Source organism: Blautia luti (assembly GCF_013304735.1).
GTDB lineage: Bacteria > Bacillota > Clostridia > Lachnospirales > Lachnospiraceae > Blautia_A.
This window is the reverse complement of the sequence record NZ_JAAITI010000025.1, coordinates 1-50,542: the sequence shown is the minus strand read 5'-3', so window position 1 is coordinate 50,542 and position 50,542 is coordinate 1. Positions and strand designations below refer to the sequence as shown.

The 50,542-nt window shown below is 45.4% G+C and carries 42 protein-coding genes and 1 pseudogene; 10 read left to right on the top strand and 33 right to left on the bottom strand.

The genetic code is table 11. The features are described 5' to 3' along the window. Positions 1–249 precede the first annotated feature (249 nt). The 3 genes from G5B06_RS13080 to G5B06_RS13070 form a co-directional block, all read right to left on the bottom strand. Complete coding sequence (locus G5B06_RS13080; protein WP_173762085.1) at positions 250–444, bottom strand: hypothetical protein; 195 nt, start codon at positions 442–444, stop codon at positions 250–252. Positions 445–456: 12 nt separating this feature from the next. Then, complete coding sequence (locus tag G5B06_RS13075) at positions 457–1,203, bottom strand: hypothetical protein (RefSeq protein ID WP_148445319.1); 747 nt, start codon at positions 1,201–1,203, stop codon at positions 457–459. A gap of 158 nt (positions 1,204–1,361) precedes the next feature. Then, positions 1,362–3,620, bottom strand: coding sequence for a hydratase (locus G5B06_RS13070; RefSeq protein WP_148445323.1), 2,259 nt, complete (start codon positions 3,618–3,620; stop codon positions 1,362–1,364). A gap of 226 nt (positions 3,621–3,846) precedes the next feature. On the opposite strand from G5B06_RS13070, the gene G5B06_RS13065 reads away from it, so the two are divergent. Both G5B06_RS13065 and G5B06_RS13060 read left to right on the top strand, forming a co-directional pair. Continuing rightward, on the top strand, positions 3,847–4,113 hold the full coding sequence (locus tag G5B06_RS13065) for a hypothetical protein (protein ID WP_173762084.1): 267 nt from the start codon (positions 3,847–3,849) through the stop codon (positions 4,111–4,113). A gap of 4 nt (positions 4,114–4,117) precedes the next feature. Continuing rightward, on the top strand, positions 4,118–5,104 hold the full coding sequence (locus G5B06_RS13060) for an acyltransferase family protein (RefSeq protein WP_173772235.1): 987 nt from the start codon (positions 4,118–4,120) through the stop codon (positions 5,102–5,104). A 60-nt stretch (positions 5,105–5,164) separates the two neighbouring features. Here the strand turns inward: G5B06_RS13060 and G5B06_RS19070 are convergent, their stop codons facing one another. Genes G5B06_RS19070 through G5B06_RS12910 form a run of 30 tightly spaced genes read right to left on the bottom strand, consistent with a single transcriptional unit; the run spans position 5,165 to position 43,080 of the window. Beyond that, a complete protein-coding gene (locus G5B06_RS19070; RefSeq protein WP_420314384.1) occupies positions 5,165–6,343 on the bottom strand; it encodes a radical SAM/SPASM domain-containing protein in 1,179 nt (392 codons plus the stop codon). After that, the gene (locus G5B06_RS13050; RefSeq protein WP_173762081.1) at positions 6,325–7,542 is read right to left on the bottom strand and encodes a hypothetical protein; all 1,218 of its coding nucleotides are present in this window, start codon (positions 7,540–7,542) and stop codon (positions 6,325–6,327) included. The genes G5B06_RS19070 and G5B06_RS13050 overlap by 19 nt, the downstream gene beginning before the upstream one ends. A gap of 29 nt (positions 7,543–7,571) precedes the next feature. Next, entirely contained in the window at positions 7,572–12,422 is a 4,851-nt protein-coding gene (locus G5B06_RS13045; protein WP_173772233.1) for an RHS repeat-associated core domain-containing protein, read from the bottom strand. A 25-nt stretch (positions 12,423–12,447) separates the two neighbouring features. Then, on the bottom strand, positions 12,448–13,917 hold the full coding sequence (locus G5B06_RS13040; RefSeq protein WP_294408805.1) for a flippase: 1,470 nt from the start codon (positions 13,915–13,917) through the stop codon (positions 12,448–12,450). 15 nt (positions 13,918–13,932) lie between these two features. Continuing rightward, a complete protein-coding gene (locus tag G5B06_RS13035; protein WP_148445342.1) occupies positions 13,933–15,063 on the bottom strand; it encodes a glycosyltransferase family 4 protein in 1,131 nt (376 codons plus the stop codon). Positions 15,064–15,066: 3 nt separating this feature from the next. Further along, positions 15,067–16,269: a hypothetical protein gene (locus G5B06_RS13030; protein ID WP_173762079.1), complete on the bottom strand. Its 1,203-nt coding sequence runs from the start codon at positions 16,267–16,269 to the stop codon at positions 15,067–15,069. A gap of 27 nt (positions 16,270–16,296) precedes the next feature. Next, positions 16,297–19,755: a protein kinase domain-containing protein gene (locus tag G5B06_RS13025; RefSeq protein WP_173762078.1), complete on the bottom strand. Its 3,459-nt coding sequence runs from the start codon at positions 19,753–19,755 to the stop codon at positions 16,297–16,299. 29 nt (positions 19,756–19,784) lie between these two features. Then, positions 19,785–21,296, bottom strand: a complete 1,512-nt coding sequence (locus G5B06_RS13020; protein ID WP_173762077.1) for a sulfatase-like hydrolase/transferase — start codon at positions 21,294–21,296, stop codon at positions 19,785–19,787. Next, entirely contained in the window at positions 21,293–22,504 is a 1,212-nt protein-coding gene (locus G5B06_RS13015) for a hypothetical protein (protein WP_173762076.1), read from the bottom strand. Before G5B06_RS13015 ends, G5B06_RS13020 begins: the two co-directional genes overlap by 4 nt. Beyond that, positions 22,494–23,534 carry a sugar transferase gene (locus tag G5B06_RS13010; RefSeq protein WP_173762075.1) on the bottom strand — a complete coding sequence of 347 codons (1,041 nt, stop codon included), beginning with the start codon at positions 23,532–23,534 and terminating at the stop codon, positions 22,494–22,496. The genes G5B06_RS13015 and G5B06_RS13010 overlap by 11 nt, the downstream gene beginning before the upstream one ends. Next, positions 23,512–24,621: a glycosyltransferase family 1 protein gene (locus G5B06_RS13005; RefSeq protein ID WP_173762074.1), complete on the bottom strand. Its 1,110-nt coding sequence runs from the start codon at positions 24,619–24,621 to the stop codon at positions 23,512–23,514. The genes G5B06_RS13010 and G5B06_RS13005 overlap by 23 nt, the downstream gene beginning before the upstream one ends. Positions 24,622–24,634: 13 nt before the next feature. Further along, positions 24,635–25,669, bottom strand: a complete 1,035-nt coding sequence (locus G5B06_RS13000; protein ID WP_148445361.1) for a glycosyltransferase family 2 protein — start codon at positions 25,667–25,669, stop codon at positions 24,635–24,637. Further along, entirely contained in the window at positions 25,653–26,450 is a 798-nt protein-coding gene (locus G5B06_RS12995) for a DUF4422 domain-containing protein (RefSeq protein ID WP_148445363.1), read from the bottom strand. The genes G5B06_RS13000 and G5B06_RS12995 overlap by 17 nt, the downstream gene beginning before the upstream one ends. After that, positions 26,447–27,184, bottom strand: coding sequence for an FHA domain-containing protein (locus G5B06_RS12990; RefSeq protein ID WP_148445366.1), 738 nt, complete (start codon positions 27,182–27,184; stop codon positions 26,447–26,449). The genes G5B06_RS12995 and G5B06_RS12990 overlap by 4 nt, the downstream gene beginning before the upstream one ends. Before the next feature lie 18 nt (positions 27,185–27,202). Then, positions 27,203–28,090: a DUF4234 domain-containing protein gene (locus G5B06_RS12985; protein WP_148445369.1), complete on the bottom strand. Its 888-nt coding sequence runs from the start codon at positions 28,088–28,090 to the stop codon at positions 27,203–27,205. A 13-nt stretch (positions 28,091–28,103) separates the two neighbouring features. Next, positions 28,104–29,837, bottom strand: coding sequence for an FHA domain-containing protein (locus G5B06_RS12980; protein WP_173762073.1), 1,734 nt, complete (start codon positions 29,835–29,837; stop codon positions 28,104–28,106). Next, positions 29,828–30,451 carry an FHA domain-containing protein gene (locus G5B06_RS12975; protein WP_148445376.1) on the bottom strand — a complete coding sequence of 208 codons (624 nt, stop codon included), beginning with the start codon at positions 30,449–30,451 and terminating at the stop codon, positions 29,828–29,830. Before G5B06_RS12975 ends, G5B06_RS12980 begins: the two co-directional genes overlap by 10 nt. 21 nt (positions 30,452–30,472) lie before the next feature. Beyond that, a complete protein-coding gene (locus tag G5B06_RS12970; protein ID WP_148445379.1) occupies positions 30,473–31,222 on the bottom strand; it encodes a PP2C family protein-serine/threonine phosphatase in 750 nt (249 codons plus the stop codon). Beyond that, a complete protein-coding gene (locus G5B06_RS12965) occupies positions 31,223–32,461 on the bottom strand; it encodes a hypothetical protein (protein WP_173762072.1) in 1,239 nt (412 codons plus the stop codon). A 2-nt stretch (positions 32,462–32,463) separates the two neighbouring features. Beyond that, entirely contained in the window at positions 32,464–33,396 is a 933-nt protein-coding gene (locus G5B06_RS12960) for a serine/threonine protein kinase (protein ID WP_173772231.1), read from the bottom strand. A 43-nt stretch (positions 33,397–33,439) separates the two neighbouring features. Further along, the gene (locus tag G5B06_RS12955) at positions 33,440–34,231 is read right to left on the bottom strand and encodes a PP2C family protein-serine/threonine phosphatase (protein ID WP_173762070.1); all 792 of its coding nucleotides are present in this window, start codon (positions 34,229–34,231) and stop codon (positions 33,440–33,442) included. Between the two features lie 37 nt (positions 34,232–34,268). Then, positions 34,269–35,429: a serine/threonine protein kinase gene (locus G5B06_RS12950; RefSeq protein ID WP_173762069.1), complete on the bottom strand. Its 1,161-nt coding sequence runs from the start codon at positions 35,427–35,429 to the stop codon at positions 34,269–34,271. Between the two features lie 13 nt (positions 35,430–35,442). Then, the gene (locus G5B06_RS12945; RefSeq protein ID WP_148445394.1) at positions 35,443–35,691 is read right to left on the bottom strand and encodes a hypothetical protein; all 249 of its coding nucleotides are present in this window, start codon (positions 35,689–35,691) and stop codon (positions 35,443–35,445) included. Next, on the bottom strand, positions 35,688–40,694 hold the full coding sequence (locus G5B06_RS12940; protein WP_148445397.1) for an FtsK/SpoIIIE domain-containing protein: 5,007 nt from the start codon (positions 40,692–40,694) through the stop codon (positions 35,688–35,690). Before G5B06_RS12940 ends, G5B06_RS12945 begins: the two co-directional genes overlap by 4 nt. Positions 40,695–40,725: 31 nt before the next feature. Continuing rightward, positions 40,726–41,040, bottom strand: coding sequence for a WXG100 family type VII secretion target (locus tag G5B06_RS12935; protein ID WP_148445401.1), 315 nt, complete (start codon positions 41,038–41,040; stop codon positions 40,726–40,728). A gap of 13 nt (positions 41,041–41,053) precedes the next feature. Further along, a complete protein-coding gene (locus tag G5B06_RS12930; RefSeq protein ID WP_148445404.1) occupies positions 41,054–41,353 on the bottom strand; it encodes a WXG100 family type VII secretion target in 300 nt (99 codons plus the stop codon). A 41-nt stretch (positions 41,354–41,394) separates the two neighbouring features. Continuing rightward, positions 41,395–41,703: a hypothetical protein gene (locus tag G5B06_RS12925; RefSeq protein WP_148445407.1), complete on the bottom strand. Its 309-nt coding sequence runs from the start codon at positions 41,701–41,703 to the stop codon at positions 41,395–41,397. Between the two features lie 47 nt (positions 41,704–41,750). Continuing rightward, positions 41,751–42,083: a WXG100 family type VII secretion target gene (locus G5B06_RS12920; protein ID WP_173762068.1), complete on the bottom strand. Its 333-nt coding sequence runs from the start codon at positions 42,081–42,083 to the stop codon at positions 41,751–41,753. Positions 42,084–42,097: 14 nt separating this feature from the next. Next, positions 42,098–42,400, bottom strand: a complete 303-nt coding sequence (locus G5B06_RS12915; protein WP_173762067.1) for a WXG100 family type VII secretion target — start codon at positions 42,398–42,400, stop codon at positions 42,098–42,100. A 14-nt stretch (positions 42,401–42,414) separates the two neighbouring features. After that, positions 42,415–43,080 carry an ABC transporter permease gene (locus tag G5B06_RS12910; RefSeq protein ID WP_244094568.1) on the bottom strand — a complete coding sequence of 222 codons (666 nt, stop codon included), beginning with the start codon at positions 43,078–43,080 and terminating at the stop codon, positions 42,415–42,417. Positions 43,081–43,259: 179 nt separating this feature from the next. Between G5B06_RS12910 and G5B06_RS12905 the strand changes: the two genes are divergently transcribed. The 8 genes and pseudogenes from G5B06_RS12905 to G5B06_RS19060 form a co-directional block, all read left to right on the top strand. After that, positions 43,260–44,642, top strand: coding sequence for a ParB/RepB/Spo0J family partition protein (locus G5B06_RS12905; protein WP_173772228.1), 1,383 nt, complete (start codon positions 43,260–43,262; stop codon positions 44,640–44,642). 309 nt (positions 44,643–44,951) lie between these two features. Beyond that, positions 44,952–45,308, top strand: a complete 357-nt coding sequence (locus G5B06_RS12900; RefSeq protein ID WP_003500157.1) for a hypothetical protein — start codon at positions 44,952–44,954, stop codon at positions 45,306–45,308. Continuing rightward, complete coding sequence (locus G5B06_RS12895; RefSeq protein WP_173772226.1) at positions 45,295–46,380, top strand: DNA cytosine methyltransferase; 1,086 nt, start codon at positions 45,295–45,297, stop codon at positions 46,378–46,380. Before G5B06_RS12900 ends, G5B06_RS12895 begins: the two co-directional genes overlap by 14 nt. Positions 46,381–46,384: 4 nt before the next feature. Then, positions 46,385–47,098 (top strand): antirestriction protein ArdA, encoded by a 714-nt coding sequence (locus G5B06_RS12890; RefSeq protein ID WP_003500154.1) that lies wholly within the window; start codon positions 46,385–46,387, stop codon positions 47,096–47,098. Positions 47,099–47,112: 14 nt separating this feature from the next. Further along, positions 47,113–48,162 carry a hypothetical protein gene (locus G5B06_RS12885; protein ID WP_173772224.1) on the top strand — a complete coding sequence of 350 codons (1,050 nt, stop codon included), beginning with the start codon at positions 47,113–47,115 and terminating at the stop codon, positions 48,160–48,162. Between the two features lie 91 nt (positions 48,163–48,253). After that, entirely contained in the window at positions 48,254–48,724 is a 471-nt protein-coding gene (locus tag G5B06_RS12880) for a PcfB family protein (protein ID WP_015567070.1), read from the top strand. Further along, positions 48,721–49,671, top strand: a pseudogene (locus G5B06_RS19065) (type IV secretory system conjugative DNA transfer family protein); the annotation flags it as partial. The gene G5B06_RS12880 and the pseudogene G5B06_RS19065, both read left to right, overlap by 4 nt. Before the next feature lie 90 nt (positions 49,672–49,761). Beyond that, the coding region (locus G5B06_RS19060; protein WP_173772222.1) for a recombinase family protein at positions 49,762–50,542 on the top strand (781 nt) is incomplete at its 3' end.

Here is a 50,542-nt window from a genome sequence, read left to right as displayed (position 1 = left end):
TGCATTTCTCCCTTCTGAAGTTCTCTTTTCAGTTACATGACTATACCAGAAGTCGGGAAAATAGCAATTCATCAGATGTACCGAAAATGCGTGGAGGAAATTGGGGATAGTAGATAATAGGGAAAATCAGGATAAAAGAAAAGCCATGGTTCGTGCCATGACCTTTCAAAAGAATATATTTATTTTTGATCTGTGGAAAGTGGTTTCAGGGATTACGGATTTCCGGTTAAAACCAGTTCACAGGTTTTGTCAAAAGGTCCGGATTCGCTGGTGGAAATCAGTAGTGTACTGCCGCCCTTGCTTACGGTTCCTGCCATTGGTGTGCCGCATTCCGGTAAGGTTGAACCAGGCAAAGGTTGTTCCTGTGGCAACAATCAGAAGAAGGAGCAGCCACAGAAATGCTCTTCCCAGTGATCTTTTTAACTGATTAACTTCTGTATCCAAAACTTCGCCCCCTTACTTTACAACTCCGGCAAATGATACGGAGAGATTCTTCAGGGTCTGGCTTCCCAGATTGTTTGTGCAGTCCAGCACATCGCCTTCTTTTCCTTTGGCAGTGTTGTACTCTGCCTTTGGGTTCTTTTTGTCACTGATGGCAAAAATGTATTCGGCGTCTGCGGGCTGGGATCTGCCGATTCTGTGAACTACAAAGCCGGCGCGGATGGCTGAGGATATGGGGTTCTTGGAATCACTGTCCTCAAATCCGATGTCTGCGATGTAGATATCTGTAGGATTTCCGTTTGTTCTTAAGAACAGGCTGGTCTTATAATAATCTGTGTAATCACCTCGTCCAAAGAGACTGGCCACCAGATTGGACTGGTTCTCTGTTCCGTTAGTGAAACCAATGACTTTCTGGAAGCCGCCGCTGATGCGGTTGGTGGATACAGGATTCAGTCTTCCGGTGAAACTGTCCAGCACTGCGGCTGACCCGTAGGTTCCGCTGTAGGAATTGCTGATCTGCAGATTAACTCCGGCTCCTGCTGCCATACGGACTTTTGTGGTATGACGGCCTGTGTTATATACATACCACGCATACGTTGCGGATACGACTGCAAGAAGGGCAATCAAAAGGGCAACTGTACCTGTGGTGAGTCTGTTTTTCAGATTTTTTTTACTGGAAATCTCTGACTTGTTTTTCTCATCAGGAATAATAATAGGCACCTCCGTTTCTTTTACCTGATATGTATGTGTGTAAATTGACATAATTTTACACTTTTATGTATTATCATACCATATTCATGGGGTTTCATCAATTTTTCACAGGCACAGTTTTTTTAATTTTTATTAATTTTTTTTGTTGCTTTTTCCGAAAAAGGCCGACGATTTCTGCATCGCCGGCCTTTCGGAAAATATTCTGTATTTTATTTACGGTTGTAGTTAATCAGACAGCCTTTGAGAATGATTTCTCTCTCATCGTCTGTGAGCTCGCCGAGTGTTACCTCGAACTCTTTCAGGGAGTCGCCCTCAACGGTGTAGCCCTTGATTACGTCTGCTTTTTCCTCAACTGCTTTACGGATTCCCGGGAAGAACAGGAAGTCTCCGTTCTTAAACGGAAGGTCTCCGGCAGGAATCAGGAATGGAAGCATACCCCAGTTGATCAGGTTGGAGCGATATCTCTTGGTTGCGTACTCGTTGGCAATGTTTGCCCAGCCGCCAAGTACTTTCTGGCAGGATGCTGCCTGCTCTCTGGCAGAACCATCACCTGGTTTTACGGCAAAGATGGTGCTTCCTACGCCAAGATTTGTCTTATCTACATCCGGATAAGTCTTGTTGATAGTCTGGATCACCGGTTTCAGTTCCGGAACAGCCTCTGCCGGACAGTTGCCTGCCTGGATTGCCTTCTGTGCTGCCTGGATCTCTTTTGCACGGCCTACGTAAGCCGGGTCTTTTCTGGAGAGTGTGAACTCTGCAAGTCCAAGCGGATTGGAACGGTAAGAGGATGTCTCACCGGACGGAATCAGCTCGTCAGTTGTGGTAACCGGATCGTGGATCTCGGAAACCACTTTCAGGATCAGGTTGTCTGCAAGTGCAGCCATCTCGGGCCAGTCTTTGATGTTCGGGCCAAACTGGATCTCTACGCTCGGATCTGCTACGCCCTTGCTGTCAAATACACGGTTCTCGTAGATGGATTTGTCGAAATAATATTTATGCTCGGAATAGCTTCCGTCAAACTCCTCAGCAGAAGTAAGGAATCCTTTGTTTGCTGCTGTAGCTGCAATGGAACGTGCATCCATAAGTGCAACAGAAGAAATCTGGCCGTTCTGGATCTTGGAACCTTCACGGTTCGGGAAGTTTCTGGTTGTATGACGGATACTGAACGCATTGTTTGCAGGTGTATCTCCGGCACCGAAGCATGGTCCGCAGAATGCAGTCTTCACAACTGCGCCTGTTCCGATAAGTTCTGCAAGAACACCGTTCTTAGCCAGTTCCATATAAATCGGAGTGCTTGCCGGATATACGCTTAATGTAAAGGCATCGTGGCCGATGTTTTTGCCTTTGAGAATGTCTGCTGCTGCACAGATGTTCTCGAATCCACCACCAGCACAGCCGGCGATGATTCCCTGCTCCACATAAAGCTGTCCATCGATTACCTTGTCTCTTAATGTGAACGGAATTTTTCCATCCAGGCTGACCTGTGCTCTCTTCTCTACGTCTGCGAGAATGTCATCCAGGTTTGCTTTCAGCTCGTCGATAGTGTAAGTGTTACTTGGGTGGAACGGCATTGCGATCATTGGTTTAATCTCGCCAAGGTCGATCTCCACACAACCGTCATAGTATGCAACATTGCCTGGTTTCAGTTCTTTGTAATCTTCCGGTCTTCCGTGGATTGCATAGAACTCTTCGATCTTGGCATCTGTCTGCCAGATGGAGGAAAGACAGGTGGTCTCTGTTGTCATAACATCGATTCCGATACGGAAGTCTGCGCTTAAGTTGGCAACGCCAGGTCCTACGAACTCCATAACTTTATTCTTCACATAGCCGTTGGCAAAAACTTCTCCAATGATGGCCAGTGCAACGTCCTGCGGTCCTACGCCCGGGCGTGGTGTGCCTTTCAGGTAGATGGCTACAACGCCTGGCATGTTGATATCATAAGTCTGACAGAGAAGCTGTTTAACAAGCTCCGGTCCGCCCTCGCCCATGGCCATGGTTCCAAGTGCTCCGTATCTTGTATGGCTGTCGGAACCGAGGATCATCTTTCCGCCGCCTGCAAGCATCTCTCTTGCAAACTGATGGATAACTGCCTGATGAGGCGGTACATAAACTCCGCCGTACTTCTTGGCACAGGTGAGTCCAAACATATGGTCATCTTCATTGATGGTTCCGCCTACTGCACAGAGAGAGTTATGGCAGTTTGTCAGCACATATGGTACCGGGAATTTCTCAAGTCCTGATGCTCTTGCAGTCTGGATAATTCCTACAAAAGTGATATCATGGGAAGTCAGTTTGTCAAATTTGATCTGAAGTTTCTCCATGTTATCAGATTTATTGTGAGCCTTGAGAATAGAATATGCGATGGTATTCTTGGCAGCCTCTTCCTTCGCTACAGGCAGGTTCGCCTGGTTCTCAGGAATGATTTCCTGGCCGTTCTGAAGATAAACACCGGTATCGTAAAGTTTCATTTCGGTTCCTCCAATCTGTAATGATTCTTTTTTTCACAATTTCGTTTATTATAGAGGATTTTTACACATTAGTCAATAAAAGCGAAGCGGCCCGGTGCATTGTTTTGTGTACAAAACGGGAATCCGCCCCAAACTTTACTTTCCCCTTGAAATCCGCTATACTGGAGGTCACTTAAAGTAGAATCTTCTGCCGGATGCGGCAGTTTCAATACGGAGGTATTTATTTATGTTTCGTTTATGGGGAAAAATCTGGAAAGACAACCACATGCTCCGGGACACGGTAGTCTGTGACGACAGCGACGATACCAGAACACATAAGATTTTCCATGGTCTTGAAGAGATCTGCTATCAGATGGACCTTGGCAATCCCATCTGGCTGGACGCCACTGTCAAAGACTTTAAGAAACATGACAAGGCACGTTTTTATCAGGATAATTTTATTGAACAGATTGAATTTGATTATCTGGAGATTCAGGTGATCGAGGAGGACTAGGAGAATGAATCTTACACAAAAGCAAAAACATTTCCACTCTCTTGACGGTCTTCGGGCAATCGCAGCTCTGTCCATCGTTGCAATGCATGTTTTATCCAACTCCAATTACAAGATGTCCGGGTTCATAGCCCAGCGCGTGATTCCATCTTTTTCGGATTTTGTATTTCTTTTTATGACAATATCCGCTTTTGGAATGTGTTGTGGATATTATGAACGGATTATGCACAATCAGCTTTCTCTGTCACATTTTTATGAAAGACGTTTCCGGAAAATTCTTCCGTTTTTTGGAATTCTGGTGTTGCTGGATCTTATTCTTGAACCTTCTCTGTCTCATCTGTATGAAGCTTTTGCAGATCTGACCCTTCTGTTCGGTTTCCTTCCTGAGGCAGGAAACATTACAGTTATTGGCGTAGGCTGGTTCCTGGGTATAATTTTTGTATTTTATCTTATTTTTCCTTTTTTCTGTGTTCTTCTTGAAAATAAAAGGAGGGCATGGGGAGCATTTTTTATCAGTCTGGTCTATAATTTTATCTGCGCGGAATACTTTCATGTGGGGAAAACAAACATTCTCTACTGCAGCTGTTTTTTTCTTGCAGGCGGTTTGATCTATCTGTATAAAGACTTTCTGATCAAAATAAACAAATGGCTTGTTCTCGGTGTGGTTTTCGTTTTTATTCTGCTATATTATGTTTCTCACCGGAATATTTATTTCTGTCTTGGTCTTTTTGCTTCCATGGTCATTTATGGAATCATCAGCCATGGGATACTTCTTGAAAACAGAATAACCCGATTTTTCAGTACTATCAGCATGGAAATCTATCTGTCGCATATGGTTATATTCCGCATTGTGGAAAAAACCGGGCTTAATTATCTTGGCGGCAATGGATGGCCACAGTATCTGTTTACTACTCTGACTGTAATTATTCTTACTTCTGTTTTTTCTTTTGTTGCCAGACAGATACTTTCCCGCCTGACAGAACGTCAGGCCTAAATCTGTAAACAGTTTTGCCGTGGCTCTGTATTTAAGAGCCACGGCATTTATTGTAATGGTTTATTCTGTTTTTTTCAGCTGTTCTCTGATATCCGCATCCACAATTTCCTCGCCTGTCCGTTCATTTAACTGTGCACGGGATTCTTTTGAAAGCCCGTCATTGATCGTACAGTTCATGTCACAGGTCGAACATTTATCCAGTTCTTCTTTGGATACCTTTCCATCCCGGTACTCTCTTACAATTTTATTTTCGTACATGGAATATTTCTTCTTCGTCCAGAATTTCAGCTTGTGACGGATTACCCACCAGGCCGGAACCCAGATATATTTATGCATGGCCGGTGACACAGATCCGATCATCCAGCAGTCTCTGTCACAGCAACGGACTTTTTTGCGGACTTCTTCTGCCTGAGCGGAATTCCATAATTCTTCCCAGGTCTGTTCATTGAGATTTCCCATGACCTCTTTATCTTTTGTTCCGTTACATGGCATTACATCTCCATAAGGATCAATGAAAAACGTATCAAAAGACATGTCACAGGGAAGAAGACGCTTCTGCCCGTAAATGTAGTTAATCAGTCCATGATTAAAGTACGCACGGAACCACTTTTTCGGTGAATTGGAATTCAGTAATTCGTTGACAAGTTTTTCGAAATTCTTTGCAACCATAGGTCTGTCGTGGATAATATTTTTTGCTTCCACAAAATAAAAACTGTTGTGAAGGGATGCAGTTGCAAATTCCATTCCCATCTTGTCTGATAAACGGTAAAGCGGTACCAGGTCTTTTGCATTCTTATCCTGTACGGTCATTCCGAATCCGACATCTTTCATTCCCATTTTCCGAAGTTCTTTCAGTGTTTTGTAGCCTCTGCTAAAGCCATCCTTAAGGCCACGGATCTCATTGTTGGTTTCTTCCAGTCCTTCAATGGAAATACGGATTCCGACATCTGGAAATTCCTTACAGAGTTTGATAATACGGTCTGTAAAAAATCCATTGGTGGAGATTACAATACGGTCGGATTTTTTGTAGAGTTCCCGGACAATTTCCGGAAGATCTTCTCTGATGAAAGGCTCCCCTCCGGTAATATTGGTAAAATACATTTCCGGAAGTTTCTTTATGGTTTCAATACTGATTTCTTCCTCCGGTTTGGATGGACATTTATACCGGTTGCACATGGTACATCGTGCATTACATCTGTATGTTACAATAACAGTTCCATTTAATTTTTTTGCCATAATCTTCTACTCCTGCTGTTTTCTACCTGTTTTCTTCTGTCATAATACTCCCAGATAAAGCCAAACAGATAAAATAAGGTGAAATTCATTCCTGTACGGATTACCAGTGTTTCAAGAAATCCGTAAATAAAAAATATTCCATATACAATTACATAATCCAGACGTCTTCTCTCAAACATCCACCACAAAGTTCCTGCATGTAAAAAGATAAAATACAGAAACAATACGATTCCAAAGCCCAGAAGCAGATACATATAACCGTTATCCAGCGTATACAGCCCCGCTTTTTCGGCTTCTTTTGGATCAGACTTATAGTACATTAAGGGCTGGCCCCATAAAGAAAATCCATAGTACTGATAGTACTTGACAGCTTCCGCAATACGTGCGCCAAAAGTGCCAAACAGTTTTTTAAAAATCTCCCCGTCTTTACAGAGGCAGACAAAAACCGTCGTTATGCCCAGAACCCCCAGATACCCGGCCAGGAAAAGATTTCTCACCACTGTTATTTTCCGGTACAGGAACTGTGTTACTCCACGCTTATTATACAGCACAGTGCAGATCAATAGCAGTCCCAGAAGCAATACTACAGTACTGCAATCTGTAACTGTTTTCACAAAAACCATTGTAATTATGATTCCCAGATAATGAACCAGCCTCAGTCTTCCTTTTCTCAACAGCCAGAACAGTAACACAAGCTGAAGAATTTTTGATGCGGCTGTATTCGGGTGTGAAAATCCCAGACTGTACGAAGCCACCAGATGTCCACTTTTTATCGTTTTACCAAGCGGTACAATGCCGGCTACACATAAACTCTCCAATATTATAAAACTGACAAGATGGCTTCCAAACAAACATTCCGTGATTTTTCTTGCCCTTACGTTTTTTCCTGCACATAAAAACCACAATGCCATGGAAAGAAACACATCTGTCGGATTATGTGTATATACCATAAAACCAATAGTTTCTGTTATTGCGATCAAAAATATCATCCGGGGCTCTTCTGCTATATCAAAGATCATTTTTAATACAAGCAATGCTTTGATCATATTAATAAAGGCAATATAATGTTCCCATTTTACCAGTGGAATATATGTTAATATACTTCCCTCTCCGACAAGTGTTGAAATTATAATATATGTGCACAAACATGCAAGATACAGTATTTCTTTCCAGTTAACATCCCGCTGCATTTTACTTTTCATTCTGTTCCTCATTTCCGTGTTTCTGTGGCTTAGCTGCCTTCTGCCGGGCAGGCAGCACTGCCTCTGTTTCCGCTCATGTAGTCTTTGGATTTGACGGTTTCCGCATGAACCGGTACCGGTGCGAAAATACCTGCCAGTATTTCCCTTCCTTTTTCTTTAATGTGATCGGTGATTTTTTTCTTTCCTTTTCCAATAATCTCATCAAAGAATTTCACACCGCCAAAAGCAATGATTCCTTTTCCAATAGTTTTCCATGCCACATTTGCAATCTGAGATCTGGCTGCTTTTGTCATAACCTGTTTCCATACGGCTGCCATGCTTCCTCTTCCTGCTGTGATCTTCGGAATCTTGATGTATTTGGACGCAGAACCAAAAATTGCTCCCGCGGTAGCTCCTCCTGCGGCACTTTTGGCTGTATTGTATGCCAGATTGGCAAAGGAGTAACCGTCTTCCTTACGGTAGCCTTTGGCTCCCGTAGCCATGCTCAGACCATCTCCCACAAAAGTTTCCACGGCTGCTCCTGCCGCTCCTGCTGCCATGGTGTTTCCGCCACTTGCAACAAAAACGGTTCCTGTTGTAAAACCACCGGCTGCTGTTCCCACATAGCTCTGCCAGGAACTTACCGTTGGCTTTCCGTTTGCAATGGAAGTTACCACATCTCCGGCTGCTTTTACTGCCACATTGGCAACTGCGCCTACAATTCCTCCGGCCAGCCATGCCACTACCTGACCAGTAGGGTCATACATATTCACCGGATCATTGAGGCAGTATGTATACGCATTGAGAGTCAGAGGCACGGTGATGGCTCCGGCCCATGGATCTTTGCTCAAAAATCTTCCAATCGTCGGAGCGTATTCTCTTGCGTTGGCATAGAGAAGTCCGCCGGATGGTTCCTGACGGTAGCCGGTGAATCCCCAGCCTGTGTATCCGTTTCCGGAAGTTTCCTGGTTTCCAAAACTGTCACATCCTACATACACAGATTTCTGTCCTTTTTCAATCCTGTATACAGGAGTCATTCTCTCATCATTTACGAAAAATGCGGTTTTTCCTGCTTCCGTTTCCCCCAGAATTCCTTTATCTCTCAAGATATTCCGGTAAGAAGCTCCGCTTCGGATACTGAAAAGATGATTGTGTTCTTCGGATATATCGTAGATATATTTTTCGCAGACCGGTTTCTGTCCCTGGATTTCTGTGGCTGCGCTGATCCGGTTTCCAAATCCATCGTTGGCATAACGTGCTGTCATCTCCGGTGTTTTCAGTGCGGTAAGCCGGTTTCTCACATCAAAAGTAAACTGTCTTACAGGATTTCCATTGACAGCTTCCTCTGTCATGTTTCCTCTCTTGTCGTAGAAAAACTGCGAAGTTACCCCGCCGGTGCAGGAACTGATCAGCTGGTTCAGAGAATTATACTGATACTCTGTATATTTCCCGCCAACTGTGGATGCAGTACGGTTTCCAAATCTGTCATAAGTATATTTTTCTGCTGTCTGGCCATTTTTCAGTACCTGGATCAGCTGACCTGCCGGATCATAATGATAGGAAAACTGTTCTTTTTCTTTTCCTTCTTTTATGAGTTCTGTTCTGCGGCCGGCCCTGTCATATCCACAGGAAATCTTTTCGTCCAGCTGACCGTTTCGTCTGCTGCAGATCTCTGCAAGATTTCCCTGAAGGTCGTACCGGTAGGAAGCAGAAAATCCACCTGGATATTCCAGGTTTTTGATTCTTCCATCCGGATAGTATGAATACTCTACTCCCTCCTGAGAATTTTTGCAACCGGTAATTCGCAGGCCTTCGTCGTAGGTATATGTGGTTTCCATGCCATCCGGATAAATGATTTTCTTCTTTTCTCCACGAAGTCCCCACTCAAATTTCAGGATTTCCTTCTCCGGATTCATGATTTCCTGAATCCGTCCCATAACGTCTATGTGGATTTCGGTAGTTCCGTTCCAGTCTTTTATGCGGATCGGATTTTTGAATGTATCATACTCATAGGCAATATCTGTTCCATCGGAAAATCTGTATCCACGAACGGTTCCGTCCGGATTATAAGTACAGCTGACACTGGTTCCGTCCGCATCCGTCCTCTTCAGCGCCCTTCCGCATTTGTCATAGACAAAGGTTGTTCTGTTTCCTGCCGGGTCTGTAACACCTGTAATGTTTCCTGCCAGATCTCTCTGGTATACGGTTGTTCTCAGAGCTTTCTGTTCCTGATTCAGGCTGTTGAGAACACCAGCGTCAATTCTTCCATCTTCCGGCTGGAGGATGGCAGTCAGACGGCGGCATCGGTCATAGTGGTACCCGGTCTGATTCCCAAGGGCATCGGTAACGCATTCCAGAAGTCCTCCCAGGGAATACTGGTATGCGGTCTTTTCTCCTTCTCCGTTGACAACGGAGATTACATTTCCGAGGCCATCGTATTCGTAAGTTTCACAGATTCCGTTTTCCTGTTCTGCACGGATGACGCGGCCCAGCACATCGTAGTTAAAGAACCACTTTGTTGTTTCATTTTCTGTGATCTGTGTGATGTTTTCGTTTATATCATAAAAGAATTCCCGGGATTTTCCATCCATATGAGATTCTTTTTTCAGAAGGCCGCCTGGATAGTATTCTCTCTTTTCCATAATTCCCTGGGCATCTTCGATCTGTTTCAGATTTCCAAGGCAGTCATAGCGGAATTTTTTTTCATATCCGTCTCTGTCCCGGAAGGAAGTCATATTTCCGGAAAGGTCATAGGTATATTCTTCTGCTGTTCCATCGGAATACCGGACTTCTGTCACATTTCCAAGGGCATCGTAGGAAGCCTTTACTTCCATATCCGATGGATCTTTGATATAGTCCGGGCGGTTCAGGGCATCGTAGCCCAATGTGTGAACGCCGCCTTCCGGGTCAATTCTCTTTATGAGGTTTCCACAGCTGTCATAGCTTAACTGGTTGACTGCGCCTTCCGGATCTGTAACACGTACCAGGCGGTGAAGAGCATCGTACTCATAGCGGGTAATGCCGCCCTCACCGTCTGTTTTTTCTGTCAGGTTCCACATAACGTCGTACTTCATGCGGGTGCAGCATCCATCCGGATCTGTGACGCAGACCGGTTTGTTCATCTCATTATATTCAATTTCTGTGACACCACCGTTGAAATCTGTAATCTGGATCAGGTTTCCGCAGGCATCGTAGCGGAGATGTCTTTCCTCACCCTCTGCATTTCGGATCATGATCAGATTATCGGCGTCATCGTACTGATATCTGGTCACATTTCCGAGAGCATCCCGTTCGGAAATTACCTGGTTTCTGTCGTTGTATCCGTAGACATTTTTTCCACCCATGGTGTTTGTGATGGATTCCAGCTTTCCGCCATTGTCATAGCTCATATAGATTCTGCTGTTGTCCGGACGTGTCCATACTACAGGCTGGTCATTTTCATCGTACTCATAGGTTTCCCGGTTTCCAAAGGCATCTTCTGTCCAGATCTGGCGTCCTTTTTCGTCATACTCTGCCTGATGCACCAGCTGACCGTTCATAAAGACGCTTTTCAGCTGGTTTCTGCCTGTATATTCGATATCCATCTGGTCATCCAGAGGAGAAGTGAAACGGCTCATGTTGCCGTTTTCATCGTAATCGTAATAACTGGTGTTTCCTCTTTTATCGGTAAAAGATGTTCTCTGGTTGTTATCGTTGTAGGTAAAAGATTCCTCACCATCTGCATAAATGTTCTTCGTATTGCGGAAAAGATCATCGTGTTCATAAGTGATCCGGTTTCCGTTCTGTTCGGTCATGATGACCTGGTTCTGCTCATCCAGATATTCGTATTTTACAATTCCACCGTCCGGGAATCTCTGAAGAATGGTTCTTCCTTTTTCGTCGTATTCATTTTTAAGAGCGGTAATTCCTTTGGAATTCACGATTTCTGTAAGATTTCCGTTGCCGTCATAGAGATAGCTGCTTTCTCTTCCCTGGGAATCACACACAGAAGAAAGACGTCCCTTATCACAGTAGATATTCAGACTTCGGCCAGACTGATCTTTTATTTCTTTCAGGCTTCCGGATTCGTCGTAATCAAAGGCTATGTAATCTCCGTTCTTATCTACAACTTTTCGAAGAAGTCCTTCCGCATAGCTCAGGGAAACCCAGGAACCCTCCGCAGTTTCTTCTTTCTGCAAAATTCCGTTTGTGTCAAAATGCCAGGACATGCCTTCATGATCGGTTACACAGTAACCGTCTTCCGTTTCCTGAAGTTCTGCCAGGGTTCCTTTTTTCGGTGTGTAATTTTCTCCTTCCCGGAAAAACTTAAGCTGGGAAGCGTCATCCCGGATCATGGTAATCTGGTCCGCTGCAGTCTTTAAAACAACTTCCCAGTTATGCATCCATCCTCTTCCCAAAATTCCGCCTGCAGGGTTCTGCATATTGTAGAAAATCCGGAAGGAAAGATCCATGTCTGCTTCCACATGCAGAAGTGTTTTTTCGTATACATAATTTCCGTTACAGAGATTGACCGGATCTTTGCTGTAGGCACTGGAATTATCGAGACCGTATTTTTCACTTACCGCATCAATCTTATTGCGGATATCTGACAGACTTTTTTCTCCACGATTGCCGGAACCGCTGCCATTTTTGCCCAGAATCCGGTTCTCCGCATTCTGATACAGAGCCGTGATTTCTTCCAGTGCACTGGAAAGGACCTGAAGTCTCTGTTTTGCAGTTGATACATTCTGAAGATTTCCGTTGAGTTTTCTTTTTATCTCTGCCATTGCAGATGAACGGATCTGCAGATTGTTCATGACATTCCTGACTTCACTTTCAATTTCCGTAACCTCTGACGCCAGCCGTTTTTCCTGATCTGCCGCCTGTTTCATTCCTGAAAATCTTGTTTCAAATTCAGACACGCCTGCACACCTCCCATTAGTAGCTTTATTTCTTTTTCATAAACTTACGGATAAACATTTTTCCTGTGTTCCAGTATTCACATACGATGGACTCCTTCAGAACCAGAAGCATAATTCCATATACCAGGAAGAATACAATTCCCCCTGCAAGGAGCATCGGAAATGTTGAAAGACTGCTCTGGCGAATGGCCATGGATGCCACGGATGCCAGACAGACCGCAGTAACGGATTTCCAGATCTCCGCTCCTCCGAAGAGTTTTCCCAAATCTTTTTTCAAAATACACATCTGATAAGCCAGAACAACCAGTTCCGCAGAGACTGTTCCGATGGCAGCTCCGGAAGCTCCCAGTCTCGGAATCAGAATTGCATTGATAATCAGGTTGATGGTGGCTCCTGCAATTTCTGAATACAGGACATATTTTTCTTTTCCCATAGGAATCAGTATCTGTATTCCTGTGATATTGCTGAGTCCGATGAGAAGCAGCGTTGGCATAATGATCTCCATAGGGAGAATCGCCCTTTCAAAAAGTTTTCCGGATACCAGATAAATGGTAGGTTTTGCAAAAATAATAAAGAACATTGCCAGGGATCCTCCGGCTATAATCTCGAAAGCAGCTGCCTTTTTTGCCAGTTTCCAGAATTCTTTCCGGTTTCCTTTTTCCCAGTGATAGGATACTCGGGGAAGCAGTACGGTTCCCAGAGAAGTTACCACGCTGACAAGAATATTTTTGATCTTTACAGCAGCATCGTAACAGCCGTTCTCATCTGCGCCTTTGATAAACCCAAGCATTACGCTGTCCATGTTTGTATAAATGGTTGTAGCCACGGACATTCCGAAAAAAACAAAAATCGGTTTCAGATGCTGCCGGAAATGATAGCCTCCTACAGGACGAACCGAGATCATTTTGTGAAGATTGATAAAGTTCATAGCATTGGAACCTACCAGCGCAAGGACGGTAAAAAATCCATAAGCCACATAATCATCGCTGTTATGTATAAATACAAAAATACATACAAACGCAACAAATTTAAAAATAATGGAGCGGACCGTAATATAAGTATACTGTTCCAGTCCTTTATACAGCCACTCCACACCAAGGGTGTTGAAAAAGATCAGAATACCCATGACGAGAAACAACGTCTTTTCCTGCCTGAGCCGTGGGGTAAAAAATATGGCGGCAAAAAAGGCGGCGTATGACAGGAAGCAGGTAATCATATTGATAATCAGAACTTCCTGTACTGTACGGCTTAATTTTTCCCGGTCATCTCTCACTTTCGCACATACGCGGATTCCATATGTGGGAATGCCAAGCTGGGCAAACATGGTAAAATAGGTGATTATCGCATTTGCAAAACTTACCATTCCCATTCCATATGGCTTCAGAATTCTGGACGCATATGGATAGGTGAGAAGTGGAAACAGGATATTACTTCCTGTAAGGATTACATTCATTATAAAATTGTATGTCACAGATCGATTGTCGGCCTTTTTCACTATTAGTTCCTCTTTTTATCCCTGATATAACTTAATCGTTTCCTGAACGATTTTATCCCAGTTGTATTTGCCACAGATAAAATCTGCGGATTTTGCCTTATAGCCTTCCACCACTTCCGGATGATCACAGAGATCCTGAAGTTTTTCCCGCAGATCCTTTACGCTGCCTTTTCTAAAAGTTACACCACAGTCTTCTATAACTCCGGTACAACCGGAAATATCGGAAGTGAGACAGCAGTTTCCGTAACTCATCGCCTCCATCAGACTTAAAGGCATGCCCTCCAGATCACTGGGCAGAGTATAAAGATATGCATTGCTGTAAAGTTCTTCCAGTGTTTTTCCCTGGACAAAACCTGTGAAAATGATTCTTTTATCACCGGACGCAAATTCTTTCAGTTCTTCCATGAATTTTCCGGTGTCGCTGACACCGCCTGCAATTACAAGCTTTTTGTCCGTATGTACCTTTTTGAAACTTTCAATCAGATAACGCAGTCCTTTTTCCGGTACAATACGGCCCAGAAAAAGAATATAACCATCTTTTTCAAGTCCCCATTTCCTGGAAATAGCATCTGCCTTTCTCTGAACCGGACGATTAACTCCATTTGGAATCAGCCATGTTTTCCGTCCGTACTGTTTCTGAAAATATTTCTGTTCTCCTTTATTCAGAACAATGATTTCATCCGCAAAACGGACTGCACACCGCTCTCCCATATAGATAAATTTCGATGCCAGGCCATTTTTCCATTTTTCACGGGCCCAGTCGATCCCATGAATGGTACAGACTACTCTCTTTCCAAAAAGTTTGGGCAGCCAGCTGAAAAACGCTGGTCCCTCCGCATGGATATGTACCACATCATAATTTCCGAATGCTGTTCGAAGCGCTGCGAAAAAAGATGCTGTCAGCGCCGCAAAGCCCTTTTTCTCTATGGTAAAAACGTAACGGATATCGATTCCTTTATACTCATGTACTGCTTTTTTATCGAACTGTGCACCACTGACATGATGTCCTCTTCTGTTAAAACAGGTTACATGATAGCCCTTCTGAACCAGGCGTGTACCCAGTTCCTCCACAACGATCTCAACGCCGCCTTCCCTGGAAGGAATTCTCTTATGTCCAAATATGGCAATATTATGCACTTCTCTCATTGCTCAGTTTTTCCTCCATAAATGCGTTTGATTTTTATCAGATATCATCATTCCCGTCAGTGCCATCAGCCAGAAGGGATGATATGCGATTTCCATCAGATGCTGCTCCATCACACAGCACAGAAAAACTACCATCAGGATAAACATCCTTCCCGGCATCTGTGCTTTCATCAGCCGGAACATAATCCATACGGATAAAACTGTAAGCATAGCCAGAACCAGTATTCCGTACTGCAAAAGTATATTAATGTACGAGGAATCCAGGAAAAAATATTCCACACCGTCTTTCAGGTGAAGGGCTCCTCCATTTCCATTCATGACCACTTCCTGACCAAGAAGGGGGATGGAATAACGTTCAAATCCCTCATGTCCCTGTGACAGCCGCGTATTCAGGATTCTGTTCAGAAGTCTCATCCAGCCGTAATCCTGATTGTAAAGCAGTGCCAGAAGTATAGAGCCCACCGCACAAACCGGCATACAGAAAACACCTGCTCTCTGTATTTTCCTGTTTTCCTTCAGAATTTCTTTTTTCTTCAACAGGAAGAAAAGCGCCAAAATCCAGAGCCCCAGAGCGCTTGTCCTTGCTCCGCAGAAATACAGACAGAACACACCAAGACAGGCCGTAAAGATAATATCTCTGTACCGGATATTTCGAACCTTCAGCCACAGATAACAGGCTGCTGAAAAAAACACATGTGCTGAAAAATCTGTTGGATAAATACTTCCAAAAGATATTCTTGTGATACCGCCACGTTCTTTCTGGACATAAATAAGATTTTCGATTTTTCCGGTCAGTGCCGCAGCCATTGTGACCAGCAGGCATCCTGTGGATACCCACAGGAATACCCGGATCACTTTGTCTGAATCCACATCCCTGGCTCCAATAATCAGAACAGCCAGTTCCAGTACATATCTTCTCATATAGTGATGCCAGCAGAGAATCAGTACTCCGGCCGCAATTCCCGCAATCAGGATTTCATATAATTTCCAGGGCCGGCCGCAGGAAATCTTTGCAAATACGACCAGAACCCCAAAAATAAATACCAGATGCAGCTGTGTATCTGTCCATCCATAAGAAAACATGGTCGTATCCTTAAATGCCATTACTGTAATCATCACAAAGAAAAGCAGATACAGATTTTCGAAAATATTCTGTTTTTTTTCATCCGCTTTGCGGTATATACTCATTACTGTGTTCTGAATCATGATACTCCCAATATTATAATTTCACCATTAATTATTCTGTGGTACCAGATCAATGGAATTGTATTTCAGGCTGTCATAGCAGTCTATCCAGGTATAGTTCACCGGCTGATGTGTGGTTTTATCATATACCAGAATATGTAAGCCACGCTGCTCATTGGTCATTTCCTGACCATCCATGACAATCTGTGCAAGAGAATCTTCCAGTCCATTTCCTTCACTGATCACATTAAAGGAATGTCCGTCATAGCTGAAGTCATTCAGTGAAATCTTCATATCGGAAAATTCATCATTGCTTCCGTTTGTGAAGCTTAATTCTCCCAGATCATTTGCAAACAGGCCAACATAACTCTTCTGGAAGGAATCGTCTCCGTCAAATGCAGCAGTTACGCCAATCTGGCTCATTGCGTTCTGAATATCTGTATCCATGTTGCTGGTTCCCTCATCACCTACAGCCATGATAACCATATAGTTATCTTTATTTACCGCAAGGTTGTTAAAATATTCGATAATGTGCTGTTTTCTTTCTTCCTTCTTGTCCGTATATTTAAGGGAAATCCATTCTTTTCCATGGTTCTTGGAAAGTGGCGGATTATCATTTCCCTGATTGTTCCATGCATCGTACCAGATACGGTCTACAATACAGTCGTTTTCCTCATCATAAACAACAATATTCAGACCCGCTTCGTTTGATGCATAATTTACAGTTCCACTGGAAATCTCCGCTACCGGTGAAGCGTCATCTGCATCGTCTTTTCTTCCGTTGCTCTTCAAGTGGAAAGTTCTTCCATTTAATGCTGTATAATCAGCTTCCAGTGCCACACCGTCCTCAGAGGATTTGCTCTGCTCCAGGACCAATTCGGAAGTACCGTCTGTGTGCGTTTTTACCACTGCAATGTATCCGTTTCTAAATGCCTCCGGCGCAACGAGAATATCGCTGTGAATTCCCAGTTTGTTCAGCTCACCAGCGATATTATCAATCTCTTTGCCGTCATCTTTAACGGAAAACATTACTGTATAACCGGAATTTGACAGCACATTCAGATAATCACGGATAGAACTTCCATCCGCAGCATCACGGAAATATTTTGCAGTTTCCAGTGTGGCTTCTTTCTGTGCCAGCTCTTCTGGAGTTACAAAAGTAGTCATAAATCCTGTAATACCCTGCAGTTCTTCGGAATTATCCGTGTAGTCTGTCGGATTGAGCATAAAGTCTCTCTCCTCATCATTGGTCGGATTTTCACAGAAGAAGGCAATATTCTGTTCTTTTACTCTGTCTTCATTTCTAAGATATACATTACTCCAATAACTGTTGGTGCCAAAGCATACCGCTTTGATATTATACTCTTTCCAGTAATCCAGAGACTGCTGCATGGTCATGCCATCATTATCTGCTCTGAACATGATTTTCAGATAATCCTCAGCCTTATTAATATTATTCCATTCTTCAAAAGCTGCCGGAGTGTCCACAACAGCGATCGTCTTCTGTATAAGGCCTGCCTCATTAAGCATATCGTATAACGTCTGTTTGTCCATATCTTCTGAAACTTCTACCAAAAGCTGTAAATCTTCTTTGCTTTTGATATATTCCGCAATATTCTGGAAATCTATGCCATAGCTCTCACTGTATTCCACAAAACGTACACCCTGATTATAAAGTTCATCCAGCCTGGAATTTACCGCATCTTTATTATTATCGATACCACCAATTTTCATAATCTGTTTGACATCTGTCTGAGCGTCATTTCTCCAACAATTATCAATCCAGGAATTATCAATTAATCTTCCATATACGTTCTTTTCTACATCGTTACTCTTAGCTGAAGTCTCATATCCTTCTTTTGTTTTCGGACAAATTTGTACTGTTATCTTTGTTTCTTTATTAATCTTTTCAATAAGGTTTTCATCAACCTGTACATTCAAAACACCATCTTCAACTTTTCCATCTTTCAGAGCGGTTCCATTTACATAAACAATGGCATTATCCGGAAGATCCTCACCTTTGATTCCAAGTGTAAACGCTTCTTTCAGACGAATAGCATCACTGGTAATGCTTCTGCCATTCTTCACAAGCTCTGTAACCTGCGGAACCTTGATTTCGGAATCATATACCTCTATATCCGCTTTTTCGGAAGAGGAAGAGAAAAGTCCCATGAAATGTGATTTTGCATAGAAGGAAAGATCTCCTGTTCCTTCAACGGAGAACGCAACTTTCAGCTCTTTATCCGATTTCTCAATGATTTTCAGGTCTTCGACTTTCTGATTATCCAAATACAGGCTGTCCACTGCGGAAAGATTACTTCCTTTGATTACCAGCGGGTCTTCTTCCGTAAATACGGTGTTTCCGTCCAGCTGTTCCGGGATGCTTCTTACATCCAGAGATGGCTGTTTGCTTTTTGCTCCGGCAAAACCGATTCCTGCAACTGCACCTACTACCACAACTGCTGCCGCCACACCAATGACTACTTTTTTATTTCCGAAACCGGGTTTCGGTACTGTTCCTATAACTCCACCGGTACTAAGAAGCTCTCTTCTGAACTCTTCCATGGAGCGGTATCTGTCCTGGCCTTTTACGGCAAGTCCTTTCAGAAGAACCGCTTCCTGTTTCTTTGGCATGGATACCCCAAGCTCTGAAGGTTTTTTGAGGGTATCTTTCTCCACACGCTGGATGGATTCCTCCGGAACCTGGCCTGTGATGCAGAAATAGATGGTTGCTGCCATCGCATAGACATCGGTCCATACGCCCTGGTTTCCGTCTGTATGATACTGCTCAATAGGTGTATATCCCTTCTTTGCAATAACCATGTTACTGAGGCCTGTGTTTGCCTGAATTTTTGCACCACCAAAATCCAGAAGCTTCAGGGAACCGTCTCCGAGAACCATGATGTTATCCGGACTGATATCTCTGTGGAGAATTCCATGCTCATGGAGATTCTGAAGAGATGACATAACCGAATTCAGCTTGGAAGTCACTTCATTGACGTTCAGTTTTCCGCCCTGTGCTTTTACATATTCCTTAAGGTTGATTCCATCCAGATATTCCAGTACCATGTAAACGGTATCATTCTCATAGAAGAAATCATACACTTTTACAATTCCGGTAAGATCATCCAGATGTGCGATAATCTTTGCTTCTCTTTCGAACTTTTCACGATTCAGACGGTAGTACTGCTCCTGAGAGTCTCCCGCACTGGTGCTGACAGAGATGGAAGTAGAGGTACTGTTATCTCTGTACATATATCCCTGTACAAAAAATTCCTTGATTGCCACAACACGTTCCAGCATCATGTCCATGGCGATATAAGTAATTCCAAATCCACCTTTTCCCAGAACTTTTCCTACAAGATATCTTCCATTCAGCACTGTATACGGTGTCAGAACATATGGAGGCATCACATAGGTACTCTGATCAAAATGGCAGTGAGGGCATATATTCTGCTCCGGTTCTTTCTCTTTCATACAGTTAATACATAATCTTGAAAAATCCATGATATATTTCTCCTTCCCTTTCACCGGTATTATTCATCCTCTTTTTCCAGATCTTCCATAAACCGGGATTTTTTCCTCAGTTCTTCCCCGACTGTATCCAGGCCGAAACGTTCCACCAGAGTCTGCTCATAGGAAAACACATTGGTTCCCAGTCCCAGACGGTTTCCGTCAATCTCAGCTCCCAGTGCAGCCAGTGTTGTTGGAAAATAATCCAGTAATGTATATTCCCTTTTTTCTTTCTGCTGCGGTTCCACAGCAGAATTGATAAATGATGTATATACTCTCCGTTCATAATCATCGGAAACCGGGTCGCAGAAGTCCGAATCCATGGTTGTATGATCTCCGGTGAGAACGATGGTAGTATCTTTATAAAAATCCTGCTTTTTAATCCAGTCCACAAATTCACTGATCTGTCTGCTGGAACAGGAAATTACATTCGCATATTGGTTGTCTCCCCACTGGTCTTCACACTGTTCACAGACATAGCCGTCCTCAAAATGTGTGTCAACCGTAAGAATGGTTATATTAAACGGCTGGTCGCTTTTTGACAGCTCCAGCATTTTCTCTTTTGCAAAGGCAAAGGAACGTCTGTCCTCAAATCCCCACCAGACCTTATAGTCTTCCGGGATCAGTTTTCGTTCTTTTGCACTATTATAATCGATAATGTCAAAATTTCCATGCTGTTCAAAAAAATGGTCTTTTCCCGCAAAAGCAGCTTCTGATCCAAGGATAAATACCTGCTGGTATCCCTGCTCCTCCAGAATATCTCCCAGAGCTACCGTATTGGAAAAGAATCCTTCCCTTGTGTCCATTTCATTGGCATCAATACTTGTCTTTAACGGAATTCCGCAGCTCTGTCCAAAAATGGCACCCATGGTAAAACCGGTTCCCGGAACGACATAGCCGCCGTTGAGTTTTTTGTCAGTGCCTGAAAAATCTTCATTTTCCTGTGCAAGTGTAGTAAGTTCCGGAATATAATCATCCTCGAAACCACCGCCGTTCTTTTTGTCCGTATAAGTGGTTTCCATAGATTCCATGTAGATATATACGAGATTTCTTTTTTTCTCCGGAAATTTAATGTCTACCTTGGAAGGATCCACATAAAATCCATCGATCAGCTCGGAGTACTGCCCCTGTTCATCTAGGTAAGATCCAAAATCTATGCTGTTCCAGAAATTTACCGCAGAAAAAGCGGTCGTTCCTGTGGACGCAGCCAGGACAATTCCGCTGATACTCCAGAAGAGGCGTTTTTTCTTCAGAATACCGGTAATTACCAGTAACACTGCCGCTACAATCGCAATTACAACTGCCGGAACCGCACAGTTTTTTATGAATTCGTCAATCATTGCCTGATTTGTGCCCTCAAGAGGCGCCCGAAGGTGAAAAACCAGCTCATCGGCAGTAAGATGGTTCCATGTCTTCAGCGCCCACTTTGCGGAACAGGTGGCCAGCACTGCCACAAACGCCAGAACCGTAAGCAGTAAAACCACAAAACATTTCAAAATCTTCAAAAATACTCTGTTTTTTTTATCTTCTTTCATCTTTTTCCGTTTCTCTTTTCCAAAAATGTCCCTCTGATAAACGGTGCTGCCGCAAACAGAAACGGGTTTACATAAATATCTGTCAATCGTGGTTCTACAAAACAGTACATCAGTACGCAGAGAACCAGTATGATTCTTCCATCCTGATACTGAATTCTGACTGCCCTGCTCATAACAATCAGAATGACAAGTACCAGAATAAATATCAGAATGCCATAATTCATAAGAATTCTGGCGTAGGAATTGTCTACAAAATTATAGCTCTCCAGCAGGCTGTCCGTATTATCTGATCCACCAAATCCGACCCACTGGATATTTTTTCCAAATAAATGAACTCCGTAATTGCGGAAACCGGCTGTCATGTACTGAATCCTCTTGGTGAGAAGCCGATCCAACAGCTGTCCCAGACCGGTCCGGGATATGGCGCACATTCCCGCCATGACAAGCGTCATCAGAATGCCAAATCCATCCACAAGAAATCCCCAGACCCTGCCTGCAAAAATTTCTTTTTTTCCTGTTTTTTTTCGGACCAGACCGAAAATATAGACACCGGCTGTCATTACCGCAATCATCAGAAATCCAAATCTGGAATCTGTCAGCTTAAACAGAATCAGATTGAGGACTTCAATCAACAGCATATCCAGCAGTGAGAGTTCCATCTTCATAACCCAGCAGTAAAGTACCACGATAAAAAACAGATCGGACATCATGGTACTTGGATAGTTGAATCCAAGGGCATGGCGGATGGGAATATCCTGTCTCTTAAACATAAGATCTTCGATGACTCCATAAGCACACAGGCCTCCGGTCAGCATCACTGTCACGGAAAGCATGGTCAGAACTGCTTTTACGATATCATCCAGATCTATGCTTCCTGATGCCATTATAAATATGACACAGGCCAGAAACGACCGGTCTCCGCAAACAAGTGCACTGATGCCGGCCACTGCCAGTATCAGGAAACACCAGAGACTTCTTCTGATATCTGTAAGATACGGATGGAACCATTTTCCATCTTTAAACGCAATATGTTCATCTGCAATCAAAACAATTCCGAAATAAAAAGCGATATAACGCAGATAAACAAACAGCTCATTCCAGTATGAAGTTTCCACCAGCAGGGTTGTCTGCAGGATCGTCGGAACGCAGTACAGGAAAAGTCCTGTATAAAATAATTGGGATTTTAATTTCGTTCTGTTATTGTTCATTGCTTTCTATCTCATCTGTTATCTTTTTCAGGGAACTTCCTTCTCTAAGATGCTCTCCTGTTTTCTTTACATTCTGAAGCATCTCCTTGTATTCCTCTTCTGTCATCCGGTTTATCAGTTCCGGAATTTCTTCCAGGCTTTTTACTGTAAGGCCCAGTTTCTGTTCCCGTATCCATGGTGCAATGGCAGCCTGTTCCCATACGATCACAGGCATTCCACTGGCCAGATACAGGGATGCTTTGTGGGGATTGTTGAATTTCAGGTATCCTCCAAATGCGCCCTGGCATTCATGGACACTTCCTCCGTCCCAGACAAGTCCCCAGCCTTCCTTCATCACAGACGGAAGCTGCTCCGGTGTATACTGTCCTTCGTAAATCACCTGGGGATTCTTTTCGGTTTCCTGATAGTTGGGACCATACAGATGATATTCCAGATTTCCCTGCACCTGTTTCAGATCCTTCAGAAATCCGCATTTTTCTGCTTTCAGGTTTCCGGCAATGGCGATTTCATAACGGTTTCTTTCTGATGCAGGCTGAAATCCCGTAATTCGGTAATCAAACAGCCCCAGGATATGAATTCTCTGGAAGCTGTAACCTTTTTCCAGAAGATACTGTTTCATCTTTTCGTTATGGACAATCACTTCGTCGGCAAGCTCCAGAAATTCTTTTTCGGAAGCAAAAGTAAGACCTCTGAGACTTTCCAGATCGTGTATCAGAAGAATAATCCTGGTATTCTTCTTTTTCATTTTCCGGACAAAGGGTACTGCCAGCTGACTGACTTTCGGATACATGGCCAGGGGATACTGTATGATAATCCGGTTGTTGCTGTCGGCTACCTTGCTGACATGGTTCCAGTCAGACAAAGTCAGAACTGACATTTTTAACTTGTCCAGCGTTCCCTTTTCTTCACTGTGATGCACACAGACCGGCGTATAACCGCAGCTCTCCAGAATCTCTGCCACATCGTTGCGGGCTTTGGAACCGGCATGGTTTTCACGGCTGTTTTTCTCAATTACACAGAAGTTTTTCAAGTTTTTTTACCTCCGTATGAATATCATATCCGCCCTTTATAAAATTCTGCCGGATTACAGATTCTTCTTCTCTTCTGGATGTCTCTGCCATCTGAAGCAGGGTATCGGTCCACTCTTCCAGAGGCGCATCCAGGGAAATCCTTTTGCAGTTTCCATTTAATATACAGTTCTCCGGTACTGCCTGTTTTGAAGTTAGCATAGGCAAACCATTGGCCTGTGCCTCCAGAGCTGCAATGGGTGCGCCCTCAAACCTGGATGGAAATACAAAAAGGTCAAAGGCACTGAGCCACTGACAGATGTCCTGCTGCACGCCTGCCCAGTATATCTTTTTTTCGATTCCAAGTTCTGACGCAAGTTTTTTCAGTTTTTCCTCATCCTCTCCCTGTCCTACGAGAACAAGGCGGGCATCCGTTTTTTTCTTTCCCACACTGGCAAAAATCTTCAGAAGAAATTCCTGATTTTTCTGGAAATGGAGTCTTCCCACATTTCCCATGATATAGCTGTCCGCAAATCCCAGCTGCTCTCTTAACTGCTGCCGTTTTTTCGGATCAAACTGCATTCTTTCTGTAGAGATGGCATTGTGAATAATCTGCACCTGATCTTTCAGGGAATCCCTGTAAAACCAGTGGGACGCAGCTTCTGAGCATGCCCAGTAATCGGTAGCATATTTCTGGATTACAAGGCGGTTCAGATGGTGAAGAACTCCACGAAGCCGGGAATCCATGTTTTTTGAATTGTGGCTGTGGATAATCCGCTTCGGGATTCCGTATTTTCTGGCATATTTCAGATAGTCAATATTCGCAAGGCTACTTACATTGACCCATATGCATTCATATTCTTTTCCATGATTGCCGAAAAACATCTGAATTTCCTGTCTGTATTTCCCGTAATTTTTGCTTCTGGCAGTAAAGTGGATCATCTTGCAGCCTCGCTGGATCAGTTTGTCTTCATAGGCCACTTTTTCGTAGGAATTACATAAAAAATCAAATTGAAATTCCGCCAGATTCATTTCCGATATGTAGTTATACAGAAAACTTTCCACCCCTCCGGGGTTTTCTGTCATTCCAAATACCAGTATTTTATGCATAATTTCTGTCCCCTTATTTCCTGCGCTGTCTGTGTCTTACCCCGGCGATCAGCTGCACCATCCTGTATAAATGAAGCTGAATACAGATCAGGGTTACTTTTCTTGTCATTGAAAAATTCTCAGGATGTACATTTTTCAGCGAATTTCGAAACATTTCTTTTTTCAGCAGTATGCGGAAATTCTCTATCCGCTTCTTTCCGGTTACCGGATTCTCCGGATGAAAAGAATAATTTACGGCAATCAGAAGAAGATGATACAGAACACAGCTGTCATATTCATCCTGAAGTCTTGCCATAACTTTTTCTTTTTCCAGGTCCATGCGGATTTTTTTCATTCCGTCTATGTAGCGTCCGGCATAATCCTCACGGAAACTGTGCACTGCAGAGTCGGAATTATAGCAGTAATAATAGCTGTTATATGGCACATTCCAGATTCTCGGATTCTTCAGTGCCACTCTTAACATAAATTCCGCATCTTCCGCTGCTGACAGTTCTGTGTCAAAACGGACTCCTGTTTCCTGAAGCCATTCTCTCCGGTACAGCTTGGCCCATACAAAGCCTGCTCCTGACTGAGGTTTCAGAATATCCTTCTGGAAACAGACCGGATTCATGGCTTCCATTTCTTTTTTGTAATAATGGCGGCTGCATTCCTCTCCCTGTATCATGGAGTAATCCATAACTGCCAGATCTATTTCTTCTTTTTTCAGCAGGGGACAGACTTTCCTAAAAGCATCTGCACAGATGTAATCATCTGCATCCATGAAAAAAATCCACGTTCCGCCGGCATGGTCAATTCCGTAATTTCTTGCGGCGGAAACTCCCTCGTGCTGTTTTTCATAAAAAGAGATTTTAAATTCCGCTTCCCCGGCAAACGCCTGGATTGCCGGGTTTGAACAGACTTCCTGATCTGGTCCGTCTGCTACCAGAATTACTTCTTTCCGAAGATCCTGAATCTCCTGCACGCTTTTCAGGCAGCGAAGCAGAAGTTCTTCCGAAACCTGATATACCGGAATGATAATACTGAGATCTGTGTCAGAAACTTGAGTCATACTTTTCTCCCAAAAACTTAGCCTTCAGAAATGCTTTTCCCTTGTGGAACCAGTTTACTTTTTCCATGTACAGAACCGGTACTTCACAGTAATGAATGTGATTTTTTTCGATCCATACATCCAGAAGAAGTTCGCCCACACGGCCGATCAGTCTTGCCTGATATGGATTATAGGTGGCAGGATCAATCTGTTCCTCTAGTTCCAGAAGCAGTGGAAACAGCCACTGACAGTATTCATCACAGATTTCTCTTTTTGCGATGAACATGTTATACATGTGCGCGCTTCTTCTTTTCATTACTTTATCAAAGACTGGCACATAGGATTTTTCTTTTTCCAGTAAAATATTTCTCATACACTCCAGATGCTCCGCATAATGGGTATGAGAATAATGGGTATATAACGTTTCAATTACATAATATCTTTTACGTGGAAGTATAATATCATGCTTTTGCAGGAGCCGAATCACTTCCGGCTCCTGCAAAATATAATTCATACGGTTTCTGCCATGGCACTTCTTAAGTGACCGAAAGTACCTGCGGTAGTGTACCATTCCTACGTATTCTGAATCCGTATTTTTCCAGAGCCAGTACAATCCTGTCAGTTCACAGAAAAACGGATTTTTGTCTGAAATATTATCTCCTGTATCATCGCCCACATACTCCGAGAGCTTCTGCGTGTGTCGGCTTTTTCCTACATGTAAAGGAAAATATCCTGCCTGTGTCGGCATCTGGAATTTTTTGTGAGTTGCCACAGCAATTTTCAGTTTATTCTTTTCTTTCATTTCTCCCATCCATACTTAGAGTCACAGAATGGCACAAATACTAATTTTGTTTTTCCAACGGATATCTCATCCCTGTCTTTTAATTCTGCACTCGTTAAAACTACGTTGTCGTTTACATAAAACAGTTCATGTGATTCACCTGGCTGAGCAAAGAACTTTCTTTCTTTTGGTTCATATGTAATGATAGCATGTTTGGTACGGGACACACTGTCATCTCCCTTAAGGCAGATATCCATATCGGAAGCACGGCCCACAAAGTTCTTACCTGCATACAGGCAGAAACTGTGTCCGTAGTTGGTTCCCTCCACACATACAAGCCAGCCTACTACCGGTTTCGGATTTCTTACGTTTCCTGAGAATGACGGATTGGTTGTAACGTTGTCTCCTGCCGGAATATCTGTCTCCGGAAATCCTCCGAAATACGGCACTGTCTTGCCTTCATCGTAGGCTTCCTGAGCAGCGGTACGCTGATTCAGCGGTGCGGTTGGTGTCGCTGTAGGTGATGTGTATCTCATTGGCTGACGCTCGGAAATATGATCAATGGGCATTGTCCTGTCATCATTTCCATTTCCGCCGTAGCCATATCCTGATCCCTGTGCAGGAATAAAGGAATCGGTCACTCTGTCTGTATCATTGAAAGAATTGCTGGTTACACTCTGGCAGTACGGACAGCTTGTGTACTGTTCTGCATCATAATAATGTCCATTCGGGCACTGTGTTAATTTTGCTCCCATTTTTTAGTCCCTCCTTTTTCAGCCTAAAATCATTTCGTTGCTTCCCTGACCAAGAGTAAGTTTTGTTCCTTTCGGAAGTCTCTGGGTCACGCCTTTTTCCAGTTTCTGTGAATCGTTTACGATTACTCCGAATGTTGAATAATCGGTTACATAATAAGCACTTGTACTTCCTTGATACTCATATTTAATGGAGCAGTGTTTCCGGCTGATATCCTGTTCTGTGAGAATGATCTGGCAGTACTGGCTGCTTCTTCCGATCATGATCTCCTGTTGTGAACGGATATCCACTTCATTGCCGCTGAAATTTCCTTTTGTGAAACGAAGCGTTCCCACCGGGCTGAGGCCGGTTGTCGGGATCTCGTCATTTACTTTTACTCCGATTTTTACTGTATCTTTATTTTTATCATCAAGTTCTTTTTTCCAGGAATCATCTTTCATATAACCAGGATCAATGGAGTCAATATTAATATTTACATTTACATTCACTCCGCCTGCACTGTTGTTATATGCCTTACAGATTCTGTTTGTATTGCTGATCAGCAGATAAAGTGCAACGTAAGGTCCGATACCGAACAGAAGGACACCAACCAGTATCCATAAAAGATAAGTACTTCCCTTTTCATCAATCTGCAGACCATATTTCTCACCGACATGTTTAATGCGGTTACCCTGCTTATAATACCAGAAAAATGTATAAATACCAAGTGTAATAATGCTCAACAAAATAACAATAATATAATTTGGAGATGTAAATTCGTCCTCATCCTGCACCGGATTGCAGGCTGTATTGATATCATTGTTCATTTTATACAAAAATACAAGCTGATAAATTCCAAGTGTCAGTATACCGAACAGCAGAAATTTCCACATCCGGCGCTGATCATTTAATCTGTTTTCGTAGTTCATACTCTTTTCCTCCTCAGTCCCACTCAATCCTGAATTTCAGGTTTCCTGCTTTTATCTCATCACCGGAATGCAGCGGATACTTCTTCTCCACCGGCATTCCGTTAACTTTTGTTCCGTTTCTGCTCTGCAGATCGTGGATAAAAATTTTTCCGTTGTCGTATTCCAGTACAAAGTGCTGTTTCGACATCATGGGGTCGTCACAGTAAATATCACATCCGGATGCCCTGCCGATAATGGCGCTTCCACGGAGCTGGTATTCCATTCTCTTCGGTGTATCTTTTCCGTTGCTGATCCAGATGATTATATTTTTTCCTGGTATCTGATCCATGTGAATGTGTTTTCGTTCTTCTACCTCATCTGCCTGCACTACCTGATCCTCAATGATCAGTACATTTTTCTTCTTTTTGATATTTTTCAGAACAACCAGTACTACCACAATAAGTATCACAAAGATTAGTGTCAGCACCAGCGGCCACCATTTCAGGATCAGATCCATAACGGATGTTTTTGGCTTTGGCCAGTCTGTTGACAGTGTTACTTTTGTCTGTGCAAGAGGATTTTTTTCATTGGACTGGTCTGTGATATTTTTAAGCTGGATTTCGTAATCCGCTTCATAAAGATCCTCCTCAAACAGAAGGGTCACTTCTGTTTTGGCGTTTTCTCCGGCTACTACCTGTTTTACAGGAACGGCTTCCCCGTCTCTTGTCACCGTGTAGTTACCTGCATCTTTTGCATTTTCCACCGGTTTGGTAAAGGTAATGGAAATGCTGTCCGCCTTTTCGCTTGTTACGGATTTGATTTCCGGTGCGGTTTCATCTTTCTGGCCTCTGCTTACCAGAACAGAACAGGTATCTGACATATTCCCTGCACTTAAAAACTTAAGCACAAAATCTTCTTTTTTGTTGCTTACCCGGTTGCTGGAAGCCTGGAATCTGGCACGGTAACTGTTCATTACCGCATCCCGTACTGTATGGAGGCCATCCAGAGCTGTTCCGCCATCTGCGACGGTCCATGGCACACCTCCGGTATTTCTGGCCATAGCTGCAAATTTGCTTCTGTAATTCTGGGTCTCTGCTTCTGTATCCCCTTCGTTATTTTCCACTGCCATGGTATAAACAGGAATTCCCCGGGATTTCAGCGTGTTTTCTGTGCTTTCTGCATTTCTTGTATCATCGGCACAGTCTTTTCCATCGGAAATCACGGTGATGATTCTTCTCTTTTCGGAACTGTCTCCCACTTTCCAGATCATATCTGCCGCAGTGTTAATCGCATCAAATAATACCGTATTGGCATTGTCATTCTGTAATCCGTTAATAACTGCCGCAGCACTCTGCTGGTCCTCGGTTCCGCCCAGAACCTGTGTAACCTCATTTCCGAAGGTAAGAAGAATCAGGCTGTCATTTTCCCTTAACTCTGAACGGAACTGTGTAAGGGCTGTTTTGATGTCTGTAAAACGTTCTCCTGTTATGGAACCGGAAATATCCAGCAGAACATAATATTCAACCGCTTCTCCTGTTTTCGAAAAATTTTCCACATCTTTCAGCGTCAGCTTTTCGCCGCCAAGATATGCCTCCAGTTTGTTGTCTCCCTGGGAACTTCTGTAGTATGCCGTCACATCCGGCATGTTGATGTAGAGCTGCTCGATTCTGTAATCGTCTCCTGCACCAAACACAGGAATTACACTCAGCAAAATACACCAGATCACTGCCAGAACGGCTGTCATTCTTCTTTTCTTTTTCACTCCCACTGATGCCCCTCTCTGCAAAATGGTATAAACTCAAATTTGCTTTTTCCTATTGTAATCACATCTCCCAGTTTCAGAACTTCGTTCTGTTTTACGAGATGATCATTCAGATATGTAAGACCGACGCCTCCGTCCACAAGAAAGAATTTGTTGGACTTGTTATCGTATACAACAGCGCAGTGCTTTTTCCGCGAGATCATCATATCCTGCGGCAGATAAATATCCATATCCACATCTCTGCCTGCCCAGTTCATTCCATGGGTGATCCGGTAATCTCTGCCCCTCTCCGGGCCTTCCACACATACCAGCCAGCCGGTAACACAGGATACCCCTTTTGGTCCGGTATAAAACGCCATGGTCACCTGATCATCGGTTGCAGAAACTCCTGCGGAGATTCCACTTCCTGCGTGCCCCAGAAAAACATCCTGGTCGCCTCCCACAGGCATTGCCATAGTTACCGCTTCATTGATATTGTCATTCTGAACCCGGAATACAGGAGTTGCCTGGATTTTCTGCTGCAGCTGGGAAGTTTCCTGGCTCTTTTTTTTGCAGTATGGACAGCTGTCGTATTTTGACAGATCATAAAAATGTCCATTCTCACATTTTATCAGTTCCATATTTTCCCTTCCTCTGCTCTTTTACTCAATATATACACAGATTGCGGAACAGTTGTCCATGTCCGCATCTCCTGCATGGGTCTTTACTGCTTCTGTCATATTTTCCAGCCATGTTTCCACATCCGGGCTCTGTGCAAGAATCTCTTCCATCTCCGCATCTTCTATGTTTTCCCAGAATCCGTCGCTACAGAGAAGAAATGCGTCTCCGCTTCGGATACGGATCTGCTCCGATGCCTCGCAGGGATTTCCGTCCCATGGATAACCAATGGTATGAAGCAGGCTGCTCCGGTCCGGGTGATGACGGATTTCTGATTCTTTAATCTGTCCGATATTTACCAGCATCTGTGGTACACTGTGGTCTTTTGTATGTGCCTCAAAACGGTTTTTCCGGAAAAAATACAGCCTGGAATCCCCTACATGGGCCCACTGTGCGGTTTTTCCTTCAATGTCCAGCACAACCATGGTGGTGGCCATTCCTTTTTCCGGATTCTCTTTTTTTTCTGTGACAGATTCCTGGGCTGTTTCAAAAAGTTCTTTCAGAAATGTTTCTCCGGAACCTGTACTTTCCCGCCCTGTATCTTCTGCACTGTCCACAGCTGTCTGGGATGCAAGTTTCCCGTCTCCGCAGCCGCCCAGACCATCTGCCAGTATAAAAAGTTTTCTTCGGTCTGTATCCAGTATTTTCAGGCTGTCCTCATTATAAGGCCTTGTACCGTCAAAACTGACGCTGGCATATGTTATTCTGTGAGTTTTTTTTAAGAAATCAAACATTTATGCCTCTTTTCCACTGTCCTCCATCAGTGTTTCATATGTGATGGAAGAAATTTCTGATTCATCTGCATCTTTTTTATTGTAAAGAACGCTTAAAAGGTAGCCTTTTTCTGTTTTTGCGTTGTATATGCCGACTGTGGTGATTTCCTTATCTTCTCCCACTGATCCGGATAGCCAGATCCGGGTTATGTTATCGTTTTTCTCTGTTTTTTCCTGAATGGCGGAAAGGATATTCGCATCGTCCTGTTCTACGTCAAGCCGATCAAATAACTTTTCATTTCCTTCTGTCAGCTGTTTTTCAAGATATGCCTCACAGTCTGCAAGAGTGAGGGTATTTGCAAGAGTCAGGGTATCAGCAGGCTCTTCTTTTATTATTTTTTCCTCCGCCTGCAGCTGCTCTGCTATGTACTTGCTAACCTCGTCCACACCATTTTTTATATCTGTGTCATAGTCATCTTTATTGTCTTTATCACGGATGACATATCCATAGTCGTCCTCTGCTTCTTCTCTCTGATCTTTTTTGTCTTCGCTCTCTCCGATACGAAGAAGCAGTTCCCTGCTGGATTTGTTGTCATTGTCATTATAGTTATCCGATTCACTGTTTCTGTCAAGGGCTCCCTGAACGATCTTTGCAAGATCCGTTTCTTTCTCGTCGTTTTCCCGGATATATACTTTATCGGATATCCGTTTATATACGTCTCCTACAATAAAGAGTTTTGCATATTCCGGAAGATTGTCCACACCTTCTATTTTACCGGATTCACTGGAGCTGTAACTGCTGCCGTCATAGCCACCAATACCTGTGATCTGCACAACGGTATTTTCCGGAATTTTATTTTTCAGATTGTTTTCAAGTTTTTGAAATTCCTCTGCCTGATCCGAAGTTTCTGTCACTTTCGGTGTCGGAGTCGCAATTGCTTCCGTTACTGTTGGTGTCACGGTTTTCGGTACCGGTGTTTCTTCTGATTTCTGTTCATTTTTCTCTTTCTTATCTGCTGATGCAGTTTGGTTTTCTTCTTTTTCATTATCTGCATCTGCAGTTACTGCATTTTCTTCCGTTTTTGTATCCTGGTTTCTCAGATTCAGATACTGAAATCCCAGCACACCTGTAGATCCGGCAAAAATAACGGCTGCCGCAAGACTGATATGAAAAGCTGTCTGGTATTTTTTCAGCTTTCGGTCTCTCCCTCTGGAGTTCTGGATATTTCGAAAAGAGTTCTGTTTCTCATTTCTGTCCACGTTTAATCCCTCCCCTGTTTCCTGCCGCCGGCTGTTTTCAGATATTCCGCAAGGCTGACTGGCCGGCTTTTTGAATCTGGATCGGCAAGAATATTAATTTCTCTTTCCATCTCCGCATTTCCGGTTTTCAGAGGTTTTTTTCTCCGCTGTGGCCGGTTGCTGTATGGAATTGCTTTTCCTGTATACAATTCATATTCCAGGATTCCCAGTGAATACAGATCTGCATTCATCCGGACTTCCTTTCCTGAAAGCACCTCCGGTGCTATATAATCTTCTTCATAACGGATCACTCTCCCACCGGTTGCCTGATACATTTTGTATTTGGCTTTTCCAAAATCCAGAAGACGAATTCCTGTCTCATCAATATAAATATTATCCGGCGAAAGATTATAATGCCCGATTCCTCTTGCATGTATTGCTGTTATTGTATTGAAAATTTCATTCAGTACATTTTTTTCGGAAATTCCCATCTGTTCAAAACCCATATCCATCAGGTCACGAAGAGAAATTCCTGTAAGATATTCCATCACTGTATAAATGGTATTGTTTTCTTTTATTACTCTGTAGACATTTACAATCTGTTTAATGTCCTGATTATAATGAAGCTTCATTGCTTCACTTTCAAAATCCAGTTTTCCTGCTTCAAAAAGATTTTTTTCCCTGCCGGACCGGCAGACTACTTCATTTCCTGCTCTTCTGGCAAGCCGTCCAGGGAAATATTCCCGGATGGCCACGCATCTGCGAAGCACTCCATCCCATGCCAGATATACAAAAGAATAGTCGGAACAGCTTAATGGACGGCCAATCACAAATCTTCCCTGCAAAACAGTTTCCGGTTTCAGGATATCTTCCGGCAGCTTCTGTGCTCCGTTCATTTCTTCTTCTGAAAATCCGCACCTGGGACATCTGCTGTTCTGTTCATTGTATTCACTCATACAATTCATGCATCTTTTCACTCTGTTTCCTCCAATCAGCTGTTCAGTTATTTCCAGATCCCAGGCTGTATCTGACTGCAATTACTGTTGTGTTGTCCTGTTTACACTCTCCAAGACGCTGTGCCTCTTTGCACAGACGTTCGGCAGCAATCGACATGTTTCCACCGCTTTCCTCAACAATCGCCTGGATCTGAACTGCTGTGAGGCTTTTGTAGAGACCGTCGCTGGCAAGAATTACGATGTCTCCCTGATTCATAAGTATTGTCTGGCTTCCGGAATCCACAAGGGGAAGTCCTCCAATGCCAAGAAAACTGATCAGCGCTTCTCCACGTCCGTTCATGCTTTCTTTTTTTGCTTCCTCCACCGTGATTTTCCCGGAATTCAGAAGCTGTTCCAGCCTGAGATTGTAGTTGTGCATCCTGGTTACCGTGTGGATTCCCTGTGTATCCAGATAATAGATTACGCTGTCCCCTGCACTTGCCCAGTACATGCGGTTATTTTTTATAAGAACGCCTACAACTGTGGAACCACTGTGAAGAATGTTTCCCGCCTCATCGGTAAGGCCTGCCACCGCTTCATCCGCTTCCACAAAAGAACGCTTCAACCATTCCGAATACTGTGTTTCATCTGTCACAAAACTGTCCGCAAAATTTTTGAAAATTACATCTACCGCTTTCCGGCTAGCCCGTTCTCCACCGGACATGCCACCCATACCGTCACATACTACAGCCAGAATTGTATCATCCCCTTTCCATGCATACTGCATGGTATCCTGCTGGGATTTTCTGTCTCCTATGATTGTATAACACCCTACCTGAATCTGCTCTTTTTTCATATTGTCTACCTGCTTTATCCATAACTTTCTGAAGCATTCAGAGGAAGAATCCTATCAGCATCAGTATTACAAATATTATCGTACAAACCATTGCAATCTTCTGCACAGTCTTATTTTTCTGCCGGATTTTATTCTCCTCAGATTCTTCTTCCTGATCTCTGGGAATCAGATGTTTGGAAGATTCTACCGTTGTCTTGTCTATGGTATCCGGATTCGCCGCTTTCAGTGCCTCATAAAAAGATCTCATGTCCATATACCGGTCTTCTGTACGTAAAGCCAGGCCTTTGAGAATTACTTTCTCTGTGGCACTGTTCATATCCGGACAGAAACGGCCAGGTTTTTCCAGATGGTCCTGCTCCAGTCTGGACAGAGATTCCTGTGGAACTTTTCCGGTAACACATCTGTAAAATGTGGCTGCCATCGCATAGACATCCATCCAGGGGCCTATCTTATAGCTCTGCTGGTACTGTTCCGGCGGAGCATATCCTTTTTTTACGGCAATCATCCTGCTGGGTCCGTTTACCTGCTCCTGGAAGGAATATTTGGCTCCTCCCAGATCCATGATCTTCATCCAGCCGCTTTTCAGATAGCGGATATTGTCAGGGGCAATATCTCTATGATATACCCCTGACTCATTCATATCAATCATTGATTTCATCACCGGTCGCAGAAACTGAAAAGTCTCATGAAAAGAAATCCTGTTGTTATGTTCTTTTAAATACTGGGAAAGATCCTGTCCCTCCAGATATTCCATCACAATGTAGGCGGTATTGTTTTCTTCAAAATAGTTCAGAAAGTTTACAACGCCTCTTTTCTCCTTAAGATTATGAAGCAGCTGCGCTTCATGAAGAAATTTATCCTTACAGATATGGTAATATCTCATGGATTCCTGGCTGCTTTCGATCAGAACGGTTTTTCCCTTCTGTCTGTTCAGCAGTCCCTGTACAAAAAGTTCTTTGATTGCAACACGCTGGCCGGAGATAAGATCTAGGGCAAGATATGTAATACCAAAACCACCTTCTCCAAGGCATTTTCCAATCAGATATCTTCCCTGCAGGATCGTAAAAGCCGGAAGCTGATGGGGATTATTTACATATGTGCCTCTTTCATATCCGCAGGAAGGGCAATACCTTGTTGTCTCATCCATTGTATGCATGCAGTTTACACAGATGTTGTTCACATCTATAACGTTGCCCATCGTTTCTCCCCTCCTATACCAGAAGCAGCTGTCCGCCGTTGGTAATTCCATAATCTCTCAGACATCTTTCCGGGGAAAGAATCTGTTTGCTTCTCACGTCGCAGAGACATAATTCACTGACATTTCCTCCCATTTTGCTGGATTCTTTCTGGCAGATTATGGTTGCCATTTCTTCTATTACCATTGCAATTCCCAGACCTTCATCGATTTCCATATCGTAGGTCTTTTCATATACCGGTACATATACATCTACAATTATCATTTTTCTGCATCTGCTTTCCCAGCAAGTGGAATAATCAACCGTGTAGAAGTAAGTTCCCCATCTACAGACGGCAGCATTGCCACTCCTGTTTTCTGAACCTTATTCTGTTCCTTATATGAAATATAATCAAAATTGAGAATGTTCTGTGCACCTACATTTCCGCCGAGATGCAGACCTTCTTTCTTTTTGACCAGGTTATTGTATATTGCGTTTCCTTTGACTTTCGTAATCTCATCCGGCGTATACGCGGAGATAAAGTAAATTCCCAGGCCTGCACCTTTTTCTGTGATGTTTTCCAGGAATCCTGCCATAAGCGGCACATCTTTTTCCGGATACATAATATGGTTGATAAATTCCGGAAGATTACTGATCATCATGCAGGAAAGACCCATGGATGCCATCTCCTGATAGATCTCAAGATCGCTCTTTCCGGCTGCTTCCATCTCTTTTTTGCGTCCGTTTTTCTCAATGATCTCCGTCTGCCATTCCATGAACGCATCGTACATTTTTCTGTCTGTATCAATGAATACGGCATTGTTTTCTGCTGCGGCCTCTTTGAGTTTTCCTGAAAAATCTGCCACATACATCTTCATTCCTGTCTGTGCTCCCATCTTCATGAGAATCTTAAGGAGATTTTTCTTTCCTGTCTTCGCACGGCCGGAAATAAGATAGCTGAAGATCCTGTGAAGATCCAGCGCATACGGATTGGCATTATCCGCATCGTATCCGATGGGAAGAAGGTGTCCGCTCTGAAGCTGCTCTTTTACTGCATCCAGTTCGATAAATTCATCAAGGACCGGCTCATCCGGGATTACAGGAACCTGTTTTGCTTTTTTGCCATGCCATGCTGCATTCAGGCGCAGACATTCTTTTTCGATTTTTTCGATACGTGAATAATCGTCTTCGGCTTTCACTGCAAGTGCTGTCTGATATTCCAGAACAACATCGCCCTGTTTTACAAGTCCACGTCCCTTTACGCCTGTTTCCGGAAGAACCTCAATCTGCATGGTGTGAAGAAGATCCATATACTGGAATTTGTCTCCCATTTCAAGGCAGATGACATTTTTGATGTTTCTTCCTACATTGTTTGAGATCTCGGTAAGCCCGAATCCTGCTGCGGAAATAACAAGGTAGATTCCGCAGGCTGCTCCGTCTCTGGAAAGGTGTACCATCTGTTCCTCATAAATATTTCCGGTCTTTTCCCTGAAACTGGAATACTGGTCAATAAATACAAAGACTGCCGGTACTTTCACGCCCATAGCCTGAACATACTGCTCGTAGTTACCACCTTTGAAGAGTTTTTTCCTCTCTTCCATAAGTTCTGTGAGCATATTAAAAAATCTGGAGATTTTTTCGGTATCATGCTCGTACATCACACCGCCCACATGTGCGGATTTTTCGAATCCACGCATGGCATTGCTGGAAAAGTCGATGCAGTAAAGGTTCACATATTCCGGAGAATATCTGTGAATCAGGGAGTATGCCAGTGACTGCAGGAAAACACTCTTTCCGGTTCCTACGGAACCGATTACAATCAGATGGCCCATAGCTGCAAAATCAATTTCCAGGGTACGCTGTGCCTGATTAACCGGGTCATCGCAGAGACCGATCGGCGCTTTTAAGTTCCACTTCTTCCATGTCGGCCAGGAACCTGCGTTAAATGTAGTCTCGCAGTATCCGGAAAGCTCTTCCAGATAGAGATTTTCCGGAAGGACAGGCAGCCACAGAAGGAATTCATGGTCATATCCACGCTCTTTTGCAACTTTTCCAAGATATTCCACAACAGCATCCAGCTGGGTTTTCTGTTTTGTTTCCGGTATCTTGACGGAATGTGCACTTTCTTCCTGAATGATATAATCTACTTTTGCACCAGTGCTTCTGTCGTTTGCCATGCAGCAAAGTCTTACGATATTTTCCATTCGCTGGAGGCCATTTTCACCGGAGGATACATTGACGTTGTTCTTTATGAGATTATCGGTTACTTTCTCCGCACACTGTCTTAAGAGTACCGGGTTGTTCAGAAGGTGTTCCGGAGTATTGCCATCTGCAATTACCTGTTCCGCTGCCTCTACGAGTTTTTTCAGCCACATTGCCTTGGCTTTTTCCTGTCTGTGCATCTTCATACGGTTTCCGACGATGGCAGTTCTTCCGTGAATGGTCATCATACGGACGGTTTCATTTCCGTTGTCTCCTCCGTCCTCATCGTATGGAGCACCACTGTAACCGGACTGGAACAGCTCATAAAGCTCATCATTTCCTACCTGCAGGTATCCACGGCCTGCCTGGGTGATGTAAGCTGCATCCGGTTTGTGAAGCATGTCGTTACTGTCCTGCTTGTCCTGTACGCGCAGACACAGACGGAATTTGGAGTTACTCCAGATATTGTCATCTACTGTACCGCTTGGTTTCTGTGTGGCAAGAATCAGATGTACCCCAAGGCTTCGTCCTACCTGAGCAACACTGATCAGCTCTCTCATGAAGTCAGGCTCTTCTCTCTTAAGTTCCGCAAACTCATCGATGATGATAAACAGATGCGGTACCGGAGTCTGTGCTTCATTGGATTTGATCAGTTTGGTGTAGGCGTTGATATTGTTTACACCATAATCGTTAAAAATCTGCTGTCTTCTGCGGTTTTCACTCTTTATGGATACCATTGCACGGTGGATCTGGTTTCCGGAAAGGTTGGAGATCTGTCCCATCATATGTGGCAGGCCTGAGAACAGATTGGCCATTCCACCACCTTTGTAGTCAATGATAAAGAATCCGATATCATCCGGGCTGTAATTGATTGCCAGGGACAGCATGTAACTCTGCAGGGTTTCACTTTTACCGGAACCTGTTGTTCCGGCGATCAGGCCATGAGGTCCGTGATATTTTTCATGAACATCCAGATAGCAGAGGTTTCCGCCTGCTTTTTTTCCGAGAAGACCGCGGATGGAATCGTAGGTACGGTTTTTTGCCCATCTGGTGGCAACGTCCAGCTCTTCCAGTTTACTGATTCCCATCATATCAAAGAATGTTACAGAGGACGGAATTTCTCCACCGTTCTGCATCTCTTCCACTTCAATGTCAGACAGTTTCCGGGCAAAGCTTTCAACCGATGCGTTGGTGATATTGTCAAAGCAGACACTGATCCGCTCCTGCTCTTCTCCACGTACGGAATATACTCCTGTAAATTTGCCGCCGTCATGTTCATTGGCAATAATGTATTCACAGCTGTTTGGAAGATCTTCAAATTTTTCTGCCAGAATAATGGTGATCAGGCCCAGCTGCGGGTCTTTGTCGAAGACATATTTACTGATCAGCTCATTGTTCAGCATGGAAATATCACTGACAACCAGAACGTATAATGGCAGGGGAGCTTTTTCTTCCCCGTAGGCTTTTTCTTCTTTTCTTTCACGGAGAAGCTGAGTCAGTTCATAGTAAACGTCTGCAACTTCTTCCGGCTCATCTGCCACAAAACGGAATTTCCGGTCTGTGGACCAGGTATGCGGGAACCACCGGAATGAACGGAAACACTCCTGCTCCGCTCCCAGGTTTTTGTTGTATGTAAGTACCATTTTTACATCTGTATAGCTGTTGGCAGCCGCAATCTGTGTCAGAAGAACACGGATTACTTCATAGGCTCCCTGCTTTTTGGAGCCGCCAAGAACACCTATCAGAGAATGAGAAAGAAGATCTACACAGATCGGGACATCCTGCATTTTTTCGAACTTCTTCCGGATCTCTTCCGGTCTGTCTGCAAGAGCATCTTTGTAAAGCATAAAGCGCTCCGGCGGAATATTTACCGGTGATGGAAATGGCAGGGCACCGATTCCCAGTCGATGGTACATAAAATCGGCATGTGTCACATTACGGTTCCAGAGTGTGGAATTGTTATCCCGGAGGGCACAGATCATGTCTGCGGAAGGATACCGGTCATTTAAGATCTGGATATCTTTTTCGTACTGTTCTTCAATTTTCTTTTCGATATCTGTAAGGTATTCCGCATAGGCTTCTGTTCTGTGCGCTTCTGTTTCCACGCGGACTTTTGCATCGTATTTCAGACGCACGCCGCCCCATACAGCTCCAAGTACCGCAGAACCAAATGCGGTAATAAGTCCTGTATACATAAAGACAGAAGAATTACTTCCGCTTCCTACAATAGACAGCACACAGCCCAGTGTCATGGGGATCGCCATGGTAAGGGCCGGGCCTACTGTGAGATACCAGGGAGCTCTTCTGGAATTGTCTTTTCCGGGAGGCCCCTCGATAACATAGGGTTCCACGTCGATAACTTTCAGATTTCGTGGAATTCGGTTGAAATATTTCTTTTTCTTTTCGGAAACAGGGTCCGGAGCTGCTGCTATTACAGCATCCATAATGTCTCCGCTTTCCAGTGGGACAATTACATCTTCTTTAATGCGGAAAGATCCTCCCGGTTTTTCAAGTGCAAGGAAATTTCCCAGAAATACCATCTTCAGTCCAATGATGTTGATGGTATCTCCATACTGCAGCACATGCATCTGTTTGATCCGGTTATGGTTGACATAAACACCGTTTCTGCTCATGTCCCTTAAAATATAGTTCATATGGTTCATTTCAATGGATGCATGGATGCCCGAAACCAGTCCCATGGAATCGTAGCAGATGTGGTTATCCTTGTTTTTTCCGATGTAGATTTTTCCTTCCGGTGGCAAAAGATATTTCTTGTATACAGTAAAACCGCCTGTTTTTTCCTGTATCATAACTGCAAAATTTAATGTATTAAACAGTTCAAGATTCAGTGCCTCTCCATTGTGCAGACCTTTTCGGATATAGCTCTTTCCGTTCTTTACGATTCGATAATTTTCACCCTGGACAAAACGCCATTCTCCGTCCACAATTTCCATTCTGACCAGAACATCATCGGAAAGTGAAAATATTTTCTGCTGAAGTACAATTGTATAATCGGCATTATCAATTGCAGGAAGTATAAAATCCTGATATATTTCCTTGCTGTATATTGTCAGTACATAGCTCATATCTTTCGCCACCTCATGTATTATCTGCCTGTCAGATAATATTATTTTTTAACGCAGATGCTTCCTGCTGTGCCTGCTGCTCTGCACGGTCGTACTCGTCAGCCATTGTATTTAAGTCTGTAACATGTTCCTGGATCATTTTGTTGATCTTGGAAATGTCTGCTTCCAGGCCTGCAAATTTACTCTGATAAGCGCTTGCTGCCTCACCGGACCATACAGCTCCTGTAATTCCTGAAATCAAGGACAGCATCTGTGATGTCAGGTTCTGGATTTCGCTTCCGTAGCTGCTGAACTGGCTTGATGCACTTCTTAATTCCTGTGTTGATACTTTGATTGTTCCATCCATGTTATTTTCCTCCTTATACAGTTCTTGTTGTTCCCACGCTTACGTTCTTGGACTCAGCCTGCTCATACTGGGAAACGATGGTGAGAAGTCTTGAATAGTATTCATCTACTGCTGCCTTAAACTGATTCATTTTTCCGGCATCTGTGTTGAACGCATTCTCAAATGCCTCTTTTGCCTGGCCTTCCCACATTCCGCTCAGGGATTTTTCGGATGCCATTAATTCTTCAACTTTTTTTGCAAAGTTGTTGTTTAATGTGCTGAGCTCTTCTGCTTTCTGTTTAAGTGTGCTTGCTGTTACCTGAAATTCTGCCATAAAATTTCCTCCTTTTTTCGGTCAGAGCATAACCGTTTTATTTATACATTTCGTTTAAGAGCCAGTTCCAGTGCGGCCATCTCAGCATTATAAGTTACCTGTGCGATGTTTCTGATTGCCGTCGCTGTATTTTTCAGCTCCCTGCTCACATTAAGAATATCTTTCTGGACTTTTTCTGCTTTACGCAGATAATTTCCCGCGTTTTCCCCTTTCCAGTTTCCGGAAATGGTACTCATCGCATCTTCCATACTTCCGGATGCGATCCTCTCCAGCCTGGCAGCGGCATTGTCCAGTTCTTTTGCCTGGCCTTTGGCCTTTGCGAAATTCATCTCTATGGTATAACGACTCATACATCCCCCTCCTGTTCAAACAGCTATTATATCAAGCGGATATCTGGTTAAAGTATGTTGTTTTTCAGGCCTCCGGATTCATTCTGGTTGGCCTGCTCTACGGTTGAATAGTTTCCGGATATCGTCAGTAGCTTATCCGGATATCCCTTCAGCTCCTGAAGAATTTTCTGCATTGCTTCCTGCTGCTTCTGATAAAGGTTTTTGGCACGGTCCGCAGCTTCCCCTTCCCAATATCCTGACATCTGGTTTACTTTCTGTGAAATTTCATTCAGACGGTTTTCCATGGTGGAAATTGCGCTTTTTGCGTTTTCCGCTCTTTCTATCAGCGCTTCTGTCTGAACTTTTATATGGGCATCTGAACCCACTCCATATCCAGCCATAAATTCTCCTCCTCTCAGACGCGTATGGAACTGATCCTGCTTTCGACCTGCTGCTCACAGTTCTGGTATTCATTCTGTGCCGCCACAAGTGCGGAAATGTATTCCCCCAGCAGTCTCAGCGTTTCCTGCATACTTTCCTGATCGGAATTGAACACACTGACCAGTGCGTCATGAGCCATTCCCTCCCAGCTGCCATTCAGTGCATGAATGGCATTCACAAGCTCGTCCAGACTGTTCTGGGCTGCTTTCTGAAGATTTTCCATATCCGCAAATTCTCTGGACATGGTACTTATATTTGCTCTGATTCTGTCCCCCATAACTTTTCTCCTTCCTACCGTCCGTCTTTTGACAGGCTTCTCAAAAGTACGGTACATAAAATCATACACACAATTGTCATTCCGCCCATAATCAGCCAGTTCTGCGTCAGATGCGCTCCTGTTGATTTGAAAATTTCCTGAAATTTGTGTTCTGCCGTCGGAATCTGCTGCTGGATTTTCATGGTAAGATCATTCAGCCGTGCAATACTTCCAAGGCTTTCCACGGACCATTTGCTGATAGTCACATAGGAAATTTTTTCACCTGCACCTTTCAGTTCAAAAAGAATTCCCGAAAACAGCAGCTGTATAATCAGCACAAACGGCGCCAGCGTCATGGCCTTATCTCCGCTCTTTGCAAGAGAAGAAATCACAAATCCCAGTGCCATAGCAGCTTCAATTGTCAGCCATACTGTAATAAAGGTTTCCACAAAGGGACCGGAGAAAAGAATTCCCTTATCTGCCGCTCCTACGGTAAGGGTAAAAATTCCGGTAATCAGAAGCGCCTGTACCAGGCCAAGGATCGTCTGTACCGCAAACTTGGATAATACATACCAGTGCAGTTTCAGATCTCCCATGTATTCTCTTTTCAGAATGACTCTTTCTTTACAGATTTCCTGTATGGAATTGAAAAGTCCGATCCAGATTCCCGCACAGCTTAAGGAAAACAGGATGGATTGCAACGGTGTACAAAGGGAACATAATAAAAAACTTAATAATGGACTGCCAATCTTACACAAAGTACCGCCCAAACGAGACTACGGGCGGTATTTTTGTATCATGGCGGAGAAAGGAGGAACTTCCCACGGGGGCTTGACTGAAAAGTTGAGCCCCTTTTTTCATGCCAAAAAACAGGAGGTAAATGCTTATGGCAGATGATAAAACCACAAAAACGCCGGAACAGCCGGTAACGGATAGCAGGCCGGGCAAGGAAACGCCTCCCGCTCCCCCAAAAGAGCCGGAGAAGGTTTCCGTTTCCCCGGAGCCGGAAAAAAAGACGGAACCGGAGGTAAAGAACCCACAGGTTTCTGTCTATAACTTCGCTGAAATTATGAAGGAAAAGAAGGTCGAGGAACGGGCGGCAGCTCCCAGCAGGGAAAAGCCTGACCCGGCAAAAGTGGAGAAACCGGAAAAGCAGCCGGAGACTCCGAAAAAAGCAGATGAAAAACCCAAAGAGCCCGAACAGCCGAAGCGCCGGGGCCGTCCTCCGAAAGAGGATAAGGACAAGGCCGCCGCTCCGAAGCCCAAAGCCCCCGCACAGAAAAAGCAGGAAAAGGCCCCCAAAGAGAAACCGGAGAAAAAAGCGGCTCCCACGGTGCAGGCCGCTCCCGCTCCGAAGGAACCCGAGGGACCGAAGGAGGCTCCCCGCCGTGGCGAGGAACAGATCGTATATATCAAGCTGAACGAGCTCCACGCCTTCAAAAACCATCCCTTTGAGGTCCGGGACGATGAAGAAATGCGGGCCATGGTGTCCAGCGTCAAGGACAAGGGCGTTACCCAGCCCGCTATCGTCCGTCCCCGTGAGGATGGCGGATATGAGATCGTGTCCGGCCACCGCCGCCAGAAGGCCAGCGAGCTTGCCGGATATGCGGATATGCCCTGTATCGTCCGCAACCTGACGGACGATGAAGCCATCACGCAGATGGTGGAGGACAATCTGAACCAGCGCGAAGAAATCCTCCCCAGCGAGCGGGCCAAAGCTCTGAAAATGCAGCTTGAGGCCATCAAGCACCAGGGCTCCCGCACTTCGGGCCAGATTGACCCGAAGGACGCAGGCAAACGCTCCAACGAGATCGTGGCCGAGCGGAACAAGATGGCCGTCAAGCAGGTACAGCGGTATATCCGGCTGAATGAGCTGGTCCCCGACCTGATGAAGCTGATGGACGAGAAAAAGCTGGGCTTCACTACGGCGGTGGAGCTTTCCTACATCGGCAAGAAGAACCAGAATTATATCGCCGTCGCCATCGACAGCCAGCAGTCCTCGCCTTCGCAGGCGCAGGCAAAGCGTATGCGGGAGTTGGACGAAAAGAAGCTGCTCAATGGGGATGTGATCGACGGCATTATGATGGAGGACAAAAAGGAGGTAGACAAAGTGATTCTGACGGGTGCGGAACTGAGCAAATACTTCGGCAAGGAAACCACGCCGAGGGAAATGAAAGACCAGATCATCAAGCTGCTGGACGACTGGAAGGGCCAGCAGAAGGAACACGAAAAGCCGGAGAAGAAAACCGAGCCGGAAAAGTAAGCCGAAACTTCGGGTCAAGATGGCCCGAGGATTGCGGGGCGCTGCCCCGCGCCCCGAAGCTCTGGAGATATAAATTATTCCCCGTCGCCAGTTATTCCGTAGCATAGCCGGGAAAATCAGTCAAGGGCAACGCCGCCGCAGGCGGTGCCAGAGGCACCCTTGACGGATTTCTCCCGGTTATGCTTTTTCCCGGACAAGCGACGGGGATATAAATTCTCCAGAGCCGTTCCCCTTCCCGGGGGAAGGGGCGGAGGGGTTGGGCGAACTCTTGCTTTTCCCTAAACCAAAATAGAAATGGAGGCTCAACCAATGAAACGACCTTTAGCGTACCTGACCGCCGCATGGAGCGGCGAGCCGGATGTTGATATGGAGCTGGCGGCCCACTACTGCCGCCTTGCTTATGAGGCGGGCTTTTCCCCTATCTGCCCGCTCTTGTACCTGCCGCTGTTTTTGAATGACAGCGTTCCCGAGGAACATAAGGCCGGGATTGATATGCGCCGGGATATGCTGCGGCGTTCCCACACCCTGATCGTCTGCGGCAGCGCTGTGGACGAGGATGTAAAAAATGATATTGCGGTTGCCGGGCGGCTGGGCATTGCGGCGACCACACTGGAAGGGGTGCTTGCCGTGAAGGGACACGGCACCCCGGGCCATGCCGGACATTAAGTTGGGGAGCCTTTTCGACGGAATCGGCGTGTTCCCTCTGGCTGCTTCCCGGTGCGGTATCCGTCCGGTCTGGGCCAGCGAGATTGAAAAAGTGCCCATCTCCATAACCAAAAGGCACTTTCCCGACATGGTGCATTTGGGGGATATTACGAAGGTGGACGGCGGGAAAATCCCGCCGGTTCATGTAATTACCTTCGGTTCCCCCTGTCAGAACCTTTCTCTGATCGGCAACCGCTCCGGCCTTGCCGGGGCAAAATCAAGCCTGTTCTATCAGGCGTTTCGTATCATACAGGAAATGAGGGATGCTACTGATAACCTATATCCAGCTATCGCTGTTTGGGAAAACGTCATGGGAGCGTTTTCTACAAATGACCGGATGGACTTTAGAGCCGTCTTATCCGCCTTCTCGGACACCGAAGTTCCAATGCCTCCTTCGGGAAGATGGGGAAACGCCGGAATGGTGCGAGGGGGAACGCCTGATGTGTGCTGGCGACTCATGGACGCCCAGTATTGGGCAGGCTCCCGAAGGCTGGCACGAAGGCAGCGGATTTTCGTCGTGGCGGATTTTGGAGGCAGACGTGCCGCAGACATACTATTTAAGCCCCGTCCAATGCTCCCACTTCCTCCGCCTTGCGGAGAGGGCGGGTGGGCCGCCGCCGAAGGAGATCGAACAGCTTCTTTTGAAACAGGGCGGCAGATACCAGTCATCCACCCCTTTCAGTGCTTCCGTATGCGGGGAGCGGCAAAAAGGCAGGAAGAAACGGCCTTCCGAAACAGCTTCGGATTACCAACTGACCCTTTTCCCACTCTTTTAGCCAGTGATGTAACGCCCTTTGCCTTCTGGTATGAGGGCGACCCGAAGGGCGGCTGTATCCGTTTTCTGACGGAAACGGAAAGCGAACGGCTGATGGGGCTGCCAGAGGGCTGGACAAAGTACGGGGTGGACGGCGTGGAGATCCGGCCTCTGCAACGCTACAAGGCACTGGGAAACGCGATTGCCCTCCCTTGCGCCGATTACATTATGGCCGGGATTTATGAGGTGCTGGCTGACCGGGCCGGAAAGGAGGAATGAGCCCATGTTTGAAGCCTATATAACCAATACAGCCCTATACCCCTTAATGGGGATTGAGGTAGGGACAACGGTACATTTCCCCATGACGACACAGGAGTTGCAGGCCGCCCTTGCCAAAATCGGGATAGACGGGAAACGGTACAGCGAAGTGTTCTTTACCAGCTTTGACAGTGATGTGCTGGGGCTCTACGATTATCTCTACGAATGTGAGAACATCGACGAGCTGAACGAGCTGGGCCACGCCCTGCTGGAAGTACGGGATAAGGGCGGACTGGAAACCTTTGAAGCCGCTCTTGTCTTGGGAAACCACACAAGGAGCGTGAAGGATTTGATAAACCTGACGCAGAACCTTGACCTTTACCGCTTTTACCCGGATATTTCCGATGATGAAGGGCTGGGCCGTCTTTACGCCGACGAGCTTGGGACTATCGACATACCGGAGCACATTCAGAACTACTTCGATTATGAGGCATACGGGCGGGATGTGCGTATCAACGAGGGCGGCGTATTCGCTCCCGGTGGGTATGTGTCGGCAGTCCCGGAGGGCTTCAAGGAGTATTACCACGGGCCGCAGGACATTCCGCCGGAACACCGGATATTTGCCTATCCTGAAAAGGCCGAGCCTGTCCATTCCATTCTCGCTACACTCAAACGGTTTCAAGAAGCCCCACCCGCTCCGAAAAAGGACAAGGCGGGGCCTTCTCATGAAGAACGGTAAGACTTCGGGCCAGCATGGCCCGAAGCATAAAGGAGGTGCATACCATCAACTATTACCCTATCAATGAAGGAGCCGCCCGCCGGGCAAAAGAAATGAACAGCTTTTCCGACTACAAGGAAGGGAGCGCAACGGCGGAATACCGGGCAATGGTGGACAAGGCCGCCGCCATAGCGGAACAGCAGAAATCCCGGGTGGACCCCATGTACCATGAGAAGATCGACCATCTGTTAGACACCTACGCCCGCAAGCTGGCCGAAAACATGAACCAGGGCTTTGCCATTGACGCAAGGGTTCCCTCTGTGATGATCGCCGGACCTGCCAATTTCCCGATGGGAAAGAAGGAAAAACAGAACCGGGCCCGGGACAGCAACATGGAGGAATGGCGGTATATTCAAGGGCTGCTGGATAAGATACGCAGTACCGGCATGGGCGGGATCAGCGCCGATGACCCGGCAGCGATTGAAAAGCTCCAGAAGAAGCTGGACGGGCTGGAACGCTCCCAGCTCATTATGAAGGAGGTCAACGCCTATTACCGCAAGCATGGCAAGCTGGATGGCTGTGCGCTGCTGTCGCCGGACCAGATCGAAAAGCTGAAAGCAAGCATGGCGGCAAACTGGCGGAGCGACCCGAGGCCCTTTGAAAGCTACCAGCTTACCAACAACAATGCGGAGATCCGCCGGGTAAAGACGCGTATCGAACAGCTCTCCAAACAGGCGCAGCGGGAGTTTTCCGGCTGGGAGTTCGACGGGGGCCGTGTGGAGATGAACCGGGAGGACAACCGCTTGCAGGTATTCTTTGATGGAAAGCCTGACGCGGACACCCGGGCCGAGTTGAAAAGCAGCGGTTTCCGCTGGGCTCCCAGTGTAGGCGCATGGCAGAGGCAGCTCACGGACAACGCCATCCGGGCGGCTGACCGTCTGGAATGTATCAAGCCGCTGTCCGGCGAAAAGCCCTCCCAGCTTCAAAAGAAGCCCTCTATCTTGCAGACCATGCGGGAACAGGGCGAAAAAATCCAGACGGAGCCGGAAAAGAAAGCTCCGTCCGGCAGAGATGCCGAGCGGTAAGCCTCGGGCCACATTGGCCCGAGGTTTTCTGTTCCCCGAGATTGTACGGGGGCCTCCCGGATAGCGGGAACCCCGACGGAAAGGAGGTTTTATGCAGGAAGAAGTAAACCAAAAAACGGTTGCCCTTTCGATCAGGACAACGAAGCTCACGGGAAAAGTGCTGGCTGCCGCTCTTGGGAAGGTAGCGCGGGCGCTGCAAAAGCACCACCGGAAGGCGCTGACCCCGCAGGGACGCCAGAGTGTAAAAAAGCTGATGAACCACTATGGCGGCAAAAGCGCCATGCCCTATGTGGGAGCCCCAAAGGATTTTGACCGGATCGCAAAGGAGTTCCATGTGGACTACGCTTTCCATAAAGTGAGCCCCGGTCATTACCTACTGTTTTTCAAAGCCAATCAGGCGGACGCTATCACGGCGGCCTTCCAGAAGTACAGCGCAAAGGTGCTGAACAAAGAGCAGGACAAGGCTTCCATCCTCGGCCAGCTTCGGAAATTCACGGAGCAGATCAGGACGCAGGCAAAGGAAAAGCAGCGGACCAGAGAGGCGGTGAAGGACGGACGTTGAGTGACAAAATCAGAAAATATGTGCTCCCAAACCTGCCGTACCTCTTTGTGTTCTGGTTCTTCTCCAAAATCGGGACGGCCTACCGGATCGCCCCCGGCACAGACTTCGGGACAAAGCTCATGGGGATGCTCGATACCTTCCCCAAAGCCTTTGAAACCTACTGGCCGGGGCTTGGCGGTATTGACCTGCTGGTGGGCCTTGCCGGTGCGGCTGGGGTGTATCTGCTGATACAGTCAAAGATCAGGCAGGCGAAAAAATTCCGGCGGGATGCGGAATACGGCACCGCCCGCTTTGGAACAAAGGAGGATATAAAGCCGTTTGTAGACCCTAAATTTCAGAACAATGTCATTCTGACCGGGACGGAGTTCCTGACCATGAACACCCGTCCGAAAATACCCGCCAATGCCCGGAACCTAAACGCCTGTGTCATCGGCTCGTCCGGTTCGGGTAAGACAAGGTTCTGGCTGACCCCGCAGCTTCTTCAAGCTCATTCCTCGTATGTGGTGGTAGACCCGAAGGGCGGCACCCTCGATCAGTGCGGGCGGTTCCTGCAACGGGAGAAATACAGGGTGCGGGTGTTCAACAGTATCGACTTTTCAAAATCCATGCACTACAATCCGCTGGCCTATATCAAGACGGAAAGCGATGTTTTGAAATTCGTTACTGCTCTGATCGCCAACACCAAAGGCGACGGCAAGGAGGGCGACGAGTTCTGGACTAAAGCTGAAACCCTCTTGTACTGCGCCCTTGTGGCCTACATCGTCTTTGAGGGGCCGGAGGAAGAACGCAACATGAATACGCTGGTGGAAATGATAAACAGCATGGAAGTCCGGGAGGATGACGAAACCTTCAAAAATGCGGTGGACTATATGTTTGACGGGTTGGAACGTCGCAGCCCCCAGCACTTCGCCGTGAGGCAGTATAAGAAATACAAGCTCGCCAGCGGTGATATATGCTCTAAGTGACTTCTTAATCATGATTTTGTCATGGTTAGTGAAGCAATCACTTAGAGCATTTTTGTTTCAGGAGGTACAGCCATGAGAAATGAAAAAATCACCCCACTGTACGAGCGCCTGAGCCGGGACGATGAGCTACAGGGCGAGAGCAACTCCATATCCAACCAAAAACAGATGTTAGAGGATTTTGCCCGCCGGAATGGGCTGCCCAACCCTACGCACTTTACCGATGATGGTATCTCAGGCACCCGTTTTGACCGCCCCGGATTTTTGGCGATGATGGAGGAAGTGGAGGCAGGGCGTGTAGAGGCAATCGTCATCAAGGACATGAGCCGGTTAGGGCGTGACTATCTGAAAGTCGGCCAGGTCATGGAGATTTTGCGGCAGCGCGGCGTCCGGTTAATTGCCATCAATGACGGTGTGGACAGTCTGAAAGGCGACGATGATTTTACGCCCTTCCGCAATATCATGAATGAGTTTTACGCCCGCGACACCAGCCGGAAAATCCGCTCTGTGTTTAAGTCAAAAGGCATGAGTGGCAAGCACCTGACCGGCACGGTGATTTACGGCTACTTGTGGGATGAAAAGCGGGAGCATTGGTTGGTAGATGAGGAAGCTTCCGAAGTGGTACGCCGTATCTTCTCCCTCACGCTGGAGGGATATGGGCCTTATCAGATCGCCTGCAAATTATCCATAGACCGGATTGAAATTCCTGTCGTACACCTTGCCCGCTTCAACGAGGGTGTGAACCGTTCAAAGCCGGTCAAAGACCCCTATGGATGGGGATCATCTACCATCGTGAACATTTTGAAAAAACGAGAGTATTTAGGGCATACCATCAATTTCAAGACCCGCAAGCACT

Bases quoted from the DNA above. Each gene is read 5' to 3' on its own strand.
- G5B06_RS13075 (WP_148445319.1), bottom strand. From the start codon at position 1,203: ATGTCAATTTACACACATACATATCAGGTAAAAGAAACGGAGGTGCCT.
- G5B06_RS13070 (WP_148445323.1), bottom strand. From the start codon at position 3,620: ATGAAACTTTACGATACCGGTGTTTATCTTCAGAACGGCCAGGAAATC.
- G5B06_RS13065 (WP_173762084.1), top strand. From the start codon at position 3,847: ATGTTTCGTTTATGGGGAAAAATCTGGAAAGACAACCACATGCTCCGG.
- G5B06_RS13060 (WP_173772235.1), top strand. From the start codon at position 4,118: ATGAATCTTACACAAAAGCAAAAACATTTCCACTCTCTTGACGGTCTT.
- G5B06_RS13050 (WP_173762081.1), bottom strand. From the start codon at position 7,542: ATGAAAAGTAAAATGCAGCGGGATGTTAACTGGAAAGAAATACTGTAT.
- G5B06_RS13035 (WP_148445342.1), bottom strand. From the start codon at position 15,063: ATGAGAGAAGTGCATAATATTGCCATATTTGGACATAAGAGAATTCCT.
- G5B06_RS13030 (WP_173762079.1), bottom strand. From the start codon at position 16,269: ATGATTCAGAACACAGTAATGAGTATATACCGCAAAGCGGATGAAAAA.
- G5B06_RS13025 (WP_173762078.1), bottom strand. From the start codon at position 19,755: ATGGATTTTTCAAGATTATGTATTAACTGTATGAAAGAGAAAGAACCG.
- G5B06_RS13020 (WP_173762077.1), bottom strand. From the start codon at position 21,296: ATGAAAGAAGATAAAAAAAACAGAGTATTTTTGAAGATTTTGAAATGT.
- G5B06_RS13015 (WP_173762076.1), bottom strand. From the start codon at position 22,504: ATGAACAATAACAGAACGAAATTAAAATCCCAATTATTTTATACAGGA.
- G5B06_RS13005 (WP_173762074.1), bottom strand. From the start codon at position 24,621: ATGCATAAAATACTGGTATTTGGAATGACAGAAAACCCCGGAGGGGTG.
- G5B06_RS13000 (WP_148445361.1), bottom strand. From the start codon at position 25,669: ATGACTCAAGTTTCTGACACAGATCTCAGTATTATCATTCCGGTATAT.
- G5B06_RS12995 (WP_148445363.1), bottom strand. From the start codon at position 26,450: ATGAAAGAAAAGAATAAACTGAAAATTGCTGTGGCAACTCACAAAAAA.
- G5B06_RS12990 (WP_148445366.1), bottom strand. From the start codon at position 27,184: ATGGGAGCAAAATTAACACAGTGCCCGAATGGACATTATTATGATGCA.
- G5B06_RS12985 (WP_148445369.1), bottom strand. From the start codon at position 28,090: ATGAACTACGAAAACAGATTAAATGATCAGCGCCGGATGTGGAAATTT.
- G5B06_RS12975 (WP_148445376.1), bottom strand. From the start codon at position 30,451: ATGGAACTGATAAAATGTGAGAATGGACATTTTTATGATCTGTCAAAA.
- G5B06_RS12970 (WP_148445379.1), bottom strand. From the start codon at position 31,222: ATGTTTGATTTCTTAAAAAAAACTCACAGAATAACATATGCCAGCGTC.
- G5B06_RS12960 (WP_173772231.1), bottom strand. From the start codon at position 33,396: ATGAGTGAATACAATGAACAGAACAGCAGATGTCCCAGGTGCGGATTT.
- G5B06_RS12955 (WP_173762070.1), bottom strand. From the start codon at position 34,231: ATGAAAAAAGAGCAGATTCAGGTAGGGTGTTATACAATCATAGGAGAC.
- G5B06_RS12950 (WP_173762069.1), bottom strand. From the start codon at position 35,429: ATGGGCAACGTTATAGATGTGAACAACATCTGTGTAAACTGCATGCAT.
- G5B06_RS12945 (WP_148445394.1), bottom strand. From the start codon at position 35,691: ATGATAATTGTAGATGTATATGTACCGGTATATGAAAAGACCTACGAT.
- G5B06_RS12940 (WP_148445397.1), bottom strand. From the start codon at position 40,694: ATGAGCTATGTACTGACAATATACAGCAAGGAAATATATCAGGATTTT.
- G5B06_RS12935 (WP_148445401.1), bottom strand. From the start codon at position 41,040: ATGGATGGAACAATCAAAGTATCAACACAGGAATTAAGAAGTGCATCA.
- G5B06_RS12930 (WP_148445404.1), bottom strand. From the start codon at position 41,353: ATGGCAGAATTTCAGGTAACAGCAAGCACACTTAAACAGAAAGCAGAA.
- G5B06_RS12925 (WP_148445407.1), bottom strand. From the start codon at position 41,703: ATGAGTCGTTATACCATAGAGATGAATTTCGCAAAGGCCAAAGGCCAG.
- G5B06_RS12920 (WP_173762068.1), bottom strand. From the start codon at position 42,083: ATGGCTGGATATGGAGTGGGTTCAGATGCCCATATAAAAGTTCAGACA.
- G5B06_RS12915 (WP_173762067.1), bottom strand. From the start codon at position 42,400: ATGGGGGACAGAATCAGAGCAAATATAAGTACCATGTCCAGAGAATTT.
- G5B06_RS12905 (WP_173772228.1), top strand. From the start codon at position 43,260: ATGCTTATGGCAGATGATAAAACCACAAAAACGCCGGAACAGCCGGTA.
- G5B06_RS12900 (WP_003500157.1), top strand. From the start codon at position 44,952: ATGAAACGACCTTTAGCGTACCTGACCGCCGCATGGAGCGGCGAGCCG.
- G5B06_RS12895 (WP_173772226.1), top strand. From the start codon at position 45,295: ATGCCGGACATTAAGTTGGGGAGCCTTTTCGACGGAATCGGCGTGTTC.
- G5B06_RS12890 (WP_003500154.1), top strand. From the start codon at position 46,385: ATGTTTGAAGCCTATATAACCAATACAGCCCTATACCCCTTAATGGGG.
- G5B06_RS12885 (WP_173772224.1), top strand. From the start codon at position 47,113: ATGGCCCGAAGCATAAAGGAGGTGCATACCATCAACTATTACCCTATC.
- G5B06_RS12880 (WP_015567070.1), top strand. From the start codon at position 48,254: ATGCAGGAAGAAGTAAACCAAAAAACGGTTGCCCTTTCGATCAGGACA.